Origin of the sequence: Rhodococcus sp. 1163, from assembly GCF_002091985.1 — a bacterium.
GTDB lineage: Bacteria > Actinomycetota > Actinomycetes > Mycobacteriales > Mycobacteriaceae > Rhodococcoides.
In genome coordinates this window covers 1-56717 of record NZ_MKKX01000033.1, presented here as the reverse complement: position 1 = coordinate 56717, position 56717 = coordinate 1, and the positions used below count along the sequence as shown (strand labels likewise).

The 56717-nt window shown below is 62.9% G+C and carries 57 protein-coding genes, 4 tRNA genes, 1 pseudogene and 2 riboswitches (1 of these 64 running past the window's edge); of the genes and pseudogenes, 35 read left to right on the top strand and 27 right to left on the bottom strand.

Annotated elements, in window-relative coordinates; all coding sequences use genetic code 11:
* On the bottom strand, positions 1-1041 hold the 5' portion of the coding sequence (locus BJD99_RS14045; protein WP_084348051.1) for a deoxyribodipyrimidine photo-lyase. Its footprint begins 288 nt before the window's first position; only the first 1041 of its 1329 coding nucleotides appear in the window; its start codon is at positions 1039-1041; its stop codon lies beyond the left edge, outside the window.
* A 105-nt stretch (positions 1042-1146) separates the two neighbouring features.
* On the opposite strand from BJD99_RS14045, the gene BJD99_RS21435 reads away from it, so the two are divergent.
* From BJD99_RS21435 to BJD99_RS14025, 4 genes are all read left to right on the top strand, one after another.
* Positions 1147-2304, top strand: coding sequence for a diguanylate cyclase (locus BJD99_RS21435; protein WP_084347592.1), 1158 nt, complete (start codon positions 1147-1149; stop codon positions 2302-2304).
* Between the two features lie 76 nt (positions 2305-2380).
* Complete coding sequence (locus BJD99_RS14035) at positions 2381-2587, top strand: hypothetical protein (RefSeq protein ID WP_084347590.1); 207 nt, start codon at positions 2381-2383, stop codon at positions 2585-2587.
* 13 nt (positions 2588-2600) lie between these two features.
* Positions 2601-3305 (top strand): response regulator transcription factor, encoded by a 705-nt coding sequence (locus BJD99_RS14030; protein ID WP_084347588.1) that lies wholly within the window; start codon positions 2601-2603, stop codon positions 3303-3305.
* Positions 3302-4606 carry a sensor histidine kinase KdpD gene (locus BJD99_RS14025; RefSeq protein WP_084347586.1) on the top strand — a complete coding sequence of 435 codons (1305 nt, stop codon included), beginning with the start codon at positions 3302-3304 and terminating at the stop codon, positions 4604-4606. Before BJD99_RS14030 ends, BJD99_RS14025 begins: the two co-directional genes overlap by 4 nt.
* Positions 4607-4627: 21 nt before the next feature.
* On the opposite strand, the gene BJD99_RS14020 is transcribed toward BJD99_RS14025, so the two are convergent.
* The gene (locus tag BJD99_RS14020; RefSeq protein ID WP_084347584.1) at positions 4628-4987 is read right to left on the bottom strand and encodes an FKBP-type peptidyl-prolyl cis-trans isomerase; all 360 of its coding nucleotides are present in this window, start codon (positions 4985-4987) and stop codon (positions 4628-4630) included.
* Positions 4988-5147: 160 nt separating this feature from the next.
* Here BJD99_RS14020 and BJD99_RS14015 point away from each other — a divergent pair, with 160 nt between their 5' ends.
* Entirely contained in the window at positions 5148-5942 is a 795-nt protein-coding gene (locus BJD99_RS14015) for a carbon-nitrogen hydrolase family protein (protein ID WP_084347582.1), read from the top strand.
* An 82-nt stretch (positions 5943-6024) separates the two neighbouring features.
* On the opposite strand, the gene BJD99_RS14010 is transcribed toward BJD99_RS14015, so the two are convergent.
* The 4 genes from BJD99_RS14010 to pdxH all read right to left on the bottom strand — a co-directional run bounded on the left by BJD99_RS14010 (position 6025) and on the right by pdxH (position 9972).
* On the bottom strand, positions 6025-7323 hold the full coding sequence (locus BJD99_RS14010) for a citrate synthase (protein ID WP_084347580.1): 1299 nt from the start codon (positions 7321-7323) through the stop codon (positions 6025-6027).
* Positions 7324-7394: 71 nt separating this feature from the next.
* The gene (locus BJD99_RS14005) at positions 7395-8333 is read right to left on the bottom strand and encodes a carbohydrate kinase (protein ID WP_084348050.1); all 939 of its coding nucleotides are present in this window, start codon (positions 8331-8333) and stop codon (positions 7395-7397) included.
* Positions 8330-9265 carry an aldose 1-epimerase family protein gene (locus BJD99_RS14000; RefSeq protein WP_084347578.1) on the bottom strand — a complete coding sequence of 312 codons (936 nt, stop codon included), beginning with the start codon at positions 9263-9265 and terminating at the stop codon, positions 8330-8332. The genes BJD99_RS14005 and BJD99_RS14000 overlap by 4 nt, the downstream gene beginning before the upstream one ends.
* A gap of 59 nt (positions 9266-9324) precedes the next feature.
* Complete coding sequence (gene pdxH, locus BJD99_RS13995; RefSeq protein WP_256895719.1) at positions 9325-9972, bottom strand: pyridoxamine 5'-phosphate oxidase; 648 nt, start codon at positions 9970-9972, stop codon at positions 9325-9327.
* A gap of 124 nt (positions 9973-10096) precedes the next feature.
* Here pdxH and BJD99_RS13990 point away from each other — a divergent pair, with 124 nt between their 5' ends.
* The 5 genes from BJD99_RS13990 to BJD99_RS13970 all read left to right on the top strand — a co-directional run bounded on the left by BJD99_RS13990 (position 10097) and on the right by BJD99_RS13970 (position 14941).
* Positions 10097-11215: a citrate synthase 2 gene (locus tag BJD99_RS13990; RefSeq protein WP_084347574.1), complete on the top strand. Its 1119-nt coding sequence runs from the start codon at positions 10097-10099 to the stop codon at positions 11213-11215.
* A gap of 59 nt (positions 11216-11274) precedes the next feature.
* Entirely contained in the window at positions 11275-12396 is a 1122-nt protein-coding gene (gene serC, locus BJD99_RS13985) for a phosphoserine transaminase (RefSeq protein WP_084348049.1), read from the top strand.
* 86 nt (positions 12397-12482) lie between these two features.
* Positions 12483-13169, top strand: coding sequence for a rhomboid-like protein (locus tag BJD99_RS13980; protein WP_084347572.1), 687 nt, complete (start codon positions 12483-12485; stop codon positions 13167-13169).
* Between the two features lie 92 nt (positions 13170-13261).
* Positions 13262-14152, top strand: a complete 891-nt coding sequence (gene sepH, locus BJD99_RS13975) for a septation protein SepH (RefSeq protein ID WP_084348048.1) — start codon at positions 13262-13264, stop codon at positions 14150-14152.
* 30 nt (positions 14153-14182) lie between these two features.
* Complete coding sequence (locus BJD99_RS13970) at positions 14183-14941, top strand: hypothetical protein (protein WP_373270544.1); 759 nt, start codon at positions 14183-14185, stop codon at positions 14939-14941.
* On the opposite strand, the gene BJD99_RS13965 is transcribed toward BJD99_RS13970, so the two are convergent.
* On the bottom strand, positions 14898-15167 hold the full coding sequence (locus BJD99_RS13965) for a DUF2537 domain-containing protein (RefSeq protein WP_084347568.1): 270 nt from the start codon (positions 15165-15167) through the stop codon (positions 14898-14900). The genes BJD99_RS13970 and BJD99_RS13965 overlap by 44 nt on opposite strands.
* Entirely contained in the window at positions 15164-15967 is an 804-nt protein-coding gene (locus BJD99_RS13960; RefSeq protein ID WP_084347566.1) for an RNA methyltransferase, read from the bottom strand. The genes BJD99_RS13965 and BJD99_RS13960 overlap by 4 nt, the downstream gene beginning before the upstream one ends.
* Positions 15968-16005: 38 nt before the next feature.
* Here BJD99_RS13960 and BJD99_RS13955 point away from each other — a divergent pair, with 38 nt between their 5' ends.
* The gene (locus tag BJD99_RS13955) at positions 16006-17208 is read left to right on the top strand and encodes a GNAT family N-acetyltransferase (RefSeq protein ID WP_084348047.1); all 1203 of its coding nucleotides are present in this window, start codon (positions 16006-16008) and stop codon (positions 17206-17208) included.
* Here BJD99_RS13955 and BJD99_RS13950 read toward each other — a convergent pair.
* From BJD99_RS13950 to BJD99_RS13940, 3 genes are read right to left on the bottom strand one after another with little or no spacing between them, the layout of a single operon-like run.
* Positions 17189-18454, bottom strand: a complete 1266-nt coding sequence (locus tag BJD99_RS13950; protein WP_143542187.1) for an MFS transporter — start codon at positions 18452-18454, stop codon at positions 17189-17191. The two genes, BJD99_RS13955 and BJD99_RS13950, sit on opposite strands and share 20 nt — an antisense overlap.
* A 50-nt stretch (positions 18455-18504) precedes the next feature.
* On the bottom strand, positions 18505-18933 hold the full coding sequence (locus BJD99_RS13945) for a MarR family winged helix-turn-helix transcriptional regulator (protein ID WP_084347562.1): 429 nt from the start codon (positions 18931-18933) through the stop codon (positions 18505-18507).
* Between the two features lie 52 nt (positions 18934-18985).
* Positions 18986-20437, bottom strand: a complete 1452-nt coding sequence (locus tag BJD99_RS13940) for an NCS2 family permease (RefSeq protein WP_084347561.1) — start codon at positions 20435-20437, stop codon at positions 18986-18988.
* 18 nt (positions 20438-20455) lie between these two features.
* Here BJD99_RS13940 and BJD99_RS13935 point away from each other — a divergent pair, with 18 nt between their 5' ends.
* Positions 20456-20704, top strand: a complete 249-nt coding sequence (locus BJD99_RS13935) for a DUF2530 domain-containing protein (RefSeq protein WP_084347559.1) — start codon at positions 20456-20458, stop codon at positions 20702-20704.
* Positions 20705-20788: 84 nt separating this feature from the next.
* Complete coding sequence (locus tag BJD99_RS20795) at positions 20789-20974, top strand: hypothetical protein (RefSeq protein WP_143542169.1); 186 nt, start codon at positions 20789-20791, stop codon at positions 20972-20974.
* Here BJD99_RS20795 and BJD99_RS13930 read toward each other — a convergent pair.
* Genes BJD99_RS13930 through BJD99_RS13920 form a run of 3 tightly spaced genes read right to left on the bottom strand, consistent with a single transcriptional unit; the run spans position 20943 to position 25028 of the window.
* Positions 20943-21479, bottom strand: a complete 537-nt coding sequence (locus BJD99_RS13930) for a phosphatase PAP2 family protein (RefSeq protein WP_084347557.1) — start codon at positions 21477-21479, stop codon at positions 20943-20945. The genes BJD99_RS20795 and BJD99_RS13930 overlap by 32 nt on opposite strands.
* The gene (locus tag BJD99_RS13925; protein WP_084347555.1) at positions 21469-24177 is read right to left on the bottom strand and encodes a sacsin N-terminal ATP-binding-like domain-containing protein; all 2709 of its coding nucleotides are present in this window, start codon (positions 24175-24177) and stop codon (positions 21469-21471) included. The genes BJD99_RS13930 and BJD99_RS13925 overlap by 11 nt, the downstream gene beginning before the upstream one ends.
* Positions 24174-25028 carry a DUF3027 domain-containing protein gene (locus BJD99_RS13920; RefSeq protein ID WP_084347553.1) on the bottom strand — a complete coding sequence of 285 codons (855 nt, stop codon included), beginning with the start codon at positions 25026-25028 and terminating at the stop codon, positions 24174-24176. The genes BJD99_RS13925 and BJD99_RS13920 overlap by 4 nt, the downstream gene beginning before the upstream one ends.
* 32 nt (positions 25029-25060) lie before the next feature.
* On the opposite strand from BJD99_RS13920, the gene BJD99_RS13915 reads away from it, so the two are divergent.
* Genes BJD99_RS13915 through BJD99_RS13905 form a run of 3 tightly spaced genes read left to right on the top strand, consistent with a single transcriptional unit; the run spans position 25061 to position 28026 of the window.
* Positions 25061-25873 carry a glutaminyl-peptide cyclotransferase gene (locus tag BJD99_RS13915; protein WP_084348046.1) on the top strand — a complete coding sequence of 271 codons (813 nt, stop codon included), beginning with the start codon at positions 25061-25063 and terminating at the stop codon, positions 25871-25873.
* A gap of 44 nt (positions 25874-25917) precedes the next feature.
* Positions 25918-27504, top strand: a complete 1587-nt coding sequence (locus BJD99_RS13910) for an MFS transporter (protein ID WP_179142341.1) — start codon at positions 25918-25920, stop codon at positions 27502-27504.
* The gene (locus tag BJD99_RS13905) at positions 27505-28026 is read left to right on the top strand and encodes a DUF2771 family protein (protein WP_084347551.1); all 522 of its coding nucleotides are present in this window, start codon (positions 27505-27507) and stop codon (positions 28024-28026) included.
* Here the strand turns inward: BJD99_RS13905 and BJD99_RS13900 are convergent.
* Complete coding sequence (locus BJD99_RS13900; protein ID WP_179142357.1) at positions 28023-28436, bottom strand: cold-shock protein; 414 nt, start codon at positions 28434-28436, stop codon at positions 28023-28025. The genes BJD99_RS13905 and BJD99_RS13900 overlap by 4 nt on opposite strands.
* A gap of 143 nt (positions 28437-28579) precedes the next feature.
* On the opposite strand from BJD99_RS13900, the gene BJD99_RS13895 reads away from it, so the two are divergent.
* The 3 genes from BJD99_RS13895 to BJD99_RS13885 all read left to right on the top strand — a co-directional run bounded on the left by BJD99_RS13895 (position 28580) and on the right by BJD99_RS13885 (position 30270).
* Complete coding sequence (locus BJD99_RS13895; protein ID WP_084347547.1) at positions 28580-28798, top strand: hypothetical protein; 219 nt, start codon at positions 28580-28582, stop codon at positions 28796-28798.
* A gap of 13 nt (positions 28799-28811) precedes the next feature.
* The gene (locus tag BJD99_RS13890) at positions 28812-29183 is read left to right on the top strand and encodes a YccF domain-containing protein (RefSeq protein ID WP_084347545.1); all 372 of its coding nucleotides are present in this window, start codon (positions 28812-28814) and stop codon (positions 29181-29183) included.
* A gap of 237 nt (positions 29184-29420) precedes the next feature.
* Positions 29421-29647: riboswitch (cyclic di-AMP (ydaO/yuaA leader) on the top strand.
* 8 nt (positions 29648-29655) lie between these two features.
* Positions 29656-30270, top strand: a complete 615-nt coding sequence (locus BJD99_RS13885) for a transglycosylase family protein (protein ID WP_084347543.1) — start codon at positions 29656-29658, stop codon at positions 30268-30270.
* Between the two features lie 60 nt (positions 30271-30330).
* Here the strand turns inward: BJD99_RS13885 and BJD99_RS13880 are convergent, their stop codons facing one another.
* Complete coding sequence (locus BJD99_RS13880) at positions 30331-30519, bottom strand: hypothetical protein (RefSeq protein ID WP_084347541.1); 189 nt, start codon at positions 30517-30519, stop codon at positions 30331-30333.
* 61 nt (positions 30520-30580) lie between these two features.
* Between BJD99_RS13880 and BJD99_RS13875 the strand changes: the two genes are divergently transcribed.
* The 3 genes from BJD99_RS13875 (at position 30581) to BJD99_RS13865 (ending at position 35301) form a co-directional block, all read left to right on the top strand.
* Positions 30581-32851: a helicase-associated domain-containing protein gene (locus BJD99_RS13875; RefSeq protein ID WP_084347539.1), complete on the top strand. Its 2271-nt coding sequence runs from the start codon at positions 30581-30583 to the stop codon at positions 32849-32851.
* A gap of 103 nt (positions 32852-32954) precedes the next feature.
* Positions 32955-34610 carry a DNA repair helicase XPB gene (locus BJD99_RS13870; protein WP_084348044.1) on the top strand — a complete coding sequence of 552 codons (1656 nt, stop codon included), beginning with the start codon at positions 32955-32957 and terminating at the stop codon, positions 34608-34610.
* 22 nt (positions 34611-34632) lie between these two features.
* A complete protein-coding gene (locus BJD99_RS13865; RefSeq protein ID WP_179142340.1) occupies positions 34633-35301 on the top strand; it encodes a DUF3239 domain-containing protein in 669 nt (222 codons plus the stop codon).
* A 7-nt stretch (positions 35302-35308) separates the two neighbouring features.
* Here BJD99_RS13865 and BJD99_RS13860 read toward each other — a convergent pair.
* A pseudogene (locus tag BJD99_RS13860) lies at positions 35309-36296 on the bottom strand (LLM class F420-dependent oxidoreductase).
* Positions 36297-36385: 89 nt separating this feature from the next.
* Between BJD99_RS13860 and BJD99_RS13855 the strand changes: the two are divergent.
* Together BJD99_RS13855 and BJD99_RS13850 are read left to right on the top strand one after the other, a co-directional pair.
* Positions 36386-37558 carry a pyridoxal phosphate-dependent aminotransferase gene (locus tag BJD99_RS13855; RefSeq protein ID WP_084347535.1) on the top strand — a complete coding sequence of 391 codons (1173 nt, stop codon included), beginning with the start codon at positions 36386-36388 and terminating at the stop codon, positions 37556-37558.
* Between the two features lie 8 nt (positions 37559-37566).
* Positions 37567-38583: an AraC family transcriptional regulator gene (locus tag BJD99_RS13850; protein ID WP_084347534.1), complete on the top strand. Its 1017-nt coding sequence runs from the start codon at positions 37567-37569 to the stop codon at positions 38581-38583.
* 7 nt (positions 38584-38590) lie between these two features.
* Here BJD99_RS13850 and BJD99_RS13845 read toward each other — a convergent pair whose 3' ends face one another.
* Positions 38591-39016 carry a VOC family protein gene (locus tag BJD99_RS13845; protein ID WP_084348043.1) on the bottom strand — a complete coding sequence of 142 codons (426 nt, stop codon included), beginning with the start codon at positions 39014-39016 and terminating at the stop codon, positions 38591-38593.
* 83 nt (positions 39017-39099) lie between these two features.
* Here BJD99_RS13845 and BJD99_RS13840 point away from each other — a divergent pair, with 83 nt between their 5' ends.
* Complete coding sequence (locus BJD99_RS13840) at positions 39100-39723, top strand: alpha-ketoglutarate-dependent dioxygenase AlkB (protein ID WP_084347532.1); 624 nt, start codon at positions 39100-39102, stop codon at positions 39721-39723.
* On the opposite strand, the gene BJD99_RS13835 is transcribed toward BJD99_RS13840, so the two are convergent.
* On the bottom strand, positions 39689-40816 hold the full coding sequence (locus BJD99_RS13835) for a 3-deoxy-7-phosphoheptulonate synthase (protein WP_084347530.1): 1128 nt from the start codon (positions 40814-40816) through the stop codon (positions 39689-39691). The genes BJD99_RS13840 and BJD99_RS13835 overlap by 35 nt on opposite strands.
* 232 nt (positions 40817-41048) lie before the next feature.
* Positions 41049-41264, top strand: a riboswitch (cobalamin riboswitch).
* Positions 41265-41388: 124 nt separating this feature from the next.
* Between BJD99_RS13835 and metE the strand changes: the two genes are divergently transcribed.
* The 5 genes from metE to BJD99_RS13810 all read left to right on the top strand — a co-directional run bounded on the left by metE (position 41389) and on the right by BJD99_RS13810 (position 46621).
* On the top strand, positions 41389-43644 hold the full coding sequence (metE, locus tag BJD99_RS13830) for a 5-methyltetrahydropteroyltriglutamate--homocysteine S-methyltransferase (RefSeq protein WP_143542186.1): 2256 nt from the start codon (positions 41389-41391) through the stop codon (positions 43642-43644).
* 121 nt (positions 43645-43765) lie between these two features.
* The gene (locus BJD99_RS13825; RefSeq protein WP_084348042.1) at positions 43766-44203 is read left to right on the top strand and encodes a MarR family winged helix-turn-helix transcriptional regulator; all 438 of its coding nucleotides are present in this window, start codon (positions 43766-43768) and stop codon (positions 44201-44203) included.
* Positions 44204-44205: 2 nt separating this feature from the next.
* Positions 44206-44628, top strand: coding sequence for an organic hydroperoxide resistance protein (locus BJD99_RS13820; RefSeq protein ID WP_143542185.1), 423 nt, complete (start codon positions 44206-44208; stop codon positions 44626-44628).
* Between the two features lie 9 nt (positions 44629-44637).
* Positions 44638-45633 carry an NADP-dependent oxidoreductase gene (locus BJD99_RS13815; protein WP_084347524.1) on the top strand — a complete coding sequence of 332 codons (996 nt, stop codon included), beginning with the start codon at positions 44638-44640 and terminating at the stop codon, positions 45631-45633.
* Between the two features lie 82 nt (positions 45634-45715).
* The gene (locus tag BJD99_RS13810; protein WP_084347522.1) at positions 45716-46621 is read left to right on the top strand and encodes a pseudouridine synthase; all 906 of its coding nucleotides are present in this window, start codon (positions 45716-45718) and stop codon (positions 46619-46621) included.
* Here the strand turns inward: BJD99_RS13810 and BJD99_RS13805 are convergent.
* Complete coding sequence (locus BJD99_RS13805; RefSeq protein WP_256895779.1) at positions 46608-47621, bottom strand: hypothetical protein; 1014 nt, start codon at positions 47619-47621, stop codon at positions 46608-46610. The two genes, BJD99_RS13810 and BJD99_RS13805, sit on opposite strands and share 14 nt — an antisense overlap.
* A gap of 196 nt (positions 47622-47817) precedes the next feature.
* On the opposite strand from BJD99_RS13805, the gene BJD99_RS13800 reads away from it, so the two are divergent.
* Positions 47818-48399, top strand: coding sequence for a helix-turn-helix domain-containing protein (locus tag BJD99_RS13800; protein WP_084347520.1), 582 nt, complete (start codon positions 47818-47820; stop codon positions 48397-48399).
* 102 nt (positions 48400-48501) lie between these two features.
* Positions 48502-48789 carry an ANTAR domain-containing protein gene (locus BJD99_RS13795; RefSeq protein ID WP_256895695.1) on the top strand — a complete coding sequence of 96 codons (288 nt, stop codon included), beginning with the start codon at positions 48502-48504 and terminating at the stop codon, positions 48787-48789.
* 28 nt (positions 48790-48817) lie between these two features.
* Here the strand turns inward: BJD99_RS13795 and BJD99_RS13790 are convergent, their stop codons facing one another.
* From BJD99_RS13790 to BJD99_RS13760, 7 genes are all read right to left on the bottom strand, one after another.
* Positions 48818-49378: a DUF6584 family protein gene (locus BJD99_RS13790; RefSeq protein ID WP_084347518.1), complete on the bottom strand. Its 561-nt coding sequence runs from the start codon at positions 49376-49378 to the stop codon at positions 48818-48820.
* Positions 49379-49435: 57 nt separating this feature from the next.
* The gene (locus tag BJD99_RS13785) at positions 49436-50887 is read right to left on the bottom strand and encodes an MFS transporter (RefSeq protein ID WP_179142339.1); all 1452 of its coding nucleotides are present in this window, start codon (positions 50885-50887) and stop codon (positions 49436-49438) included.
* 344 nt (positions 50888-51231) lie between these two features.
* A tRNA-Phe gene (locus BJD99_RS13780) sits at positions 51232-51308 on the bottom strand.
* Positions 51309-51389: 81 nt separating this feature from the next.
* Positions 51390-51463 (bottom strand) — tRNA-Asp (locus BJD99_RS13775).
* Between the two features lie 116 nt (positions 51464-51579).
* Positions 51580-51652, bottom strand: a tRNA-Glu gene (locus BJD99_RS13770).
* Positions 51653-51779: 127 nt separating this feature from the next.
* Entirely contained in the window at positions 51780-52448 is a 669-nt protein-coding gene (locus BJD99_RS13765) for a TetR/AcrR family transcriptional regulator (protein ID WP_084347516.1), read from the bottom strand.
* A 315-nt stretch (positions 52449-52763) separates the two neighbouring features.
* Complete coding sequence (locus tag BJD99_RS13760) at positions 52764-53780, bottom strand: magnesium transporter CorA family protein (RefSeq protein WP_084347514.1); 1017 nt, start codon at positions 53778-53780, stop codon at positions 52764-52766.
* Positions 53781-54099: 319 nt separating this feature from the next.
* On the opposite strand from BJD99_RS13760, the gene BJD99_RS13755 reads away from it, so the two are divergent.
* The 3 genes from BJD99_RS13755 to BJD99_RS13745 form a co-directional block, all read left to right on the top strand.
* Entirely contained in the window at positions 54100-55353 is a 1254-nt protein-coding gene (locus BJD99_RS13755; RefSeq protein ID WP_179142338.1) for a lipase family protein, read from the top strand.
* 65 nt (positions 55354-55418) lie between these two features.
* Positions 55419-55491 (top strand) — tRNA-Lys (locus tag BJD99_RS13750).
* A gap of 284 nt (positions 55492-55775) precedes the next feature.
* A partial coding sequence (locus tag BJD99_RS13745; RefSeq protein ID WP_084345060.1) for an acyl-ACP desaturase occupies positions 55776-56717 on the top strand: 942 nt, incomplete at its 3' end.

Sequence of the window (56717 nt, the reverse complement as noted above, 5' to 3'; positions counted from 1 at the left end):
CATGAAGTAGCGTGCGCCTCGCCACCACGGAAGATGGAGGTCCTTGACGAGGAACGACGCGACGATCATCCGTACGCGATTGTGCATCCACTTCTCGGAATTCAACTGCCGCATACCGGCGTCGACGATCGGAAATCCGGTACGTCCCTCGCACCACGCCGCGAACACCTCGTCCGCATGCTTTCCGGAGTCGAGTTCGATCTTGTCGAACTTCTTCACATAATTCTCACGCGCACTGTCAGGTCGCTGAAACAGTATGTCCGCGTAAAAATCTCGCCAGGCGATCTGCCGTCGATAGGCGGCCGAGCCCTCACTGCGTAGTGCGCCCAGATCTTTCAACATGGTCCGCGGGTGGATGTTGCCGTACTTGAGGTAGACCGACATTCGGCTCGTTGCATCGAGATCTGGACGGTTGCGATCGTCGTCGTATCCCGTCACTCGCTCGAGGAACTCACTCCACTGGGTCGACGCGGCCTTCTCGCCGGCAGCGAAGTCCGAGCCGTCCTCTTCGGTGGGGATCTGCACTCGTGGCAGGCCCGACACGTCGGCGGGGTCGATCCAGTCGAGCGACGATGCCGAGGTATCGGCAGGTCCGCGCCAGCCATGGTCCAGCCATTGTCGAAAATAGGGAGTGAAGACCTTGTACGGCTCGCCGTCGCTCTTGAGAACCCGCCCCGGTGCCACTGCATACGGCGATCCCGTCGCCACCAAGGACACCTGCTTCCCGACGCGTTCGTCCCGCTCACGTCCGTAGGGACCGTAGTCGGCACTGACATGGACGCTCTCGGCGTCGATCGCCCGGGCGACTTTCGGTACCACGGTCTCGGGTTCGCCGTGGACGACGAGCAGTCGGCCGCCCATCTGTTCGTCGAGAGCTGCCAGGCTGCGGAACAGAAAGTCGCGACGAGGCCCGCCGGAGGCTTTCAACAACCGATCGTCCAAGACGAAGAGCCCGAGAACCGGATCGCCCGACTCCGCCGCGGCCGTGATGGTCGGCAGGTCGCCCAGTCGAAGATCACGGCGGAACCACACGAGTGTCATGAGTTCAGTCTTACCCATCCCCACTCCGCACAATCCTGGATAGTGGAAGTATCTTCGAGTAACCGACCGCCTGGTTCGTTGGGTGAGAATGGACTTTCGATCTTCATGCCAGTGAGACGCACCCCTGCCACCCCGATCGCACGGGCACGCGCAGAATCGGTTCGGATCTGGAAAACGGCTCACCGATACGACATGTTCACCGACTACCTCGTCGACCGCGGCCTCATGCGAAGCACTCGGGTCGCGGTGGTTCTCACGTTGCTGGTCCTCGGCATGCAACCCCTACTGTTCCGGTTGGGGGAAAGTGCGTCCAGCGAACCGCATCTATTGGCGATGGCAATCGTCGTCATCGCCGTCGACACCGGATGGGCAGTGCTGCTCTGGCGGGCCCAGCCCTGGCTCGATATTCGGCTGTCTCTGTGCTTCGTCACTACCAGCTGCATCTTTCTGGGTGCGGCAGCGCTCACGATGCCTGGTCCACTTCTCGGGTTGATGGCCTGCTCTTCGTACGCAGCCATCCTCGGTTATGTCGTGTTCTTTCACGGTTCCCGCGTCTTCGCACTTGCCATGACCTCGGCCGTTGCAGTCGTGACGATCATCGCGGTCCGAGAGATCACCGACGGCACTGCGCTCATCCAAGTGATCGCGATCGCCACCACCGTCCTGGCCGTGATCAGCACGGTGCCGATCATGACTCTGTTGTTGATGGGCATCCTGACCGTCGACGCCGAGGCCTCCGAATGCGATTCGTTGACCGGCACGCTCAATCGACGCGGTCTTCACCGCGAGATCCGACGGCCGGGATCGGAGGGCTGCACGATCTTCGTCGTCTATCTTCTCGACTTGGACGGGTTCAAATCAGTGAACGACACGCACGGCCACCAAACCGGCGACGCCGTGTTGGTGGCTGTGTCGAGGGCTCTGAGCGACGCTGTTCCAAACGCCTCGGTTGCCCGCGTAGGCGGCGAGGAGTTCGTGGTGATGGAACGTCGAGTCGCGGGCCGATCGGTGGAGTTGTCTCGCCGGGCCGAGCTTCTTCGGATGGTCGTGCGGACCAGCTCGCAACCAGCGGTGACCGCGAGCGTCGGGATATCACTGTCGGCGCCGGTGCCGAGCAGACTCGTAACCGACCCGACACAGTTGTTGAATCGGCTCATGTGCGCGGCGGACGAGGCGATGTACACAGCCAAGAAGGCGGGAGGCGACCGAACCCACGTAGGCGATGTAGTCGACGTCACAGACCTCGGCGAACGATTCTCATAGAACTCCCATTCGACATTCACAGTGGCCGTAAGAATGACTCCTACCTTGGGAAACACCCCAGGAGAGGAACTCTTACATGAGAACTACACCGAAATTCCCCGGCGCACAGTCCTTGGTCAACAGCACTTGCACCTTCGAGAAGTACTACCAGGCCCTGTATGCGCAGGCGCCCGCGGTGGCATGGTCGCTCGACACCGACCTCAGGCGCCGAAGCGCGCTCGAGGAGTTCTTCGCGAAAACGCCCGAAGAACGCCAGTTGACCGTCGACAGCTGGGCAGCCTAGGCACAATGGTGCAGTGCCCGAATCTGCGACAGTGCTAGTAGTCGACGACGACGACGACGTCCTGTCCTCGCTCCAACGAGGACTTCAGCTCTCCGGATTCACGGTGATCACCGCCGCCGACGGCGCAGCGGCTCTGACCGTGGTCTCGAACCGGTCGCCGGACGTCGTCGTCCTGGACATCAACATGCCGATTCTCGACGGCGCGAGTGTCGTGAAGGCCTTGCGTGCGATGGGTAACGATGTGCCGATCTGCGTGCTGAGCGCGCGCGCGTCGGTCGACGATCGAATCTCCGGCCTCGAATCCGGCGCCGATGACTATCTGACCAAACCTTTCGTTCTTGCCGAACTCGTCGCCCGGATCAATGCCATGTTGCGGAGACGAGCCAGTGCGCCCCCACCCGCCCCGGCATCGACGTCGGAGATCTCGATCGGTGCACTGTCCGTCGATCTGCCCGGCTACCGCGCGCACAGCAACGGCCGCGAACTCGACCTCACCAAAAGGGAATTCGAGTTGCTGGCCATCCTTGCTCGCAACAAGGGCGTCGTGCTCACGCGCGAGCGGTTGCTCGAACTCGTATGGGGCTACGACTTCGTAGCCGACACCAATGTGGTCGACGTCTTCGTCGGATACCTGCGTCGCAAGCTTGAAGTCGGGGGCGCGCCCAGGGTGCTGCACACGGTCCGCGGCGTCGGGTTCGTTCTTCGGGTGCCGTCATGAGGTTCTCGTTGCGAGCGCGCGTCGCCGCGGCAACAGCGCTGGGCGCCACTCTCGTCGTCGCAGCTCTCGCGGTGGTGACCTCTGTTGCGATCTCACGCAACAACGTCAATCAGCTCGACGAGCGGTTGACGACGGCATCGCAGGCGCTCGTTCCCAATGCTGCTGTGCTCGAGACATTCCTCGATCAACTGTCCGCGGCATTCGCGGTGACGATCCGAACCGGCGATACCGTCCGTGCCTCGACACCCATTCAGCTTCCCGATCTAGGAGAAGGCTCGGCCACCGTCGATGTGAACGGTCAGCGATTTCGGGTCTACACCACCAAAACTGTGTCCCTGGCTGATATTTCGATAGCTATCGGAGTGCCGGCCATCGAAGCACAGCAGGTCACCGACGAGCAGCAGAAGCAGGTCATCTTCGTGGGCCTCGGCGCGATCGCCGTCTCGACCGGACTCGGCTGGCTGTTCGGCGGACGCGCAGTCCGACCGCTGGTCGAGCTGACCCGCCAGGTCAGCGCCCAGCCGCCGATGCCACCGGACACGAAGACCGGGGTACGCGAAGCCGACGAACTCGCCGTCGCCATCGGCGGAATGCTCCAACGCGTCAACGACGCCCAGGACCGCACCAACGCCGCACTGTCCACTGCCCGAGACTTCGCCGCAGTCTCCGCTCACGAGTTACGCACTCCGCTGACAGCAATGCGCACCGATATCGAGGTACTCAGCACGCTCGATCTCGGACCTGCTCAGCGACAGGAGATTCTGAACGACCTCGAGCGCACCCAGGGGCGAGTGGAAACTACACTCGCTGCGCTCGAACGACTGGCCTCTGGCGAGTTGTCCAGCGACAGCGACCGCGTCCAAACCGATGTGGTGGAGATCTGCGATATCGCCGCCCAAGACGCCATGCGGCAGCATCCGGGATTGGCGGTGCACATCGAGTCCGAACCGTCGGTGTCGATGCGCGCTCTACCCACCGGACTTCGGCTGGCGATGGGCAATGCACTGACCAACGCAGTTCGCCACGGCGGCGCCGACGCGGTGACCGTCACGATCGAACGGGACGGCACCCGCGTCACCGTCATCGTCGACGACAACGGAACGGGCCTGCCGGAAGAGGAGCGGAGTGCGGTCTTCGAACGCTTCTACCGCGGCGCCTCCGCAGCCAAGGGTGGTTCCGGACTCGGCCTGGCGCTCGTCGAGCAGCAGGCCGAGCTGCACGGTGGCCGCGCTTACTTCACCGACAGCCCTCTGGGCGGCGCCAGGTTGGTTCTCGAGCTCGAAGACCAGACCCTGGCGTGAACGTCGACGGACCCGAAAGGCCTATTTGACGTCGAGCAGGTCGATCACGAACACGAGGGTCTTGCCGGAGAGGCGGTGACCTGCGCCTGCGGGACCGTATGCGAGCTCGGGTGGGATGGTCAGCTGACGTCGGCCGCCGACCTTCATGCCGGGGATTCCGTCCTGCCAGCCCTGGATCAGGCCGCGCAGCGGGAACTGGATCGACTCCCCACGACTCCACGAGGAGTCGAACTCTTCACCGGAGTCGAACTCGACGCCGATGTAGTGAACTTCCACATCGCCGCCTGCAACAGCCTCGGCACCGTCACCTTCGACCAGGTCCACCACGACCAGATCGGTGGGGGGAGGTCCAGCCTGAAACTCGATCACTGGTTTCGTCATTCGCTCGACTTTACGTTGTGCAGGTCAGCGGATCGGAGCAGGTATGAGAATTGGTCCATTTTCGCAGGTCAGCGAATCGGCGTCGGATAACGCTGAGCCAACAACGCGATTGCATACCATTGCTGACAGCACTCGAGAAACGTCAATCAGGAGATCGAAGATGAGCAGAACGATCCGGATCAGCCTCGCGCAAGTCACCAGCGGTACCGAACCGGCCGACAACCTGAAGATCATCGAGACACACACCCGTGCCGCAGCCGCTGCCGGATCATCACTCGTCGTGTTCCCCGAGGCGATGATGCGATGCTTCTCGGGTCCGATTCGAGGCGTCGCCGAACCCCTCGACGGTCCGTGGGCCGACGCGGTCCGCGAGATCGCGCAGCGGATCGGTATCACCGTCGTGGCAGGGATGTTCACCCCGGCCGACAACGGCAGAGTCGGCAACACCCTGCTGATCACCGGCCCCACCACCGAGGCGCACTACGACAAGATCCACCTGTTCGACGCCTTCGGTTTCGCCGAATCCGACACCGTCGCACCTGGGTCGGATCCACTCGTTCTCACGATCGACGACGTCACCGTCGGGTTTGCCACTTGTTACGATCTGCGGTTCCCATCATTGTTCCAGCGGCTCGGGGATCTGGGTGCGGAACTGATCGTCGTGCCTGCATCCTGGGGCTCCGGTCCCGGCAAGGTCGAACAGTGGTCACTGCTGGCACGAGCACGGGCGCTCGACTCCACGGCCTTCGTCGCGGCCTGTGATCAAGCCGAACCCGACAACGCCGGGGGCACGGCCCCACTGGGCGTCGGCCACAGCGTCGTCAGCTCCCCGACCGGGGAAATTCTCGGTGAACTCGACGCCACGCCTGGCCTACTCACCGTCGATATCGATGCCGCGCTCGTAGCACCGATCCGCGCGAAGCTGCCGGTGCTGGCGAATCGTCGGCAGTTCTAGCCCTCGGCTCTTACCCTCGACGGATACGACGAAAGCCGCCGACTCCTTTCGGAGGCGGCGGCTTTCGCGAAGGCTTCACGAACTAGCGGGCACCGAGATCCTTGTAGTCCCGCTCGGTGTAACCGGTGTAGATCTGACGCGGACGCCCGATCTTGGTGGTCGGGTCCTCGTGCATCTCGCGCCAGTGCGCAATCCAGCCGGGGAGCCGGCCCATGGCGAACAACACCGTGAACATGCGCGGCGGGAAGCCCATCGCGCGGTAGATCAGTCCGGTGTAGAAGTCCACGTTCGGGTAGAGCTTGCGCTCGACGAAGTAATCGTCGGTCAACGCGGTCTCTTCCAACTTGAGCGCGATGTCGAGGAGTTCGTCACCGTTGCCCAGCTTCGAGAGGATCGTGTGCGCAGTTTCCTTGACCAGCGTCGCGCGCGGATCGAAGCTCTTGTAGACGCGATGCCCGAAGCCCATGAGCTTCACGCCGTCTTCCTTGTTCTTGACGCGATTGACGAAGTCGGTTGCGTCACCGCCCTCGGCCTTGATCTTGTCGAGCATCTCGAGGACTGCCTGGTTGGCGCCGCCGTGCAGCGGGCCCCACAGTGCGTTGATGCCACCGGAGATGGACGTGAACAGGTTTGCATCCGAGGAACCGACGAGACGAACCGTCGACGTCGAACAGTTCTGCTCGTGATCGGCGTGCAGGATGAGAAGCATGTCGAGTGCCTTGACGATTTCGGGATCGACCTCGTACGGCTCGGCTGGGAAGCCGAACGTCATACGCAGGAAGTTCTCCACGAGGCTCTTCGAGTTGTCCGGGTACAGGAACGGCTGGCCGACGGACTTCTTGTAGGCGTACGCCGCGATGGTCGGCAGCTTGGCCAGCAAGCGGATGGTCGACAACTCCACCTGCTCGGGGTCGTCGGGATCCAGCGAATCCTGGTAGTACGCCGACAGTGCGTTGACGGCACTCGACAACACCGGCATGGGGTGCGCGTTGCGCGGGAAACCGTCGAAGAACCGCTTGAGGTCCTCGTGCAGCAGCGTGTGTCGCCGGATCTTGTCGGTGAAGGTCTCGAGCTGATCATCCGTGGGCAGCTCGCCGTAGATCAGCAGGTAGCTGACCTCGATGAACGAAGACTTACCGGCAAGCTGTTCGATCGGGTACCCGCGATAACGCAGGATTCCCTTGTCACCATCGATGTAGGTGATGGCCGACTTCGTCGACGCAGTGTTGACGAAACCACCGTCGAGCGTCGTGTAACCGGTGTCAGCCAGCAACTTTCCCAGTTCGATACCGTCATTGCCATCACTTGCCTTGGCAATGGACATGACGTGTTCGCCACCGGGATAGGTGAGGGTGGCTTTTGCTTCATTCTCAGCGGGCACGAATGGTCCCTCTCGAACTCTGGTAACGGACATGTACTTAGATCGGACACAATCTTCAGTCGATAGAGAAACTAGTCTCTCGGCGCCTCGGACGCCCACGGAGGGTCCGCACCTGGACGCGAAACCGTGATGGCTGCGGCCCGTGCGGCGAATCTCAGTGCTCGCTGCCACTCTTCCTTGATCATCTCACTCAGTGCGCCAGATGTGAGAATGTTCTCCTCTTCCAAGAAGTGGAGTAGTGCGCCGTGGATGGTGTCACCTGCGCCGATGGTGTCGACGACATCCACCGGTACCCCGGGGACGCTTATTTCGCCACTCGCGGTGAACACCGATACGCCGTCGCCGCCGCGAGTCATCACCACTGCGGTCACGCCGCTCGCGAGCCAGTCGTCGACCGAAGTACCCTCCGGGCCCGATCCCAGCCAGTGGGAATCGTCCTCCGAGACCTTCAGTATGTCGACCGCGGGCAACCACGTCTTGAATCTCTTCCGGAAACCGTCGGCGGTGATGTCCCCGCTCGGACTGTCGATGGCCGCCGGCCTGATGTTCGGGTCGAGCATCGTCAACTTCCCGGCAGCGTGCGCGCGGTGAAGCAATGCGGCGTACACCGAAGCCCCCGGTTCGTACAGCAGCGACAACGTGCCAAAAGACAGCGCGGTGATCTCGTCGGGGAGTTGACCAGGATCCGCCACGAGACGGTCGGCCGTGCCGTCGGCGTAGAACGAGTACTGCGCGCTCCCGTCGTCGGCGAGCGTCGTCATTGCCAACGTCGTCGGTTCCGCGCCTCGTTGCACCCAGGACGTGTCGACACCGGCGTCGCGCAGGCTGCCGAGGATCTGCTCACCGAAAGGATCGGTCGATACCCGTGACAGAAACGCGACCGAGGAACCGAGCCGCCCGAGCGTGACCGCGACATTGAACGGTCCCCCGCCGAGCTTCGGAGACAACAACGGGCCTTCGTGCACGGGCACGAGGTCCACGAGAGCTTCGCCACAGACAAGAATCGTCATGCCGACCGGTACTCCATTCCCCACGTCCCGGACCACGACTGTCCCGGTTGCAGAACCAGTAGATCGATCTCGGAGTTCAACGCGTCGGGCGGGCATGTCATCGGCTCGATCGCCAACGCCCGACCCCGATCCGGATAGGCCTGATCGTGCGCAGGATCGGCCGTGAAGACCTGCACCCAGTCGAATTCACGGTCGGTCCACAGCACCGTCGCGGTCCCGTCCGGTGCCCGAAGAATGTGCTGCGCACGGCCGTCGACGTCGGGAAGCTCGGCGCTGAAGGGAGTATCGAGCCAGACACCCTTCAACGACTTCGGCGTTCGGAAGTCGTAATCCGTCCCCGCAGTCTCGACGGAAGGTCCGTTGGGCAGCATGCGCTCGGGATCGAGCTGCAATCTGGTGCCCGCCGAGAACTCGAGGGTGCAGTCGTCCAGCGGAACATCCCCGACGCGCACGAAAGTATGAAAACCCATCCCGAACGGGGCAGCGGTACTTCCGACGTTCTCTGCGGTGGCCGTCACGACCAATCCGTCGGGTGTCAGTTCGTGCGCCACGGTCAGCGTCAACGGATACGGCCATCCCTTCTGCTCACCGATGTCCACCGTCTGCACGACGCGGGCGTCCGACCGATCGACGACGGACCACTCGACGCGTCGCACGAACCCGTGACTGGCGTTGTTACGGGTAGGTTCGGTGATCTCGAGCTGATGCTCGATGCCACCGAAGGTGAATCTGCCGTCGGCGACTCGGTTGGGCCAGGGCGCGAGCACCAGCCCGGCAGACAGTGGCGCCTTGGTTCCCGCTGCATACGTCTCGGTCAGCGGCGAGCCGTCGAACTCGAGCATGCGCAGGCCTGCGCCCGTGGAGACGATCTCGGCTCGGTACTTCCCACTGACCAATCGATAGGTCTCGCTGGCGCTTCGTTCGTCAGGCATGGGTGTCATTGTCCACGCTGGGAGTCTTCTCCGGTGACTCTATAGCGAATGAAGGCAGGTCACGGCTGCAGTCGCTCGACTCCCGACGTCGCGACCGTGAACCGAATTCGGTTGTGTAGACGGTTTGTTCGCCCCTGCCAGAACTCGACGGTGTCGGGCAGGACCCGAAACCCACCCCAGTGCGGAGGGACGGGCACCACCTGGCCGTCGAACTTTCGGTCCGCATCTTCGAGCGCCTGCTCGAGCACTGCCCTCGAACTCACCGGGCGCGATTGTTGCGATGCCCACGCGCCCAGCTGCGATCCCCGCGGCCGTGAGGCGAAGTACTCGGCCGTGTCCTCGGCGGACACCCGCTCGACCGCGCCGCGAATGGTCAGCTGACGCCCGATACCGATCCACGGGAACGTCACGGACGCATAAGGCGTGTGGGCGAGTTGGCGGCCCTTGTCGGAGTCGTAATTGGTGTAGAAAACGACGCCGTCCACGTCGAGGCCCTTACACAGGACCGTGCGCGTGGACGGATGTCCCGCGGCATCGACGGTGGCGAGGACCAGTGCGTTCGGTTCGGGGATGTCGGCCTCGATGGCCTCGGCCAACCACTCCTGTGCCACCGGCAGCCAACCGCTGCGCAGTCGGCCGACGTCGAGGTCGGTGTCCGTGCCGTAGTCGACACGCAAATCGGCAAGGTGTGATTTTTGGTTCGGCACGAACCCAGACGCTACTCCCGAGTACGACCGGCTAAAGTTCTCCCTGAAGAGATCGCCCGGACGCGGCCCGGACCGGGCACTACGGCTGGAGCCGGGCATTACCGTTACGAGGAGAGTCCAGGCAATGGCTGTTCAACAGGTCCCCGAAGATTTCGTCAGTGGCCTCGAGGGCGTCGTCGCCTTCACCACCGACATCGCCGAACCGGACAAAGACGGCGGCGCACTGCGTTATCGCGGCGTCGACATCGAAGACCTCGTATCCAAGCGTGTGACGTTCGGCAACGTGTGGGCGCTGCTCGTCGACGGAAAATTCGGCTCCGGGTTGCCGCCCGCCGAGCCGTTTCCGCTCCCGGTCCACACCGGTGACGTCCGCGTCGACGTCCAGGCAGGTCTTGCGATGCTCGCACCGATCTGGGGCTACGAGCCGCTACTGGACATCGACGACGCCACCGCCCGCGACCAGCTCGCCCGCGCGTCCGTGATGGCACTGTCCTACGTCGCACAGTCCGCTCGCGGAATCCACCAGCCTGCTGTGCCGCAGAAGCGGATCGATCAGTGCGAAACCGTCACCGCCCGCTTCATGACTCGATGGAAGGGTGACCCGGACCCGGCACACACCGAGGCCATCGACGCCTACTGGGTCTCCGCGGCCGAGCACGGTATGAATGCTTCGACATTCACCGCGAGAGTCATCGCCTCCACCGGAGCCGACGTCGCCGCGGCGCTGTCCGGAGCGATCGGCGCCATGTCCGGCCCGTTGCACGGTGGCGCACCGGCCCGAGTGCTGCCGATGATCGAAGAGGTCGAAAAGACCGACGACCCCCGCGGACTCGTCAAGGGAATCCTCGACCGCAAAGAAAAGCTCATGGGCTTCGGGCACCGTGTCTACCGCGCCGAGGATCCCCGCGCCCGGGTGCTGCGTGCAACCGCAAAGCGACTCGGTGCACCCCGCTACGAGGCCGCTGCTGCGCTCGAGCAGGCCGCGCTCACCGAACTGCGTGAGCGTCGCCCCGACCGCGCAATCGAAACCAACGTCGAGTTCTGGGCCGCGGTGATCCTCGATTTTGCCGAGGTTCCCCCGCACATGATGCCTGCGATGTTCACCTGTGGCCGCACCGCCGGCTGGTGCGCGCACATCATGGAACAGAAGCGACTCGGAAAGCTCGTACGCCCGGCGGCCATCTACACCGGGCCTGCGCCCCGCACCCCCGAATCCGTCGACGGGTGGGGCCAGATCGCCTGAGTACGGGTCCGACTACCCTGTAGGTGCCATATCCCCACGACGCTAGGATGCGCTACTCAATGGCCGAATTGCCGATCATTCCCACCGAACTCCTGCCCGCCGACGGACGGTTCGGTTGCGGACCCTCCAAGGTTCGCCCTGAGCAGCTGCAGTCCTTGGTCGACGTCGGCGCATCCGTCTTCGGCACCAGCCACCGCCAGAAACCCGTCAAGGACGTCGTCGCGCGGGTGCGCAGTGGCCTGCGGGACCTGTTCACGCTGCCCGACGGCTACGAGGTCGTTCTCGGCAACGGTGGCACCACCGCATTCTGGGATGCCGCGGCCTTCGGACTCATCCGCGAGAAGTCCCTGCACCTCACCAACGGCGAATTCAGCTCGAAGTTCGCCTCGGTCGCCAAGAACAACCCGTTCATCGGCGATCCGATCGTCGTCAAGGCAGAACCAGGCAGTGCTCCCGAGCCCACCTCGGATCCGTCGGTCGACCTGATCGGTTGGGCGCACAACGAGACGTCGACAGGCGTCGCGATCCCGGTGAGCCGGCCTGCCGGTTCCGAGAACGCACTCATCGCGATCGATGCGACGTCGGGTGCGGGCGGTCTGCCGGTCAACGTTGCCAACTCCGATGTCTACTACTTCGCTCCGCAGAAGTGCTTCGCTGCCGACGGTGGCCTGTGGGTTGCGTTGATGAGCCCGGCTGCACTCGAGCGCGTCGGTGAGATCCAGACTTCGGGCCGTTGGGTTCCGGACTTCCTGTCGTTGCCGATCGCGATCGACAACAGCAGCAAGGATCAGACTTACAACACCCCGGCAGTGGCGACGCTCCTGATGTTCGCCAATCAGATCGAGTGGATCAACAGCCAGGGTGGTCTGGACTGGGCGACCAAGCGCACAGCGGACTCCTCTTCGCGCCTGTACGACTGGGCGGAGAAGAGCGACTTCGCTACTCCGTTCGTGTCGAACCCGGCACACCGCAGCCAGGTCGTGGGCACCATCGACTTCGACGAGAAGGTCGACGCTGCTCAGGTAGCCAAGGTTCTTCGCGCCAACGGCGTCGTCGACACCGAGCCTTACCGCAAGCTCGGACGGAACCAGTTGCGCGTCGGGATGTTCCCGGCCATCGAACCGGACGACGTCACGGCACTGACCAAGAGCATCGATTGGGTCGTTTCCACACTGAGTTAGCAGAACGCGCACAGCTCGGGCGCTGCCGAAGAGGCTTACACTTGCGGATACGTTCGCAAGCGCAACGACCTCGGAGGGAGCGCCCGATGCGCGTTTCGGCGCCTCTGTTCAGGCTGCGTGTCACCATCACGTATCTCGCGCTTGCCATCGCATCGTCGATATTTCTGTCCCAGCTCCGCCCCCACGCCCAGTGGCACGTACTCCGCGAGGCGAGCACCAATCTGCACAATCTTTCCGACGGCCATATCGCCACTCTCGTCGCCAGCGTGTTCTTGACCGACGGTGAAGTGAACTGGTTGTGGCTTGCCTCGGTTGTCGCCCTGTTCGCCGTGGCCGAATGGGTGTCCGGGTCGAGGCGATTTCTCTGGACGTTCCTACTCGGACACATCGGCGCGACGGCGCTGGTGGCGATCGGACTGTTCGTCGGCATCCACGCGAACTGGCTCGCCGATTCCCTCGCCATGGCGATCGACGTCGGAGTCAGCTATGCCGCTGCTGCGGTTGCCGGGTCGTTGATTCGATATCTCTACCGCTCATGGCGAATTGTCTGGGCGGTGGGATGGACAGCACTCGTGGCGGTCGCTGCGATCTCTGACCCGACCTTTACGGCATTCGGACACATCGCTGCGCTGGCCATCGGGTTCACGCTCGGTGCCTACTACATCCGAGCGGACTCGATAGCCAAGGACGCCAACACCTTTGACGCTGCCAGCACCGAACCACCACAGCAGGACACGGCAATGACTACGCTCATGACTCACGAGCATCGGTGATGCCGGACGCGTGTCGGAGACACACCGTCGATCACGATTGGATTACTGTCGAGCAGGACGATATCGCGAGTCGGCGCGATGAGGAGGTCAAGGTGCGAGATCTACGTGTGGTTGGTCTCGAACCCGACGGTCAGCACGTCATTTGCGCAGATCCAACCACCGGCGACAAATTCCGGCTTCCAGCCGACGACAAGCTCCGCGCGGCCTCCCGCGGCGACATCGCTCGACTAGGACAGATTGAGATCCAAATGGACAGTGTGCTCAGGCCCAGGGAGATCCAGGCTCGTATCCGCGGCGGGGCCACCGTCGAACAGGTTGCAAACGAATCGGGAATGGCATTGAGCCGGGTCGAGGTCTTCGCCCATCCGGTACTTCTCGAACGGTCCCAGGCATCCAGCATGGCGCAAGCCGGCCACCCTCTCCGTCACGACGGGCCTGCCGTCCAGACCTTGGCCGAGATCGTCGCGCTTGCGTTCCGCGCTCGCGGCCACCATCTCGGCGAAGCAACGTGGGACGCGTGGCGCGACGAGGACAACAAGTGGGTAGCTCAGCTGAAGTGGCAGGCGGGCCGAACGACCAACAAGGCGCATTGGCAGTACCTTCCCGACGGCCACGGTGGCACCATCACCGCACTCGACGATGCGGCAGCGGAGCTGATCGACCCGGACTTCGGGCGGCAGCTGCGAGGACTGGCTCCGGTGCGATCGCTCGCAATCGAAGAAGAGACATCCGAGGAATCCTTCGACGAGTACTACGGCACCACCGCGGACAGTGAGATCGAGACCGCCGCACCAGAGAACCCCGCGCCGGAGATCGCTCTACCGGAGAGCACTCCACCAGAGGTCGCCGAGCCCCCGGTGCCCGCTGTAGCCGAGACGAAGCGGCACGAGCCTCCTACGCCGAAGAAGGACAAGAAGGGCAAGCCCGCAATGCCTTCGTGGGAGGACGTTCTGCTGGGTGTCCGCAGTAGCGGACACAATTGATCATGATGGGCTGACGTTCGATCGGGAAGGGTGCCAGGAGTGGGGGCCAAAGCATCGACTGTCTGGTACATAGATACCCCTGACCCGATCGCAGTCTTGAGATCCTCTACAACTTCGGACTGGGATACGGCGTCAGCGCTGGCCGGGCGCCTGTTCCCCGATCGCGTCGCCGTACCGAGCCAACTTTCCCCGGTGTCGGCCGTGGCCGGGGTCGGCCCCGACGAGATCTACATCGGGGCGTATCCGGGCGTTACCGTGGTCTGTTCGGCCGATTTGGCCGTCGCCACTCCGTCGACTTTGCCCGAGCCCTGGATTCACCCTTTGGCGGCCGAGCGCACGTATCTCGTGATGACGGACCCGGAGACGGCGTGGGGTGCTTTCGCATATTGGGAACGCGGCACCCTGCGACGTTCGTTCAGCGCGACTCCGATCTACATCTACGAGGACTCCGGTCTGCCGTTGGTGTGGGAACGACGCTTCTGGGCCGGCGAGCACCCGTTGGTCTATCCGTCCGGCGTCATGCCGGACCCACTCTCGCTTCCGTTCCACCCACAGGAATTTGCCGAAGCAGCCAACTCCGAATGGCTCGGCTACCGCTATACCGGCGCGCCACGCGGCGACGAGTTCGATCCGATCTCGTTGCAGGTATGTGGCTTCACCATGTACGCGCCCGGTCAGGAACCCCGACAGGTCGAACAGACCCCACCCGACCAGGCCCCACCCGAGCCGATGCCGGATCGCTCGATCATGCGGTGGTTGAAACGGAAATCCCCAGAACCACGAAGCTGAGAACGGCACCGACACAGGTTCCGTACACCAGCCACCGCCACAGCGGCGTGTGCCGAAAGCGCAGCACGGTCGGCGCAGCTCCACCGACGACGATCAAGTTGATCCCCACCGCCAGGAATACGTTGACGGCTGCGAGCTCGAGGCCGAACGCTGTCAGTGCGGCCCCGACGAGGACCGCTGCGAAGAGCGCGACCGGAATACCGGTATAGGCGACGTGCTCGGTCACTGCACGCGCACCCGTTCGTAGAACGCCATCGCAGCCGCGGTGGCCACATTGAGCGAGTCGGTATCGGGCGCCATCGGAATTCGTGCGCGAATGTCGGTCGCACGCATGGCATGTTCGGTCAGCCCCGGCCCCTCGGCGCCGAGTAGCAATGCGACCTTCTCCCCCGTCATCGCCTCGGCAAGCGGAATCGCCGACGGATTCGGCGTCAACGAGATGGTCTGAAAGCCGCTGTCGCGGAGTATCTTCAAGCCCCGCGGCCAGTCCGGAACGCGCGCGAACGGAACCCGAAGTACGTGTCCCATGGACACTCGTACGGCACGACGATAGAGGGGGTCGGCGCATGCCGCTCCGAAAAGTACAGCGTCCACGCCGAGGCCTGCGGCGTTACGAAACATTGCACCGAGATTCTCGTGGTCGTTGACGCCCTCGAGCACTACGACAGTCTTAGCATCGCGGACTACGTCGGCCATGTCGAGTTCCGGGGACCGACTCGCCACCGAGAGCACGCCACGGTTCAAATGAAATCCGACGACGTCGGCCATCACCTCGGCACTGGTTCGATAGAACGGAACATCCACCCGATCGAGGCGTGAACCCAGTTCTACGAGCCTGCGGTCGACGCCGAGCAGGCTTATCGTCGGGAACCGCGAGGTCAACAACCGCTTGGTCACCAAAACGCCCTCGGCAATCACCAGCCCCTTCCCGTCGGGGAGGTCCGGTCTACGGTCGGAGGAGTTGAGGTCGCGAAAGTCGTCGAGTCGCGGATCGGCAGAGTCGTCGATGTCGATTACGTTTACCACGTGACCATCTTGGCATCTGTATGGAAAGGTCGAGTGCGATGAATACCGAGGGCACGATCACTGTCAGGACGGCAACCGACGACGACTGGGATGCCGTGGCGCTTCTGGATGCGCATGCATTCGGTGAACACCAGAATGCCGAGGACCTTGCCGAGACGCAGATTCTCACCAGTTCGCGTCACGTCGTCATGGCGTGGGATGGAAGCACGCCCGTCGGGGTTGCGATGCACTTCCCCATGTCCGTGACGGTCCCGGGAGGCGCTCAGGTGGAGGCGTCGGGCGTGTCCTGGGTTTCGGTCGCACCGACGCATCGCCGCCGCGGAATCCTCCGGCGCATGTTCACCGAGCAGCATCGCAATCTCGAAGCGGCAGGTGCCCCCCTGTCGCTGCTGACGGCGAGTGAGGCCACGATCTACCGACGCTTCGGCTACGGGCCTGCCACCGAGGAACACCGGGTAGTTCTCGATCGCCGCTTCGCCCAATTCCATCCGGACGTACCCGCGGTGACCGACGTCCGGTTGGTGGAGTCCACCGAGGCGTCGACTCTGCTTCCCGAGATCTACCATCGCTGGCAGCGCAAGACGGCAGGCGCACAACCGAAGCCGCCCATCCGCTGGGAGCGCTTCTTCGCCGACCGCGAAAACGGTCGAGAAGGATTGACCGCGCTCTTCTTCATGGTTCACCCGGACGGCTACGTCGCCTACCGCCGAAACATGACCGGCGACACCAAGGTCGTCGTTCAGGAGTTCATCGCCGTCACCGACGACGCGTATGCCCAGATGTGGCAGGTGCTCGTCGGGATCGATCTCGTCGACACCATCGAGGTCAGTCAGGCCCCGGACGAGCCGTTGCCGTTCCTGCTGACGAACAATCGACTACCGAAGATCACCGGTCACCACGACGCGCTGTGGAGCCGTGTCATGAATGTCGAAGCTGCCCTCGAAGCCCGTACCTACGCCGTCGACGCGCAGTTCGTGCTCGACGTCTTCGATCCGTTCCTCGAGGCCGGCGGAACCTTCGACGTCACGATCAGTGCCGGAAAGGCCACCGTCACTCGAACCGATGCGCCCGCCGACGCGTCGATGAAGCTCGATGTGCTGAGCAGTCTGTACTTCGGCACTCACCGTGCCACTAGGTTCGCGGCCTCCAATCGCCTGTGGAGCCGGGATTCGGACGCGTTGCACACGGTGGATCTCGCGTTCTCGACCGACCGTGCGTCGGTCATGGGCTGGGGGTTCTAGACCTCACGTAGCGGCGACTCTCGTTTCGCCGCCAAGGGTCGATCCGGAGGCGCAGATTGTTGTGCTTCATCAGGTAGACGGCCGCCCCGACCCCGGAGACCAGCGACACTATCCCGCCGAACACCAGCGGTGCCCGCGGATCGAGCACGTCGGCCAGCCAGCCGAGAACCGGGCTGCCGACAGGGGTGCCTCCGAGGAAGCACAGCATGTAGATGCCCATCACACGCCCACGCATCTCCGACGGCACCGACATCTGCAAAATATTCATCGCCGAGGTGGTGAAGGTCAGAGTCAACGCTCCGGTCGGGACGAGCAGAATTGCAACGAGTGTGTAGTTCGGCATCAGTCCGACGAGTATTTCGAACACCCCGAAAGCGATGACGGCACCGATGAACAACCGCAGGCGGGGCGTGCCGGCTCGGCGGGCCGCAAGGGTCGCGCCTGCAAGGGTGCCGACTGCGAGGGTCGTCGAGAGCAGACCGTATGCGTCGGCGCCGCTACCGAAGGTGTTGCGAGCCAACACTGCCAGGCTGAGCGGAAAGTTCAATCCGAACGTCGACACCATGAACACCGTTGCCAGGAGAACGCGCAGATCGTCTCGCCCCCACACGTACCGGAAGCCTTCCCGTACCTGGCCTTTCGCGCGCGCGGCTCGTTCTACGTGGAAGAGGTCGGCAGATCGCATCGCGACGAGAGCGCCGAACACCGCCGCGAACGACGCGGCGTTGATCAGGAACACCCACCCGGTACCGATGAAAGTGATGAGCACACCCGACAGAGCCGGTCCGATGATGCGTGCCATGTTGAAGGTCATGGAGTTCAACGCAATTGCATTCGCCAGCGTCTCTTTGCCTACCATCTCGATGGTGAAGGACTGACGCACTGGCGCGTCGATGGCAGAGGAACAGCCGAGAACGAACGCGATGACGTACACGTGCCACAGTTCGACGAGATTGCCGACGTCGAGGAGACCGAGCACGAGCCCGCAGACCGCTGCGAAGGCCTGAGTGATCATCAGCAGTGTTCGTTTGTCGTACCTATCTGCGAGCACCCCGCCCCACACCGACAGCAGCAGTGTCGGTCCGAACTGCAGGGCCATCACGATGCCGACAGCGACGCCGTTGCCGCCCGACAGTGTCAGCACGAGCCAGTCCTGCGCCACCCTCTGCATCCACGTTCCGACCAGAGAAACTATCTGCCCGGACGCCCACAATCTGTAGTTGCGGGTTCGCAATGCAGCGAACATCGGGGAAGCAGAGGGCACTCCACAAATACTAACCTCAGGTAACGAACTACCTACTCGGAGTCGTTGACCAGCGCGCCGATGATGTCGACCGCATCGCGGAGAACTACGAGTTGAGTCTCGTTCAAGCCTGCCAACTGAGAGGTCATCCACGCCTCACGCGCACTGGCCTCGTCGGCGATCAGCGTGTTGCCGGACGGGGACAGCGACACGATCACCTGTCGGCCGTCGGTGGGATGCGGAGTGCGTACCACCAGTCCGAGCTCCGCCAGCGACGCGATCACGCGTGTCATCGATGGTGGCTGCACTCGTTCGCGGGCCGCCAGTGCCCCCGGCGTCATGTCGCCCTCACGGCTCAAGGTCGCAAGAGCTGACAGCTGAGTCAGCGACACTTGCGAGTCGACACGTCTCCCCCTCAGGTGGCGAGTCAATCGCACCACGGCCAGCGATAGATCGCTTGCCAACTCACGGTTGTCTTTCACGCTGTTTCCCGACGTCACAGCGCAGAGACTACGCCCTGGTGCGCGTTATGGCCTACGTAACCGCGTCAGTGATCGGTCCGACGACGAAATATAGGACGAACATCAAGGCAACGACCCAAAGCAGGGGATGAACCGCCTTCGCCTTGCCGCGCCCCACTGCGAGCACTACCCAGGTGATGAACCCGACTCCGATGCCGTTCGCGATCGAGTACGTGAACGGCATGACCACGATGGTCAGGAATGCCGGCAGCGCGAATTCGAACTTGGAGAAGTCGATTTCGCGAACCTGTCCGATCATCAAGGCACCGACGATCACCAGCGCCGGAGAGGCAGCCTCGATAGGAACGATGGCAGTGAGTGGTGTCAGGAACATCGCGGCCAGGAAGAGTAGACCGGTCACGACGTTGGCCAAACCGGTTCGCGCGCCCTCGGCGATACCGGACGCCGATTCGACGAACACCGTGTTCGACGACGCCGACGCGCCACCGCCCACGATCGCGCCGGTTCCCTCGACGACGAGCGCTTTGCCGATTCCGGGGAGCTGATCCTTGTCGTCCATCAGCTCGCCTTCCTTGCCGAGCCCGGTCATCGTCCCCATCGCGTCGAAGAAGTTCGCCAGAACGAGAGTGAACACCAGCAGGCTCGCTGCGAGGACTCCGATGCGGGTGAACGCGCCGAAAAGATCTACATCGCCGACCAAGGAAAGGTTCGGTGTCTGGATGAGCTGATCGGGCAGGATCGGAACGCTGAGATTCCAGCCTTTCGGATCCACCCCGTTCGACGGTCCGATATCGGTGAAAGCTTCGACGACGGCCGCGAGCACTGTGGTGACGACGATGCCGATCAGCAGGCCACCGCGTACCTTCCGCACCACGAGAACGCCCATCAAGAGCAGGCCGAACACGAAGATCGCCGTCGGCCACGAGGCGATGGAGCCGTCGATACCTAGGCCGACCGGGACCGAGGTACCGGCGGCGTCGGGGATGCGTCGCACGAAGCCGGCGTCGACGAGTCCGATGAACGCGATGAACGTCCCGATGCCCGCCGCGATCGCCGCTTTCAATTCGGACGGAATGGCGTTGAACACCGCAGTACGAAAGCCCGTCAGCGCGAGCAACACGATGATGATGCCGTCGATGACGACGAGCCCCATGGCCTCCGGCCACGTCACCTGTGGAGCGATGGTGACGGCGAGAAGCGTGTTGATCCCGAGTCCGGCGGCGATACCGAAGGGATAGTTGGCAACGATGCCGAACAAGATGCTCATGAACCCGGCGACGAGCGCTGTCACCGCGGCGACCTGCGCGACGGGCAGGATATTGCCGAGGACATCGGGCTTGGCCGCGGCATCGTCGGCCGAGAAGCTGCCGAGGATCAGCGGATTGAGAACGACTATGTATGCCATCGCCACGAAGGTGACGACGCCGCCGCGCACTTCCGAACTGACCGTCGATCCACGTTCGGTGATTTTGAAGTAGTTGTCCAGAATTTTGGGCGACGCCATGGGAGTAACCTACATTTCGTGGATAGTAAGCCGGAAACCCCCGCGCTGAGCGTACGGCTCACAGATCCCGCGCCCGTCATCGCGGTCGGCATTTTCGCCTGGGTTGTTGCTACCGTGGTTGTGCTCGTCAGTGGCGATAGGTGGGCGGATGCGCTGCCGACCTGCTGGACCGGCGTCGCCGTCGGTGTGGTCGGCTTCACGCTGTTCCTCATGCAGAGAGCTGCCGCTCGTCGCGGTAACAGGACCGCTCAACGCGGCCTCACGTAACCGCAGTCACGCACAGCGGTCTGACGTGCGGAAACTCACCTTTATTAGGGTTGAGTAACACAGGGTTTGCGGGGAGTATGGGTTATGTCAGTTGATTCATCCCATGAATTACCCGAAGGCCAGGTCATGAAGCTCGTCACGCAGTACCGCAATCGTCGTACCCACGCTCGCTCGCTCCGCGCCCTCTACGCACGCGCACACGCCGTCAGCAGCCCTTCGATGCGCGATGAACTCCTCGTCATCGCACAGCGAAGCGATTTCGCACGCTGAGCGCATAAATCCAGAGCAACCCCCACGCGATACCGAAGCACCATCCCGCCAGGACGTCCGTCGTCCAATGCGCGCCGAGATAGATCCGCGAGAAGCCGATCGCCAGGGATGCAACCGCTGGTATCGCGAGAACAACCGGATTTCTGAGCCATAACGCGGTCGACCGCAGCAACACCGCGGTCACCGTCGTGGCGAGGATCGCCGACATCATCGCGTGCCCCGAAGGAAACGAGTGCGTGGAGATCTCGACGAGCCTTTCCGGTATCGGTGGCCGCTCGCGCCCGAAGATCAGCTTCAACAGGCTCATCAGCCCCCAGCCACTGAGCATGGCGCCACCCACCATGACTGCTTCCGGTCGACGACCGGCCCGCAGCAGGACTGCGCATCCGGTGATCGACAAGACAAACATCGCCACTGTGTTTCCGAGCGTGGTGACGATCCAGAAGAGTGTGGTCAGCCACACAACCCGGTGCTCGACCATCCACGCCAGCACGTCACCGTCCACGGGGTCGCTCCCAACTCTGCGCGCAATGTGTTGTTCCGTCCTCGGTTACCCACCAGGCGAGGTGACGCTCCCCCTCGACTGCCCCGGTGAGTCTCACGACGAGATCGCGGTGCACGACAACCTGCCCGACCGGCAGCTCCACGCCCATTTCTGCGCATGCGAGTACTGCCCCTGGCTCGCGATCCCACGAACTCACCCGGCCGATTCCCAGCACTTCTGCGGAGATCGATTCCGACGCGGTGCGCACGTCCAGGATCGACGCCAATGACGACGCGGTATCCATGGACGACAGGATCGCGATGTCGGCGGGGACCGTGGCCACACACCATGGACGGTCGAGCACGATCGCGTCGGCAGGATCGACGAGACTGCCGGAAACAGCACGCACCCTCCTCGGCGCATCCAGCTCGTCGAGTTCCACTCGCCCCGAAGTGACAGCGTCGGCGACGAGTCGATGAGCTCGCGAAATGACCGCAGGAGTCGGCGATCGCGAAGGATCGGCCAATCTCGAGAGAATCAGGCCGGTGAACCATGCGCTGTCGCACGAACTGGGTGCCAGAGCCGCCGCCACATCGTCGGCATTCGGGTGATCGAGTGGATCGAGCAAACCGGCGAACGTGAAGTCCGAGGGCGCTCGATAGCTTCCCAGCCGCTCGCCGTCGACTCGGGCGTGCGTACGCAGCCACCACGCCGTGTACCCGTCCCGCGCCTGCACCGCCGCTCGGGTCGCCGGATCGGACATCAATTGCGTCAACGCATCCGGCCACCGCTGCTCATCGACCAAATCGAGGTCGCGCACAGCAGTGAGCACCGCCGGATCCTCCGCCAACGAAGCCCACCACGAATCCTCGTCGTCGAGGTCATGATCCGGACCGGTCGGGAGGTCGTCGGTCACGGTGCCGAATCCCCAGCCCACTCCGACCGCTCGCAATGCTGCAGGCCCGTAGTGCGCGACGACGGGATCCGCGACCAGCCCGAAAGGTGAGTCCTCCACCAACAAGCCAGCAAGCGGGGCGTCGGGCAGCAGCAATTCATCGGCGGCGCGAAGCTCACCATCGGAATCCTCGAGCGGCAAGGAACCTATCCAGGAAGGCAGCTCCCCCGCGGACGAGGCGAGCGCCAGGACCGAAGTCACGGTATCGCCGACGGCGTCGGAATCGTCCCAGTCGAGGTCCTCGAGTAGCGCTTCGAGTGCCGTGTCGGACAGCAGATCGGTTGCGGTCGCCTCCACCGCGCCCAACCTCGACAACAGTGGGCTCACCGCGTCCGGATGCACCAGCCGGGCCCAATGCACCGACCCGACGCCACTGACGCCCGCTCCGAGAACGGCAGTACGGGGACCGGTTATCGTCCGACCGTCCGACAGCGGAACCGGCAGCGCTGCAAGCTCTTCCGCGGCCACGCCGTCGGTGACCAGCGGGGTGAGCGCGTCGTACAGTCGGCCCCACCAGTGAGGTTCACGGTCTATACCCGTCAGCATCTCGGCGAGTCTGGCGAGGCCGATTCGGTGTACGTCGACCGCAGTAAGCGCGCTTGCGTGCCGCGGACCCGAGAGCGCGGCCCCGACCAGATCGGGGAATACATCGGCTAGAAGCTCACCGAGCTCGTCGGTGAGTCCCGGCAGCACCATCGCCCGCGAGGGGATCAGATTCTCACCGGTCACCGAGGGAAGCCAACGGGCAGAGACGGATTCCCGAAGGATCTGCTCACGCAAGATCCCGTCGACCTCGCTGCGCGGAAAGCCCGGTACCGGAACCAGTCGAGTTCTGAACCGGGCAGGAAAGGCAGCGATCATCTCCCCGTACCCCTCCGCGACGCGCTGCAGGTGCGCACCGGGAAGAACGCGTCGACGGTCCGGCTGCATCTGCACGTCCGCGACGACGAGCACAGGCAGTGACAACTCCTCGTCCGAACGAGTAGGTGCGCGAAGCACATCCGATGCCACCGTCGCCGGCACCCCGTCGGAGACAGGGACGAGCCATCTGGCGTGAGCGGTGCGGAACTGCCACCACTCGAGGTCGCCGACCTTCACCGACTCGAGGCCCTCCCCCTCGATAGTGCGGTCGAACCGATCCTCGCCGATCTCGATCGAGACCAGCGATTCCAATTCGAGCAACAAATCGATCGCCTCGGCGCGCATAGCGTCGAGCAGCCCGGCCACCTCGACGTCCCGCAAGATGATCTCCGACGAAAACCCTACTGCTGGAGGTTCTTCGGCAGGCCAGACAAGTCGCAACACCGGGACCCCGGCATCGGGTACTTCGAGGCCAGCATCGTGGAGGACACTTCGGGTACTGGCGCCACTGAAGCGCACTCCACCTGCCGTGGAACGAAATTCGATCTCGTCGCTGACCGAACGCACCGCAGTGAAACCCACTCCGAAGCGACCGACACCGGATGTCTTGGCCGATACCCGCAGCGCCGTCAGCGCGTGGACTCCATCTCGATCGAGTGGTGCACCGGTATTGGCAACGTGTAGATCGCGACCGGACACCCAGACCCGCATCTGTCCCGCGACTCCCGCTCGGGCTGCCGCATCGGCAGCATTCTGCGCGAGTTCGGTCAGCAGACGATCGCGATATCCCCCGCGCACCAGGTCTGCTTCGGTCGCAGCGTCTTCGCGCAACCGGGTGGGCGAATCCGTCCAGGCAGACAGAGTCGAGGCGCGCAGCGCCTCGGTGTCGTACGGATCTCTCAACTGTCCGATTGCGCGTCCTGCAGTGTCTCGGACGCATGGTCTGGCACGAACGTGTTCTCGACCTCGGGAGCCGGAGCAGTAGGCGCTTGCGCAGTGACATCGAGGGCCGCGTCGTCGAACGGATCGTAGGCAGGCGACCCGGCGCCGGTGGGCAGCTCGGTATCGGAATGTGCACCGCAGCCGTACTGGACGTGCACTACATGGCCGTCGGCCGCATACTCGTTGCCGCAGACGCCGAACGCCGCCGACAAAGATCCAGCGAGCGGGAGATAGAACCCGCACAGCCCGCATGTCGACGGTGCGGCTTTCGCCATCTCGCTGTTCGGACCGAACTCGCCGTCGTGCCAGCGCTCGGCCGCGTCGAGACGCCCTTCACGGCTGGGAACCTGCGGACGGCCCAGGCCGAGCTCGTACGCGACGTCGTCGACCTGAGGGTCGCCAGTGGCGACGTACCCGGGGACGAGACGCGGATCGTGCGCTCGCGGTGGGAGCCGATCACCCGGCCCCAGATCACCGGGGCGGATGCGCTCGTCCCACGGCAGCCAGGTCGGCGGCACCAGGGCATCAGGGCCCGGCAGCAGGACGAGTTCGCTGATGGTGGCACTGTCCGCGTCGGCGGGGGCTGCGACGACCACGGCCCATTGCCATCCGCGATAGCCGGGTAGGTCGGCGATGAAGCGATGTGTCGCCGCGTTGTCGTCCTCGGCGGTGACACCGAGATAATCGCCGACGCCGCCTTCACCCAGGTCGATCAGAGCACGGCGCGCCAACTCGGCGGCTTCCGCTAGGACAGGACGAATCTGGTCGAGCTCTGGGAAAGATGCGAAACTCACAGGTTCATTTTGCCGCATCACTTCCGGAGTGCCCAGTTCGGGCTGCCATGATGGGGCAGATGATCGCCTCGCTTCGCCGCGTTCTCGGCGTCCTCGCGGTGCCGATTCTGCTTGTCGGGTGCTCGGCGGATCCCGAGGTCAGCGCAGATTCTTCGGCAATGAGGTCGACGGTCACCGTGGTCAGGACCCTCGAGCACGACCGTTCCGCGTTCACCCAGGGTCTGGAGATCGATGACGGGGAGCTCTACGAGGGCACCGGCCGCAAGGGTTCGTCGTACGTGCGCGTGTCGTCGTTGGACACCGGCAAAGAACTGCGGCGGGTGGATCTGCCCGCCGAATACTTCGGCGAGGGCCTGACCGTCGCGGGCGACACCGTATGGCAGATCACCTGGCAGAACGGAACCGCGTTCGCCCGAGACAAGACCACTCTGGCCGGCGCGCGCGAGGTCGGCTACGACGGCGAAGGCTGGGGTCTGTGCGCGGCAGCGGACGGTCTGGTGATGAGCGACGGGTCGTCGATGCTGACCTTCCGTGATGCGGACACGTTCGAGGCCACCGGCACCGTCGAAGTAACGCTCGACGGATCGCCGCTCGAATCGTTGAACGAACTCGAATGCGCCGAAGACGGATCGGTCTACGCCAACCTCTGGCGCACGTTCGATATTGCGAGGATCGACCCTGCCACCGGGACGGTGTCGGAGATCATCGATGCCGAACCGCTGTGGAACTCGATGTCCGAGCGCGAGCGCGACGGCGCCGACGTGCTCAACGGGATCGCCCAGATACCCGGCACCGACCGCTTTCTGGTGACGGGAAAGCTGTGGCCGAGCATGTTCGAGGTGGAGTTCACACCCGTGGAGTGAGTCGGTGTACTCACACCCTCCACTTTTAGGACAGAATTGACGACGTGACAGACCCTCGAGACTCCGACACCCCGCCGGGAGAGGACCACCCGGGGTTCGAGAACTATCCGCCGGCTCCACGCGCCGCCAGCCGCAGAACCCCGCTGCCTCCACTTCACCCGTCGACGACCCCGTCGGGTGATCGTCCGCGTGGACCGAAGCCGCCGCCCATGCCCCGCAAGTTGACCGTCACTCGCGTCGCTGCGATGCGTAGCCGCGAGCTCACCAACAAGGGCATCGCGACTTTCCATCGAGCCGCGAAAGCAGACGGTGCCGACAAATCCGGACTCACCGCGCTGACGTACGCGACGATGGCCAATTTCGCCTCCGACGCCGCCACGGCAGTCGCGCTGGCCAACACACTCTTCTTCTCCGCCGCGACCGGTGAGGACAAGACGAAGGTTGCGCTGTATCTCGTCATCACCATCGCTCCGTTCGCTTTGATAGCGCCGCTGATCGGACCGATGCTCGATCGGCTGCAGCATGGTCGACGGCTCGCACTCGCCGGTTCGTTCCTACTGCGAACCGTCCTGGCCGTCGTGCTGGTGTTCAACTTCGACAGCTGGATTCTCTATCCGGCTGCGCTCGGCATGCTGGTGTTCAGTAAATCCTTTGCAGTGCTCAAGAGCGCCGTGACCCCGCGTGTACTTCCACCCGAGATCGACCTCGTTCGTGTCAATTCTCGCCTGACAGTGTTCGGCCTGATCGGTGGAACAATTGTCGCCGGCGGCATCGCGGGCGCTATCGCCTGGCTCTCCGGATCGCCGGGCGCACTGTGGTTCGTAGCTGCCATCACCGTGCTGGGCGCCTACCTCAGCATGCGGATCCCGTCGTGGGTCGAAGTGACCGAAGGCGAAGTTCCAGCCACCTTGAGATACCACGGTGACGACGCCGAGACAGAGGTGATGCACCGCGCGAAGCCGGGGACCACACCACCGAAGAACCGCCGTCAACCGCTGGGCAAAGCCGTCATCGTCGGCCTGTGGGGCAACGGAACCGTACGCATACTCACCGGATTTCTGACGCTGTACATAGCCTTCGTCGCCAAAGCTCAGACCGAACACGAGCCGATCAAACAGGCCGCGATGCTCGGACTGGTCGGTGCATGCGCAGCAATCGGCAACTTCTCCGGCAACGCCGCAGGCGCTCGGATCAAGCTCGGCCGCCCGTCCATCATGATCATCCGATGTACGTTCGCCGTCACCGTCGTTGCCATCGTCGCGGCCGTCACCGACAGCCTGCTGACCGCTGCATTGGCCGCGCTGGTCGCCTCCTGTGCGAGTGCGCTCGCCAAGGTCTCGCTCGATGCATCTCTGCAATCCGATCTCCCACCCGAATCCATTGCGTCCGGATTCGGGCGTTCGGAGACCGTCCTTCAGCTGTGCTGGGTACTCGGCGGAACGCTGGGCGTGCTGTTGCCCACCGAGTACTGGCTCGGCTTCACGGTCGTCTCGATATTGCTTACGATCGGCCTGGTGCAGACCATCCTCACCTACCGAGGCAAGACACTGCTCCCCGGACTCGGCGGAAACCGACCCGAGCACGCCGAGCAGCGCAGTCCCGACTATTCACCCCAAGAGAACGTGAGTTAAGTGAATCTTGCACCGAAGACCAAGAAGCTACTGGCGATCGGCGCTGCCGGACTGATCGTCGTGGGCGTGGCATTCGTCGCCGTGCTCGCGCAACTCGTCTCCGACGCTCCAGCGCACCGACCGACCATCACGGCATTCGCAGACGGGAAAGCCGTCACCGTCGAGCCGTACCTGTACTGCCCCGTCGAGGCGCCACTGTGTGAGAACGATGGATCGAGCGCGAGCGTGCCGGTTCGGGAGGGCTACCCGCTGCAGCTGTCCTTGCCATCCGAGATCACCTCGGCGCCGTGGATTCTCGCCGCGGTGTACTCCGACGAAGCCGGGGCCGACGTCGTCGAAACCGACTCGCTGTACCTGCCCGATCAGAAATTGGGTCTGACCGTGCCACCCGTCGACGCCGACGGACGAGCACTGCTGGGCGTCGAAATCAGGTTGCCCTCCGGCATCATCGACACCGACACCCAGCAGGAAGAGATCATCAGCCACGCGATCTGGTCGATCGCGACGACACCGACCGGTTAGCTGTCGAGCTCGCGCGCGACGGCCCTGACCACTTCGGAGATCCTCTGGGCGGTCTTGCGATCGGGGTACTTACCCTTACGCAGTTCAGGCTGGATCGTTGCCTCGAGAAGCGTGATCATGTCCTCGACCATCCCGTGCAGCTCGTCGGGCGTGTGCTTACGCTCGACGGGCTCACGACGATTGGCGGTGTTCTGACGCAGGGTGGGAGCCGGCTCGAGAACTTTCAGGCTCAGCGCCTGAGGCCCACGGCGTCCTGCGGCCATACCGAACTCGACGCGCTGGCCTGCTTTGAGGCCTTCGACACCCGCTGGCAGCGCCGACGAGCGGACGTAGACGTCCTCTCCTTCTTCTTGCGAGAGGAAGCCGAATCCCTTGTCGACGTCGTACCACTTCACCTTGCCGGTAGGCACTGCGCTCACCCGTCCATTTGTCTCGGTAACTAGCCTGTTTTGCACAAATTTCGCGCCCAACAGCTGTGTTGGACGCGAATGACCCAGCATAGCGCGAAGGAGTGCCCGGCAGCACGCCGGTTTGTCGGGCTACCGTTACCGACGTGGCTGATCAAACACCCCGAAACGGCACGACCCTCCTTCGTATCTCGCTGGCGATATTTGCGATCGGGTTGGCCGCGATAGTCGCCATCTTCGCGGTACCCGCGCTTTCCGGCGACGACCCCCCGCTGTGGCTTTATCTGACCGCAATGATCTTCTCGCCCCTGGGCTTCGTGCTGGCGATAGTGTTTGCCTTGCTGTCCGGCCGACGGGCGAGATAAACAGGGGGCACACATGCGAGTCATTCTCAACATCATCTGGTTGATCTTCGGCGGACTATGGCTGGCTATCGGCTACTTCGCAGCGGGCATCATCTGCTGCATCCTCATCATCACGATCCCGTTCGGTATCGCGTCCTTCCGCATCGGCGTCTACGCCCTGTGGCCGTTCGGCAAGACGATCGTCGACAAACCGACATCGGGGGTCGCGGCGGTTGTCGGCAACGTCATCTGGCTCATCGTTGCCGGCATCTGGCTGGCCATCGCGCATGTGGTGTCGGCCATTGCGATGGCGATCACGATCATCGGCATTCCACTCGCCATCGCGAACCTCAAAATGGTTCCCATCTCACTCATGCCGCTCGGCAAGGACATCGTCGACTCCTGACACTCCAGCACCATTCCCGGATGGGTGTGACTTCCATCACATAACGACCGGGTAACGGATGCGCAACGCCCAGGGGTTCACTCGACGGCAACGCCGCTAGCTGCACATTCGGCCGATGACGAAAACTGTGTTGGGCCGCACACCCGGACGACCCGAAAAACCAAGAGTTACCAAATAGTGACACTCCGCGGGAATTTCAGTACCGTCGTCCACGGCTGAGAAACTTCGGCTGAATCCGGACCCGCAGCGCCAAACCTCGTCCCGCGGGAACGGACCCCCACAAGAACACCCAGGGGACGAGGACGGGGGACCCACACGTCCTCTCGGATAACCGGAAATTCACTACCTCGGCAGAGAATTTCCTTGGGGTGAAGCCCACGCACTTCCACTTGGAAGCGCTGGGCCGGGCTACCTCTCAGCCCGAACCCGACAGCTGACCTCGCAGGCGCCAGTGGAGAGGATTTCAACTCGTATGAGCGGACGTCATCGCAAGCCGACCACCACCGGCCGGACCGTAGCCAAGGTCGCCGTCACCGGCGCCATCATGGGCACAGCAGGCATGGCCTTCACCGGCACCGCCAGTGCAGCCCCCGATTCCGATTGGGACCGCCTCGCACAGTGCGAAGCAGGCGGTAACTGGGGCATCAACACCGGAAACGGATTCCAGGGTGGCCTGCAGTTCTCCCCGAGCACCTGGAGTTCACATGGCGGCGGGCAGTACGCCGCCACCGCGAACCAGGCCAGCCGCGAAGAGCAGATTGTCGTTGCCGAGAAGGTTCTCGCCTCGCAGGGTTGGGGCGCATGGCCCTCCTGCTCGTCGAGCCTGGGCCTGAGCAGTTCGCCCACCGAGCGCAGCGCGCCTGCATCCCCACAGTCCGCTCCCGAGGCACCCAAGCTCCCCGACCTCACGAGCATCCCCACGATCGACGGCAGCGCCGAGGTAATCGACGGCATCACCAGCGCCGTTCAGACCGTCACGAACGATCCGGCGATCTCTTCGTTCATTCAGAACGCGACACAGGGCATCCAACTCGACCCGCAGGTCGTCAATTTCTACCAGGCAAACAAGGCATTCCTGCCTCAGTAGAAACTCCACACCATCGAAAAGGGCCCCCGATTACTCGGGGGCCCTTTTCGTGGTTCGGATCTAACGGTTGATGACGGTCACTGGATGGGCGTACAGCAGTTGGTCCACGGGCAACGGAAACTCGGTTTCCTCGCCGAACGGCGACAAGCTTCCCGAGCGCGAGGACGCCAATTCACTGACCGCATGGTCACCGCGAGCGGTTTCCGGCCAGCCTGGATCTACGTAGGGCTTCTTCGACTTGTTCACCATGGGACCATTTTGACACCTGCGCTGCACCCAAAGCCAGTCCAGGTCTCTAATCTGGTAGTCGATGACCGATACTGCAGTGCCTCCAGACCTCGCAGCGTGGCTTTCTTCACGGACCGATAACGAGCTCGTCAGCATCCTCACGCTGCGACCCGACCTCACCGTGCCACCGCCGACGACCATCGGCGTACTCGCAGGACGGGCCGAACAGCGTGCCTCGATCCTGCGCTGCGCTGACGCACTCGACACGTTGGCGCTGACGATTCTGGAGATCCTTGCGCTCGAGGGTGCCCACGAAATACCGGTCGAACGCGAGCGACTGGATACTGCCGTCGGCAAGCGAGCCACCACCAAGGCCGTTGACAAAGCCCTCGGATTTCTGCGAGAACGAGCACTCGTCTGGGGAACGGGCTCGATTCGGATGCCGCCTGCGGCGCGGGATGCGGTTCCGTGGCGAATAGGACGAATACTCGACCCGACCGACGACCTCACCCCCGAGCGGATCACCGACGCGCTCGCTCGAATCGGCGACGGTGAACGCACCCTGCTCATGACACTGGCCCGGTCATCACCGACAGGGCGCACCCGGGATGCTGCACCGGGCACGTCCGAGGACCGTCCCGTTCAGAAGCTACTGCGCGCCGGGCTGCTGATCTGGCTAGACGAACAGACGGTCGAACTCCCCCAGCAGGTCGGCCAGGCCCTACGCGGCGAGCCGGTTTTCGATCCGACGTCGCTGACGCCGCCGAAACGTGCCAGCACCAAATACCCCCTCACCGACGTCAATGCTGCCGCAGCGGGTGAGGCCCTGGAACTTGTTCGGCATTGCGCGCTGATCATCGAAGCGCTGTCGATCACGCCTGCCCCGGCGCTCAAAGCCGGTGGCTTGGGCGTACGTGAAGTCAAGCGCATCACCAAGGCAACCGGGCTCGACGAACACCGCGTCAGCGTGCTGTTGGAAGTGCTGGCAGCTGCATCGCTCATCACCAGCGGAACCCCCGACCCGCTGCCACCCAACGATTCGGGCGAGGACTACTGGGGTCCGACCCCAGCCGTCGAACCGTGGACCACCGCAACTCCGGCAGCCCGATGGCACACCCTCGCGGCGGCATGGCTGGATGTACAGCGTGCGCCCTGGCTGATCGGGATGCGCGATCCCAACGACAAACCGGTGGCCGCGTTGTCCGAAGAGGTGCGCTCACCTGCAGCTCCACGCGACCGTCGAACGATTCTCGAGTTCCTCGCCGAACTCGGCCCTGGCAATGCCATCGCCGAAGGCGAGGTCTCGCGTGGCCTCGCCTGGCGTCGACCACGTGCGATGTCGCGATACGCGCTCCGGCCGGTATCGAAGATGATCGGCGAGGCGACGGCGATGGGCATCGTCGCCCGCGGAGCGCTGTCGACGCCGGGTAAGGCGCTCCTGCACGGCGGCGACGCCGAGGCCGCAATGCGTGCTGCGCTACCCGAACCGATCGATTACGTCCTGATTCAGGCCGACCTCACCCTCGTCGCGCCCGGTCCCCTCGAGCCCGAACTCGAGCATCGGATCGAACTCGTCGCCGATGTCGAATCCGCCGGGGCTGCGACGGTCTATCGGATCACCGAGAACTCCCTTCGCCGGGCGCTCGACGTCGGTATGAGTGCGGCCGAGCTGCACGCATTGTTCGCCGCGCACTCCCGTACGCCGGTCCCCCAGGGATTGACGTACCTGATCGACGACGTCGCCCGCCGTCACGGCAGACTACGTGCGGGGGTCGCCGCGTCGTTCGTCCGATGTGAAGATCCGGCCCTGCTTGCCGAGGTCCTTACCTCTGCTGCTGCCGAACAGCTCGCGCTACGCGCACTCGCACCGACGGTCGCGATCTCCCAGGCGCCGCTCAACGAAGTCATGAGGGCGCTCGACGCGGCAGGTTTCGCACCTGCCGGCGAGGATGCCAACGGCATCATCCTCGATCTGCGCTCACGCGGCGCCCGGATTCCGCTGCACAAAGTTCGCTCTGGCTTCAGGCAGCCTGCCATCGCCACCGACGAGCAGCTCACCCGGCTCGTCTCGGAACTGCGCGCCGGCGATCGTGCATCTCGCGCGGGTGGGCGCCCGGTCCTTGCCGACGGGACGCGCGCCACCGGATCGGCGACGATGGCATTGCTCCACACTGCACTGAAGGCTCGGCGCAGTGTGTCGATCGGTTATGTCGACGCGCAAGGGGTCGCGTCGCAACGCATCGTAGATCCGGTCAACGTCGGGGGCGGCCAGCTCGACGCGTATGTGTCGGCAACCGGTGAGGTCCGCCGGTTCACCTTGCACCGCATCACCTCGGTCGCACTGATCGACTAGACGCCGAGCGCGGAGCATCACATGGCGCCGAGGGCGCTATATCAGGACAATGGAGAAGTTGCGCACTTTCTTCCATGCAACGCGAAGTTCTCTAGGAGGAACTGTGACCGACGGCCCCCTGATCGTCCAGTCCGACAAAACCCTGTTGCTCGAGGTCGATCACGAGCTCGCAGGTGCCGCTCGCGCCGCCATTGCTCCGTTCGCCGAACTCGAACGCGCCCCCGAACATATTCACACGTATCGGATCACTCCGCTTGCTCTGTGGAACGCGCGGGCCGCGGGCCACGATGCCGAACAGGTCGTCGACGCGCTCGTCAACTTCTCGCGTTACGCCGTTCCGCAGCCTTTGCTCGTAGACATCGTCGACACGATGGCGCGTTACGGCCGGTTGCAGTTGGTGAAGAGTCCGGTCCACGGTCTTTCACTGATCAGCCTGGATCGCGCCGTGTTGACCGAGGTCATGCGGCACAAGAAGATCGCTCCGATGCTCGGTGCGATGGTGGACGAGGACACCGTTCTCGTCCATCCGAGCGAGCGTGGCCACCTCAAACAGCTGTTGCTGAAGATCGGCTGGCCCGCGGAGGACTTGGCCGGTTATGTCGACGGCGAGGCTCATCCCATCGAACTCGACACCGAGGGCGGTAAGTGGACGCTGCGCGATTATCAGGCGATGGCTGCCGATTCGTTCTGGGCCGGCGGCTCCGGCGTCGTAGTACTTCCGTGTGGTGCGGGTAAGACGATGGTGGGCGCCGCCGCGATGGCCAAAGCCAAGGCGACGACGCTCATTCTCGTCACCAATACCGTCGCCGGCCGTCAGTGGAAGCGCGAGCTGATCGCTCGTACTTCGCTCACCGAGGAAGAGATCGGCGAGTACTCCGGCGAGCGCAAAGAGATTCGCCCTGTGACGATCGCCACGTACCAGGTGATCACGCGTCGCACCAAGGGTGAGTACAAGCACCTCGAACTGTTCGATTCCCGTGACTGGGGATTGGTGATCTACGACGAGGTCCACCTGCTACCCGCGCCGGTGTTCCGGATGACGGCGGATCTGCAATCACGTCGCCGTCTCGGGTTGACCGCAACGCTGGTGCGCGAGGACGGCCGCGAGGGCGACGTCTTCTCGCTCATCGGGCCGAAGAGGTACGACGCCCCGTGGAAGGACATCGAAGCGCAAGGGTGGATCGCACCCGCCGAGTGCATCGAGGTCAGGGTGACGTTGACCGACGCCGAGCGGATGGCGTACGCGGTTGCCGAGCCCGAGGAACGGTACAAACTCTGTTCGACGGCCCACACCAAGGTGGCGGTCGTGAAGTCGATCCTCGCCAGGCACGAAGGTGCGCCGACCCTGGTGATCGGCGCCTACCTGGATCAGTTGAACGAGCTCGGTGAGGCGCTGAACGCGCCGGTGATCCAAGGTTCGACGAAGAACAAGGAACGCGAGGTGCTGTTCGACGCCTTCCGAAAGGGTGAGATCCCGACCCTCGTGGTGAGCAAGGTCGCGAACTTCTCCATCGATCTACCGGAAGCATCTGTGGCAGTTCAGGTTTCCGGAACTTTCGGCTCCCGCCAGGAGGAAGCGCAGCGACTCGGACGTCTGCTGCGCCCGAAGCACGACGGAGGCCAGGCGCACTTCTACTCCGTCGTCTCACGGGACACACTCGACGCCGAATACGCCGCACACCGGCAACGGTTCCTGGCCGAGCAGGGCTATGCGTACCGAATCACCGACGCAGACGACTTGCTCGGTCCTGCCATCTGATATTCGTGCTACTAATGAGCATGTGCGCCGTTTCCAGTTCCCTGTCGATGTAGCCCATGCCGCGTCGGTGAACGAGACGATGGCAGATGTTCGCAGGCTCAGAGTGTCTGCGATCGTCACGGCCGTCGTGTTGATTGCCGTCGCCGCATGGTTCTTCTGGATGGCTCATCCGTGGTCGTACATCCTGGGTGCGGTGTTTCTCATCGCCGCCGCGACCTCGCTGTGGGTCACGGTATGGGCACCTCGCAAGGTGGGCGCAGTCGAGGACCTCTACGCGAAGGGTCAGCTGATCCCGGCCGTCATCGCCGAGACCCGTCCGCGTGGGGTCACCATCCTCGCGCTGCTGGACATCGCGAAGCCCGACGCCCAGGCACCGCACTATGTGCTCGTGACCAGGAGTATTCGTGCTCTTCCCGGACACGAATTGGTCGAAGGGGAACTGGTTCCGTCGATCGCGGTGCTTGCCGACCGGACCACGAACACCACCGGTGACACCTGGCAGATGGTCTCCCCCATGCCCATTGCCTGGGGAACCACCGACGCGTCCGTCATCGAGCGAGCCACGGCGGAGATCACCGAACCCGAGTGGTCCCTGCTGCTTGCGAACATCGGCCTGTCCGAGAAAGTGCGTGCGGCCGAAAATCAGCAGCTATTGGTCGATCCACACGACCTGCCCGAGGACCTTCGGTAAGTCCGGCTCAGGCGAGCGCTGGGATGACTTCGCGCTCGAACAGTTCGATCCCGGAGCGATCGTAGGCAGCTTCGGGGAAGTAGAAGATGCCGTAGGACAGCCCCTTCGACTTCAGCGCCGTCAGGTTCTCGACTATCTGTTCGGGGGGTTCCGACGGCGGGTACGTTGCGGAAATCGTCGAGAGCGGCTGCCGCTTTGTCTGGGCCGACATGTTTTCCGAGCCGATCTTCGAGTTGCGTCAACCGATCCGCCACCTCCTTCTCGGTGGAACCGATAGCGACGTTGTAGTTCGCCGAGCGGACGATCGAGTCGAAGTCGCGGCCCAACGACGTGCAATGGCTTTCGAGCACTTCGGACTTGTGCGAGAACGCCTCCAAGCCGCCGTCGAAGTTCGTGCAATCGGCGTACTTCGCCGCGATCTTCAGGGTTACCTTTTCACCGCCGCCCGCGATCCATATCGGAATTCCACCGCTCTGCAACGGTTTCGGCCACACCCGTGCGCCGTCGACCTGGTAGTACTTGCCATCCAGCGTCGCCGCTCCGGTGGTCCAGGCCTGCCGAAGAATCTGAACGCCCTCGTCGAGACGGCCCAAACGTTCACGAGGCGGCGGGAATCCGTAACCGTATGCGCGCCATTCCTGCTCGTACCAACCGGCACCGATTCCCATCTCGACGCGCCCTCCCGAGATCAGATCGACGGTGGCGGCGACCTTGGCCAGGTACGCAGGGTTGCGATAAGCCATCGCAGTGCACATCTGGCCGAGCCGGATACGTGAGGTCGACGCAGCGATCGCGGACATGAGCGTCCACGCTTCGTGCGTGGCTTCTTCGGTGGGTTCGGGGACGGTATGGAAGTGGTCGTACACCCACAGCGATTCCCATGGTCCGGCGTCGGCTGCCGTAGCCAGATCGCGCATGACCCTCCACTGTGCGGAGGGTTCGATGCCGACCAGATCCAGTCGCCAGCCTTGAGGGATGAACAGTCCGAATCGCATGCAATCGAGACTACCGTCGGCAGGTAGGGGGGTTCTTACCTCTTGGACGAGGCGCACCTACCGAATGTGACACCAGCTACGCTGCATGAATGTCCGCGGAGCACCGAAGCCGAACTGTCGAGCGTCTACGCCCCTTCGCGTCGACGATCTTCGCGGAGATGACAGCTCTCGCGGTGGCGAGCGACGCGGTCAATCTGGGTCAAGGCTTTCCCGACACCGACGGGCCGGCGTCCATGCTCGCGGCCGCGCAGGACGCTATTGCCGGCGGCCTGAATCAATATGCGCCAGGGTCGGGTATGCCGGTCCTGCGCGAGGCCATTGTCGCCGATCGCTCTCGCCGCTACGGCATCGACTACGACCCGTCCTGCGAGGTTCTCGTCACCGTCGGTGCCACCGAAGGAATCGCCGCGACGATACTCGGGCTCGTCGAACCCGGCGAAGAGGTCTTGCTGATAGAACCCTTCTACGACTCGTATGCTGCCGCGATCGCGTTGGCCGGCGCCCACCGGTCCACGGTCCCTCTCGTCGCCGACGGAACCGGTTTCGCCGTGGACCTCGATGCGCTCGAACGTGCGATCGGGGTGAACACCAGACTTCTCGTGGTCAATTCCCCGCACAATCCGACGGGAATGGTGTTGACGCGTGACGAGCTCGTCCGGATCGCCGAGATAGCGTGCGAGCACGACTTGCTCGTCCTCACCGACGAGGTATACGAACGCCTGGTCTTCGAGAATTCCGAGCATGTACCGATTGCAACCTTGCCCGGCATGTTCGAGCGGACCGTCACCGTCTCCAGTGCCGCAAAGACCTTCAATGCAACGGGTTGGAAGACCGGCTGGGCACTGGGCCCAGCCGAACTCATCGATGCCGTGCGCTCGGCCAAGCAGTTTTTGACGTTCGTCGGAGGAACCCCGTTCCAGCCTGCAGTAGCGCACGCGCTCACCTATGAAGGTCCCTGGGTGGACCAACTCCGAGACTCACTGCACGCCAAACGGAACGTACTCTCCGCCGCGCTGACCAAAGCTGGTCTGGAGGTGAGGTCCAGTAACGGAACGTATTTCGTCTGTGCCGACGTGGCACCACTCGGTGAAACCGACGCCCTGAAATTCTGTCGCACGCTTCCCGCGAGAATCGGGGTGGCGGCCGTCCCCGTCACCGCGTTCGTCGATCATGCCGAGCCGTGGAAAACTTTGGTGCGCTTCGCCTTCTGCAAAAAAGACGACGTGCTCGCCGAAGCGTCCGACAGACTGCTGAGACTCTGACAACCATCATGACCGCCAGAACCATCCCCGTCGCTTTCGTCGTCAATGCCACTGCTCTCGCGGCGAGCAGCGGCGTCGATCTGTCGTATCCACTGTCGATCGCGGGAATCGGACCGGAAACGTTGAAGGATCCGCGCGCACGACTCACCGCCGAACAGGTCACGCTGTTCACTCAGTCCGCATGGCAGATCACCGGTGACGAGCTGTTCGGATTGGCGTCGACGCCCATGCGGCGCGGCAGTTTTCGCGTCATCTGCCAGACCCTCATACACAGTCCCGACCTCGCGTCGGCGTTGAACCGGATGACGGAAACCACGCGAGTGCTCTCGGGACTTCCAACGATGACGATCACTCGCGGTGAGAGCACAACGCGACTGACGATGCCGCCGGTGGACAACACACATCTGCCGGAGCAGGCCAGGGAGCGGGCCGGCCAATTGCTGACCGACTTTCGAATGTTGCTGGTACATCGCTTCGCCGCGTGGCTCATCGGTGGTCGGGTGAAGCTGCACTCGGTCGAACTGCCCTACGACATGGCCGACGCGGAAACCGCCAAGCTCTACGATCGAATGTTCGGCACCCGAGTGGCATTCGGTGCATCGGTAGCAGTCCTCGAGTTCGACAATGCCGCGATGCGAGCGCCGATCGTACAAACCGAGGCGAGCCTGACCGACTACCTGCGCGAATCACCGAACTTGTTGTTCACTGCGCGCGACTACGACAGCACCGCATCGTCACAAGTGCGACGAGCACTCGAACTGGGACTTCAGGGCCGCAGTCCAGGTACCGACGAGATCGCCGCCAAGCTGACTGTCAGTACCGCGCACCTTCGCCGACTGTTGCGGCAGGAGGGCACGTCGGTGAACCAGATCCGCGAAGAAGTACTACGCGACGCCGCCATCTCCGGGCTGAGTCGCGGAGATTCGGTCGACGACCTTTCTCACCAGCTCGGATTCTCGGAGCCGTCCGCCTTCCGAAGGGCGTTCAAGCGGTGGACCGGACAGACACCGGGCGCGTATCGGTGAAGTACCTCTAAGAGAGACAGAACTCGTTGCCCTCCGGGTCGGCCATCGTGATCCACGTACTCGGGCCGAGCTGACCGCGATAGAGGATCGATGCTCCTGTGTCGACGAGGCTTTCTGCCACCGCTTCGCGGTCGTCTCCGATCCTCAGATCGAAATGTAGCCGGTTCTTCACTGTTTTCGACTCCGGAACCCACTGAAAGAGCACGCGCGGCGCCGAGGGTCGGTCGGAATCGACGATTGCGGCGCCGATCTTCCAGACGAGCCGACCGTCGAAGAGGAGTGTGTCGTCCTCGCTCGCGTGACCGGCGTCCACCATTTCTCGGATGAATTTCTCGTCCTGCTCCTCGACCTGCCAGTCGAGGGCCGCAGCCCACCATGCGGCCTGCTCATGGGGGTTGTCGCTGTCTATCGTGACCTGAATTTCGTATCCCATGCGCACACGATAGGACAAGACTGCGACAAATTCGGCGGATCGATCGTTGGAACGTACGTTCGAATGACGCTACGATAGCGACCATGAGCGTGGAACTGCAGGGGTCGCTGTTCACCGACGGTGACGAGGACTTCGGTCCACTCGGATCCACGGTTACGCGACGCACTCTCACGAACGGCGCATGGATCGATGTACGCCCCGGATGGGCGAGCACCATGGACTTGTTCGATCGACTCGTCACCGACGTCGACTGGCGAGCCGAGCGCCGCCAGATGTACGACCGCGTGGTCCACGTGCCGCGCTTGGTGCGCTTCTACTCCGAACTCGAGAGCTGGCCCGAGGCACGGTTGCTCGAGGCCAAGTCGACACTCGATGCGCACTATCGGGCCGAACTGGGCGAGCCCTTCGCCACTGCCGGATTGTGTTATTACCGGGACGGATCCGACAGCGTCGCCTGGCACGGAGACAACCTCGGCCGCAGCGCCACCGAGGACACGATGGTTGCCATCGTGTCACTCGGTGCCACCCGACAACTGATGTTGCGGCCGCGTGGCGGCGGCGCATCGTTGAAGTTCACACTCGGCCACGGCGATCTGATCGTCATGGGCGGTTCGTGCCAACGCACGTGGGAGCACGCCGTACCCAAGAGCACACGTGCCACCGGCCCTCGCGTCAGCGTGCAGTTCCGCCCGCGCGGCGTTCGCTGACCGTGGCCGCGAGTGCGTCGAGTTGTGCCGCAGTGGTGTCCCAATCCAGGCATGCGTCGGTGATCGACTGACCGTAGGTCAATTCGTTCGAATGGCCGAGAGTCAGATCCTGCCGTCCAGCTTCGATGAAGCTCTCCAACATGAGACCGACGATCCCCTGCTCGCCTGCTGCTAGCCGTGCCGACACGTCCGTCACGACATCGACCTGCTTGTTGTGGTCTTTTCGGCTGTTGCCGTGGCTCGCGTCGATCACCACTCGCTCGGGAAGATTCGACTTCCGGAGTCGCGCGATGGTGTCGGCGACAGTCTCCGCGTCGTAGTTCGGACCGTCGGTGCCGCCGCGAAGGATCACATGACAGTCGGGATTCCCGACGGTTCTGATCAACGCGGAATGACCGTCGAGATCAGTTCCGGGGAAGACATGACTCGACGCCGCCGCCCGCGTTCCGTCGACCGCGACCTGAACATCCCCCTCGGTCGAGTTCTTGATTCCGACGGGCATCGACAACGCGCTGCACAGTTGACGGTGCACCTGGCTGGCTGCGGTTCGTGCGCCGATGGCACCGTAGCTGACCAGGTCCGCAATGTACTGAGGGGTGATGGGGTCGAGGAATTCACATCCGACCGGAAGGCCGAGACTCGAGATGTCGACGAGCAGCTGGCGGCCCACACGGAGGCCTTCGTTGATGTCGAAACTGCCGTCGAGATGCGGGTCGTTGATCAGGCCCTTCCAGCCGAGAGTGGTCCGCGGCTTTTCGAAGTACACGCGCATGACGATGTGCAGGCGGTCGTCGAGTTCGGCGGCCTTCGTGGCCAATCTCCGGGCGTAGTCCATCGCCGCGGTGGTGTCGTGCACCGAGCACGGTCCGACGACGACGATCAGCCGGTCGTCACGTCCGTCGAGGATGTCGACGACGCCGTCGCGACCGCGTCGTACCACGGCTGCCACTGCATCGTCTGCCGCATGCTCACGCCGAACGGTCCGCGGCGACAGAAGCGGACTGATACTGATCGTCCGTCGATCGTCCAGAGCAGAATCGTGCAGAGCTGGGTCGATGGTGTTGATGTCGGTGGTGTTGGTGTCGATGGTCATGAAAAAGATCCTGTTCCCAGACCGACTCGTTCACGGTGAATCCACGCGCACTTCGAGCCGGTCCGATTCCGGCTCGTGGGGTGGGGTGTCAGCGCATGGTGTCGCTGGCTGACCCACCCGGGGCCGGCCTGCTAAACCAAAAATACGTGCGCGTCATGATGCCGAGAGTAGCAGCCCTTTCTCCGGAGGCTGCCGAGCGCCTATGCTCATGCATGCAGTCGGTTCGCCCGCGGCCAAGAGGAGCCCCGAAGTCCGCAACGGCGACGCAAGAGGGAACCCGGTGAGAATCCGGGATTGTCCCGCAGCGGTATGCAGGAACGACCGCCGTCTATCAAGCACTGGAGAAGCCTCTCTGGGAAGCGACGGCCACTAGGAGCTTTTCTCGAGCTTTACTCGAAGAATCGCGCGCCTGCGAGTCCGAATACCTGCCTTCTGTGCTGCGCACGCCGTGCGTAGCGGTTCACCGCCCCGTGGAGTGGGCGAGTAGACCTGAAGTCTCGTCTTGGGCTCAGGCGTACTCGCGCGCACGGTGGTGTTCCACCCATCACGCCATGTATCTGGAGACACACGAAGTGACATTCGAATTCACCGCGACGGTTCTCGGTTCACCCCGAATCGGCCCGAAGCGCGAACTGAAGAAGGCTGTCGAGTCCTACTGGGCCGCAAAGATCGATGCCGCCGCGCTCGGCGCTGTCGCCAAGCACCTACGCGAGAACGACTGGCTTTCGCTGAAGGCCGCGGGGCTCGACTCCGTACCGATCAACACGTTCTCGTACTACGACCAGGTGCTCGACACCGCGGTCCTCCTCGGCGCCCTGCCCGAACGGGTAAGCGACATCGAGGACGATCTCGACCGGTATTTCGCCGCCGCGCGTGGTAACGACACCGTGCAGCCCCTGGAAATGACCAAGTGGTTCGACACCAACTATCACTACCTCGTGCCCGAGATCTCCCCGAGCACAACATTCACGCTCCACCCCGAGAAGATTCTCAGCGAACTGAACGAGGCTCGCGCACTGGACATTCCGGCCCGTCCGGTGATCGTCGGTCCGGTCACATTCTTGCTCCTCTCGAAATCTGTCGGCGGTGATGCTCCGCTGCTGGACCGTCTCGACGAAATCCTCCCGCTGTACGCGGATCTGTTGACACAGCTGTCCGACGCAGGTGCCGAATGGGTGCAGATCGACGAGCCTGCTCTCGTGGCGGATCGAACCGAAGCCGAACTCGCCGCCGCCGGACGCGCCTACGACTACCTCAGCGCCGTCGAGGGGAGGCCGGCGATACTGCTGGCGTCGTACTTCGGGTACCTCGGTGACGCGTTGCCCGTACTCGCCTCGACCGGTATCGAGGGATTGTCGGTCGATCTCACGGCCCCGGGAACCGTCGAGCAGGTCGCTGCGGTACCCGCTCTGGCGAGCAAGCTTCTCGTGGCAGGAATCGTCGACGGCCGCAATGTCTGGCGGACCGATCTGGACCGAGCTCTGGCCACGCTGGCGAGCCTGTTGGGCAGCGCCGGTGCGCTCGCCGTGTCGAGTTCCTGCTCGCTACTTCATGTTCCGTACACGCTCGACGCCGAGACGCAGATCGTGGATCCACTGCGGTCGTGGCTGGCGTTCGGCGCAGAAAAGGTCGAGGAGGTGACCGTGCTCGCGCGTGCACTTCGAGAGGGAACCGACTCTGTTGCAACCGAACTCGCTGCGGCACGCGTCGCTGCGGAATCCCGTCGCACCGACCCCCGAGTGCACGACAATGCGGTTCGCACGCGACTAGAGGGTGGTGTGGGAGTCGATCGCAGCCCCGCTGCCGACCGTCGGGTGGCCCAAGCTGCTCGACTCGACCTCCCGTCGCTTCCCACTACGACCATCGGTTCGTACCCGCAGACAACCCAGATCCGTATCGCCAGGGCCGAATTGCGCAAGGGCGAGATCGACGACGCCGAGTACGGGCGTCGCATGCAAGCGGAGATCGCCGATGTCATTGCACTGCAGGAGAAGTTGGGCCTCGATGTTCTCGTACACGGCGAGCCGGAGCGCAACGACATGGTGCAATACTTCGCGGAACAGTTGCACGGCTTCGCGGCCACAGCCAATGGTTGGGTTCAGTCCTACGGTTCGCGTTGCGTGCGTCCGCCCATCCTGTTCGGTGATGTGAGCCGGGCGGGCGCGATGACCGTCGACTGGATCGCCTTTGCCCAGTCACTGACGGACAAGCCGGTCAAGGGCATGCTGACCGGCCCTGTGACGATCCTCGCGTGGTCGTTCGTTCGCGACGATCAACCGCTGGCCGACACCGCAGATCAGGTCGCACTGGCCATCCGCGACGAAACCGTCGACCTGCAATCGACGGGGATTGCGATCGTCCAGGTGGACGAACCCGCACTACGCGAACTGCTCCCGTTGCGCGCAAAGGACAAGAATGCCTACCTGGACTGGGCTGTACGAGCATTCAAGCTGTCGACGTCAGGGGTAGCGGATTCCACGCAGATCCATACGCACCTGTGCTACTCGGAGTTCGGCGAGGTGATCGATGCGATCGTCGCACTCGATGCCGATGTGACGTCGATCGAGGCTGCTCGCTCCCACATGGAAGTCCTCGACGATCTCAACGACGTCGGATTCGATCTCGGCGTAGGTCCAGGGGTGTACGACATCCATTCACCGCGGGTTCCGAGCGTCGAGGAGATCACCGCCTCCTTGCAGGCCGCATTGAAGGCCGTTCCGGCAGGGCGCCTGTGGGTCAATCCGGATTGCGGGCTCAAGACCAGAGGTAACGCCGAGGTCGAAGCCTCGCTGCGCAATCTAGTAGAGGCCGCTGCTCTGGCTCGGTAGTTTCGAACCCTGACTGCACACTGTCTGGCTCGATCGGCGGAATCCCGTCGAAACGGCGAGATAGTGTGCAGTCAGCCCAGATAGGTTGCGAACAACTTAAACGTGCGCTACCTTTGTGCACGTGACCAACGAACTCGCACTCGATCGCCAGGTGTGCTTTGCGTTGTACTCGGCATCGCGAGCGACCACTGCCGCCTATCGCCCGATCCTCGACAAACTCGGGATCACCTACCCGCAGTACCTCGTGCTCCTGGTGCTGTGGGAAAAGGACGGGCGCGGCGTCCGTGACATCTGCACCGCACTCGATCTCGAAACCGGGACATTGTCCCCGCTGCTCAAACGGCTCGAAGGCCTCGGTTTCATCGAACGTCGGCGTCTCACGTCCGACGAGCGACGAGTCGAGATCCACCTGACGGAAGCGGGCAGCGCGCTGCGCAGCGAGGCCGCCGGCATACCGATGCAGCTCGCCGCGCAGACGGGCATGAGCGTCGAAGAACTCACCAACCTCAAGAACGTGCTGGCCGCACTGGCCGAAGCACTCCACCAAGAAAAGGGATGACTGTGGCTACCATCTACACCGCCGAAGCACTGGCAACCGGAGAAGGTCGCAACGGCCGCGCTCGCAGCTCGGACGGTCGCCTCGACCTCGAACTTGCGATCCCCGAGGCCATGGGCGGCAACGGCCAGGGCACCAACCCCGAGCAACTGTTCGCTGCAGGTTACGCAGCCTGCTTCCACTCCGCCCTGCAGATGGTCGCCCGTGCGAACAAGGCAGATGTGACGGACTCCGCTGTTGGCGCCCAGGTCGGCATCGGTCCCAACGATGCAGGCGGATTCCAGCTCGAGGTGACGCTCGAGGTGACGCTACCGAATCTCCCCCACGACGAGGCCCAGGCACTAGCCGACAAAGCCCACCTGGTCTGCCCATATTCCAACGCGACCCGCGGTAACATCGATGTGACCGTCACGGTCACCGAAGACTAGGAGTCCCCCTTGCGCGCCAAGGAAATCCATCTCGCTTCACGTCCACACGGTGAGCCGACGCCGGAGAACTTCCGCACCGTCGAGACCGACCTTCCCGAACTTCAGGATGGTCAGATACTCGTTCGCAATATCGTCATGTCCGTCGACCCCTACATGCGCGGCCGGATGAACGACGTCAAGTCGTACGTTCCGCCGTTCCAGGTCGACGCGCCGCTCGACGGCGGCGCCGTGGGCGAGGTAGTCGAAACCCGCAGTGACGCTTTTGCAGTCGGCGACACCGTGCTGCACGGGAAGGGATGGCGGGACACCGCTGTCCTCGACGGCAGATCGGCCATGAAAGTCGACCTCGACAAGGGCTCCCCTTCGGCCTATCTGGGAGCTCTCGGCCTGACCGGGCTGACCGCCTATGTCGGGCTCACCGCGGTGGCACAGTTCAAGCCCGGCGACGTGGTGTTCGTCTCGGGTGCTGCGGGTGCCGTCGGTTCGCTGGTCGGCCAGATCGCCAAGGCAATGGGTGCGTCTCGCGTCATCGGTAGCGCAGGGTCCAAGGCCAAGGTTGCTCGGCTACTCGAGCTGGGCTTCGATGCAGCATTCGACTACCACGACGGTTCGGTGACCAAGCAACTCGCCGAGGCCGCTCCGGACGGAATCGATGTGTATTTCGACAACGTCGGCGGCGACCACCTCGAAGCTGCCATTTGGTCGATGAACAAGAACGGCCGAATTGCACTGTGCGGAGCAATCTCTCAGTACAATTCGACCGAAGCCAGCCCTGCGCCTCGGAACTTGGCGCTGGCCATCGGCAAGGAACTGATGCTGAAGGGCTTCATCGCCGGCTCCTACCAGCATCTCGCCGGTGAGTTCAGCGAGAAGATGGCGACATGGCTTGCCGACAACGTCATCGAGTGGGACGAAACCGTTGTCGAGGGTATCGACAACGCGCCGCAGGCGTTCATCGGACTGCTCCGCGGCGAGAACACCGGAAAGATGGTCGTCTCCATCTAGCCTGCCAGTGGACTGACTCTGGCGTCGCGTCTTCGTAACAGTCCTCGTGTTGCACCGACAGATCCGACGTTAGAGTTGGTCCATGGCCCGCGCACCGCTTCCCCTGCGCGACGGCCTCGGTCCTACTCGGATTCGAATGCCCGATACCGAGACCTTCCCCACCGTCGTGGACTATCTTGTCGATCGTTTTCCACACGATGAGAGACGTCTGCGAGAAAAAATCGCTGCACGGGAAGTGGTGGATGCTGCAGGAGTGCCCATCGAACCGAGCTCACGGCTCGTTCCGCGCAGCGATATCTATCTCTATCGCGATCCACCGCTCGAACCCGTCGTGCCGTTCCCGATCGACATCCTCCACCACGACCGTGACCTACTGGTCATCGACAAGCCACACTTTCTGGCGACGATGCCACGCGGGGCGTATATCGCCAGGTCCGCGCTCGTTCTACTGCGCCGAGAATTGGGTCTACCCGACCTGAGCCCCGCCCATCGCCTCGACCGCCTGACCGCGGGCGTGCTGATCTTCACCGTCCGCCCCGAAGTTCGCCGTGCATATCAGGAATTGTTCGCGCAGCGCGCCGTGACGAAGGTCTATCACGCGGTGGCACGATTCGATCCAGAGCTCGAGCTTCCGCTGACGCTGCGTAGTCGAATGATCAAGGTACGCGGCGTACTTCGCGCCGAAGAAGTCCCCGGTGAACCGAATGCCGAAACGCATGTCGAGCTCACCGACCACGACCGCCGTCATGGCCTCTACACTTTGCGACCCACCACCGGACGCACACATCAACTGCGCCTTCACATGAACTCGCTGGGGCTGCCGATTCTGGGTGACAACTTCTACCCCGACTTCTACGACGTCGCCGGTGACGACTATTCGCATCCGCTGCAGCTCCTGGCTCGATCGATCGAGTTCCAAGATCCGTTCACCGAGACGATTCGAACTTTCGTCAGTACTCGCACACTCGAACTCCCTAGCGGGGCATAGAGAGAACATCGCCGTGTGCGGCATTCTCCTCGGCGATCTCCGCCGTCCGGACGTTGATGCGATGTGAAAACACAGCCAGCGCCACCAATCCGATCGCGACGCTGGCCAGCGCACCGAATCCCTCCTGGGCAAAATCGACCAACGCGTTCAGCAGCGTGAAGATCAAAGCCGCGATGCGAAGCATGTGCAGTGGCCACAATTTTCCTCCACGGAGCCTGATCGCCGACGGCAATGCAAGCGAAAAGGTCAGCATGGAGGACACGAACAGAATTCCGCTCGCTACCCCCATGCCCTCGACCTCGATGTTCATGTCACGGGTATCGAGATAGAGATTCCCGAGAACCAACTCGACGATCCCGAAGACCACACCCAGGAACGATACGAGGGTCATGCCCCACGCAAAAACGGACACCCATCGAGGGCTCTTGAAGAACTTCGGGATCAGCCGAGGTGCGAACTGCTGGGCGTCGTACAGTCGTGCCGATCCGGTCCTACAGTTCTCGAGAAGAAGTCGGAGCCCGGCGATGGTCGCGGCGTCCTCGCCCTCCGCCTCCGCCCGGTCGACCATCCGCAGAGCCCAAGCGCGCCGGTGATCCGGCAGTCCGTGTGCGATGCCATGCGCGGCTATCAGAGCCGCATTGGCCAACGTCTCCTGATGCGAAGGCCGTCGAATGTCGCGCACGATTCGATTACCCACGAGGACGACGACGACGAGCACGTACATGATTTCCGAGGACGGGCCATAGAAGTAGTCGTTGTCCTTCGTGACGAATTTGCCGACCTCGTCGAGGAACAAGCCGAACCCGATTCCGCCGAGCAGGACGGCAAGTGCGCGAACCGCGAACCCGATGAACATCCACCCGATCAACAGGGCGAACATCATCAGCGCGCCGCCATACAGCGCATGTGCGATGTGAAGGGTCTTACCGCCGACCTGCGGGTAGTTGGTCAACTCCAGATACAGGCGGGTGAGCAGAATCGTCGCGATGGCGATGATCATGAAAGCCTCGGCCGTCGTCGAACCGTAGGCGTCCCGCACGACACGCGAGCGGCGTAGAGGTACTTGCTGCGACGTAACGTCGGTGGTCACATCCACAGTATGTAGGTCGAGAGCACACTCGATCACTACTTCGGCGATCGACTCACCCTGTGCGCCACCGTTTGACAAATCCGTTTGCTGAAACTGCAATAGGTGCATGGCCAGCCCCGAAGAGGACATCGACGACGTCATCGCAGCTGTGGGTCCCCGTCTGAAACGACTACGCGGCGAACGTGGCACCACACTTGCCGCACTCGCCGAGACGACGGGGATCTCACTCAGCACACTTTCCCGACTCGAATCCGGTGACCGAAAACCGAGCCTGGAGCTACTCCTTCCGATCGCCCGGGCACACCAGATTCCCCTGGATGAACTCGTCACTGCGCCGCCCGTCGAGGATCCGCGGGTGCGCTCGGCGTCGATTCGACGCGAGCATGTGACGATTCACCCGCTCACCCGACGCCCCGGTGGGATGCAGGCATACAAGCTCGTGGTCGATCCCGTTCGCGCCGAGCCTGATCCTCGCGTTCACGAGGGTTACGAATGGCTCTACGTTCTCAACGGCAGATTGAGATTGGTACTCGGCGAACACGACATCGTCATGAAGCCGGGCGAGGCCGCGGAATTCGATACGCGCGTGCCACATTGGTTCGGTGCGGTCGACGATCGCCGAGTGGAAATACTCAGTCTTTTCGGTCCCCAGGGTGAACGTATCCACATTCGAGCCAGCCCGTCGTAGAAGACTTGGAGCTGGTCCGTGTACCCGTCGACTGGATGTGGGAGAGTGAGCGGTCTGCTGAATGGGCAGCAGGAACCGAAACAAACCAATAAGGAACCGTTCATGATCGATAGAAGTCCCGACACAATGACGTCTCGGGGACCGGCTTCACGCACCGATGTCGACATCGCGACGGGTGTCCTCGTCGGCGTTCGCGGCGGAAGTGTCGCGCGGGCAGTGGAGGATTTGTTCGCCACCGCCCGAGACAATCGCGTCAGCCTGTTCGAACTGTCCCGCACCGTGATCACCATCGCCGAGGGCAGGGACGGCGGTGAACCGGAAACGCGTCGGGTCGCCCTGGCCCGATGGGGAACTGCTCTCGCCACCCAGGACGAACTGATCGGAAGCTAGCAACTGCTGCGACGGCGTGAAGAAGCGGTCAGCCGAACACGATGGCGAGAACCACCGAAGCCGACGTCGCAGCAATTGCCAAGATGATCAACGACGCCACAACTCGCTGCCGAACCGGACGACTTCGGTCGCTGTAGGCGCCGCTCGGACCGGGCAGGTCGTCGTCGAGAAAGTCGTCGGAATCGACGCCCACCTCGTCGAAGTAGACCGTGTCGCGAGGTGGAACCCACTGTTGGCCGTTCGCGCGGATAGCCGAGGACAATCGTTCGAGTCGAGCCTGCGCCGGGGCCGGGTAGTACTCGGACGGTGCGTTTATCGGTAGACCTCGTGCCAACGAGATCGGCGACCGATAGCGCGCTTCCAGCGCTGCGAACGCAGCGGATGCGGTGGGATCGCCGTCTGCTTTCGAGGTCAGGAACCACGCGGCACCCGCTGCTGCACGTTCGCCCATCAGCAGATGGGTGTACGCCAGTAGTTCCAGAATCGGCTGGGACGCCGGGGACGTACGAAGTGCCGCATACAGTCGGTCCCGAGCGTGTGCATTGTCCCCGCGCGCAAGGTCGCGCTGGGCTTCCTCGATCACATCCACAGGCCTAGCCTAGCGAGTTCGAGCCGGCGGGCACATGACAGACGTGCTCGACATCATTCAGGCCTCGGCGTAGACCGTGCCTGGCCGCAGCATCAGTGCGAGAGCGATGGTAGCCGCGGTGCCGACGAGGATCACCACAACGACCATGTTCAATCCACCGACCGTAGGTGCGATGCTCCCCGCGATGGCGGACGATGCCAGGATTGCCGTCGCGATCGATGCGCCGATCCCCTGCCCGGCAGTGCGAACGACCGCATTCAAACCGGTTGCTTCGCTGGTGTTTTCGACCGGAACCGACTCGACCACGAGGTTCGGGAGCGCAGTGTAGGCGAACGATGTCGCGATGGACACGGTGACGACCATTGCGAACATCCCGAGCTTGGCGTCGTTGAATGCGTAGAGCAGCACCGCCGACACCGCATACATCAGTCCACCGATGAGCAGCGAAACGCGAGAACCCACCGTTCGCGAGAGACGCCCGCTCAGCGGAGTGAAAGAGAAGCCAAGCAACGCGCCCGCAAGTGTCAGGGCCCCGGCCGCACTGGGTGACATGCCGAGACCGAACGAGCCACTGGACGGCGACTGCAGAACGATGGGGACGATCAAGTTGCTGATCCCAAAAGGACCGACCGCGAGGGTCAGCGTCGCGAGCATCGTCAACGCGAGTTTGCGATCGGTAAGCAGACGCACGTTCGCGATCGGATCGGTCACTCGAAGCTCCCACAGCACCCACAGCACGAGAATGACCACACCGCCGACAAGCAGGCCGAGGGTTTTCCCATCGGTCCAACCCCATGAACTGCCCTTGGTGATACCCAGCAGGATTCCCGCGATGGCGGGTGCGAATGCGATGGTGCCGATCCAGTCGAGCTTCTGGGTGGTCCCGACGGGGGGAAGCCACGGAAGCACGAACGCCACGAGCAGCAGCATGCACGTCGCATAGACAGCCGCGACGATGAAGATCATGTGCCAGCTCGCGTAGTCGATCATCATGCCGGCCAGAAAGGCCGATCCAGCGCCGGCAGCCACGGCGGTACCCGAGATGACCGCGATCGCAACCGGGACCTTCACGTTGGGCAGATGCGCACGTGCCAGTCCGATGCACAGCGGGAGAATCGCACCCGCAACGCCTTGGATGGCGCGGCCACCGATGATCGCGCCCACACTGTCGCCGATGGCGCTGAACAACGAGCCGAACGTAGCGATAGCCAGGACGATGATCAGAACCCGCTCACGCCCGTACATGTCACCGAGACGTCCACACACCGCGGCGGAGGCAGCGGCGACCAAGAGGAATGCGGTCACTGCCCAGCCGACCGTCGCGGCGTCACTGTCGAAGTCTCTGATGATGGTCGGGATTGCAGCGAACACCATCGAAGTTTCGAATGCGCTGATGACCTCGATCAAACTGAGAACGAGGATGATCACCGCAGCCGAACGCTTTCTCGTGTAACGAGCGGCCTGCGGCGCAACCTTCTCAGGAGCTGCTGGACCTGGAATCGTCGTCATCGACGTTCCCCACGTGCGAATAGTGACACCGAAGTGGTCGTGCACGGGCGGTTTCGATCCTCGAACTCGAATCGAGTTGACTTGTCGTGCAGCATTTTTGGTCCTTGACTCCTCAGAAGGCGGCACATTCCCGCTCGGTAGAGCCAAAAAGTAACAGTGGCTGAGAGCACAATGCGTATCAAGTCTCACTGGGTGAAAGTTCGGAGATTTCGGCGCCGGATTTCCGATCTCGCTCGCCGCTCGACAAGCGCGAGCCTCCACCTGACGATTGCACAGGCCGCAACCGTGGATAGAACCAAAAAAGCCCCACTCGGATGAACCGAATGAGGCTGGTACTGAAACTGTGGTGGCCAGGGCCGGGATCGAACCGGCGACCTTCCGCTTTTCAGGCGGACGCTCGTACCAACTGAGCTACCTGGCCGGGCGGCACCGGTGACAATGCCTTGTACTGATCTGTGCAAATACGTACTGATCGTGTAATTCGGTGACAACACCGAACTTGCGACCCTGACGGGACTCGAACCCGCGACCTCCGCCGTGACAGGGCGGCGCGCTAACCAACTGCGCTACAGGGCCTTGCGTCGAACTCAACTAGCGCAAACTTTAGCAGGTGATCAACCTGCTTCGAACCGCGCCAGCCTGCAAGAGACTGCTGTACTGCACACCGGATTGTCAATTCCGGCGATCGAACGTACCCCCTACGGGATTCGAACCCGCGCTACCGCCTTGAAAGGGCGGCGTCCTAGGCCGCTAGACGAAGGGGGCCCGCCGAACTACTCGAACTTGCAGCAACTCGGACTACGAGCTTCCACAATCTCGAACTGCTCTGACGTTACCCTCAACGGCATTCCGTTGGGAGCTTGGATAGCTTAGGGCACTTCTTCCGAAAAACTCAAACCGGCAGGTCAGAGGCACTATCTGTAGCCACCAGCTCCAGGGGTGGCCATCCGACACGGTGCCAGGTGTCCAACCACTGAGGTGTTGCCATCGCATAAAGGAGCACTTCGAGGGATTCTTGGAACAGCGCACGCAGCTCGGTGCTGTCCGACACGAGATCAGCCATGAATCGCTGACCCGCCAGTGACGCGCTCAGCACCCTGGTGAATTTGTCCGGGCCGAACTCCGGCTTCAAGTCGCCCATCTCCTGGGCCTTGCGTGCCAATTCGTGTCCGGCCAGACCCCAAGCTCGGCCACTCCCGGATTTGACCTCGCTGTAGAACTCCGGTTCGACGATCAGCCGAAACTCGGCTCGAACTATGACGTCGGTCTGAAATCCGAGCGCGATGTCGTCGATGATGCCGCGAATGACTTCGAAGGGATGCAGCGTCGAGCCCTGCCACTTCTCGGTGATAGCGGTGTACCTCTCCAGCGCAGCCACGAGCACTGCCCGGGCCAGATCTTCCTTCGATTGGAAGTGGAAGTACATCGCGCCCTTGGTGGCATTGGAGCCCTCGAGGATCGCATTAACGGACGCAGCCGCGTATCCACGTCGGGCGAACTCCGTCGCCGCAGCCTCGACGATCGCCGCTCTGGTCCTGCGTGCGCGCTCTTGTTGTGCCATTACTTCTCGTGCCTCCGAAAAAAAGCGCTCTGCATATCAGCAGTCCATACCGCTGATCGAGCGTACGTCACCATGTCCTCGACAAAGCTGTTCGTTGCCCCAGAAATACCTGAGAAACCCAGAAAACAGACAAATCGACGACGAGAAACAAACAATCCGAGTGGTACGCTTCACCCGGCTCGAGTGCGCTGCAGGGGGTGCGCACTCGAGCCACTAGTTCACGCAGGGCAGGGTGCGCTCACCGCGTAGCGCATACTTTACAAATAATACCCCACTGTAAGGCCCCGAACCGGTCAGTCGACTTGCCGTCGGCCATCAGAGCCAATCGCGGCGTTTGAAACTCCACCACAATCCTGTCGCCAGTCCGATCAGCAGCACAGTACTCAGCCAGAAGCCGAGGGCGCGGCCGTAACCAGGAAACGGAATGTTCTGACCGAAGTATCCGGTCACCCCGGTAGGTATGGCGATGATCGCCGCCCACGCCGTGAGCTTCTTCATGACCTCGTTCAACGAATTACCCTGCATTGCAAGACCTGTCGACAAAATGATCTCGATCGCCTCACGAAGGCCGTCGACCCTCTCCGTCAGCCGAAGCGAATGGTCGTACAAGTCCTGGTAATAGGGAGTGACTTCATTGTCGATTGGATGTCGGTTCGGCCTGAGCAAGCCTGCGCATACCTCGGCCATGGGCAGAACCACCCTCGAAGCCGCGACTACCGACCGGCGAAGTACGAAGTTGCGCAACTGAATATCGCGAACCGGCAACCCATCGTCGATCAGCGCTTCCTCGATCGACTGCACATCCTCGTCCAGCGAATCCACGACGGCGAAGTACCCGTCCATGACGGCGTCGAGAAACGACCACACCAGGTACCCCACCCCGTGAGCGATCATCGCAGACTCGTCGTCCCAGCCGTCGAGAATAGAATCCAGGGCAAACGCCTCGTTCGAACGAATCGTGATGAGGGCATTGCCCGTGACGAACATTCCGATCTCGGTTTCCTGAATCGAATCCTCGGCATCGAGCCGAAGTGACCGCGTATGAACGAGAGAGTGGTCACCGAATCGAACGAACCGTGGCCGCCGTCCGTGAGACAACGCCCCCTCCAGCGCCAGCGGATGGAGTTCGCGACCGCCGAGAATCTCAGCGACCCGAGACAGGTCGGCAGTCGTCGGTGCCAAGAGGTCGAACCACAGAACAGCGTCAGGGTCCGTGCTCCACTCCCGCAGTTCTTCCTCGTTCGGATTCGTTGCTTCCAAGGCGCCGTGCCGATAGATACGACCACGCGTGGCGCAGCCGATCGCACCGTGATCTTCGGTACTACGAATCACATTCGACTCCCTCTATCTACCCGACATCTGTCAGTGACTCCATGATGCACCGGTGATCACGCGCGGGCTTTCATCTGGTTCGAGTCCCAACATGATTCACCGCTGAAGGCTTTCGGTTCAACGCTTTTCGGTGACGACTCTCCATGCAACGACTTTGGTGGACATCTTCGAAGAGTTACCCACCCGCCTTCCGGTCTCGAAAAGAATCGGATAACAATCCGAACTCGACCCGGCGCCGCTCACTCGCGAGGCCGAAATACGACCTAGTGTGATCCAGGACACATAACGTCGGTCGTGGATGACGAACTCAGGTGACAGCATGGTTGTCAAAGAACTCTTGTACCGTTGCGCAAGAATAGTTCTCACAGCCACACTGATCGCTGCGTGTCCCTGGCCGGTCAGCGCCGACCCCGTGACGGACTTCATCACACCGAAGCAAGATCCCGCATCTGCCGCGGCCACTCCGCTCTCGGACCCATGGTTCGACGCGCCTGCCGGATACGAGAATTCGAGCCCTGGAACCATCCTCGGCACCCGTCCGGTAGACGTCGGCCCACTGATCACACCGGTGACCTCCACCCAGATCCTTTTTCGATCCACCGATTCCAAGGACCGACCCGTCGCGGCAGCCACCACCGTCATCGTGCCCACCGCCCCGTGGACCGGCAAGGGTAGTCGACCTGTCGTCGCCTACAACATGGCAATAGATTCACTGGGCAACACGTGCGCACCGTCATGGACACTCCCTCGAGGTATTGCACCAGAAATCGTTGCAGTGCAACTCTTCCTAGCCAAGAACTATGCGGTGGTGGTCACCGACCACCAAGGTCCCCGGCAGGCATATGCCGCAGGACGGATGGCCGGACACTCAGTCCTCGATGCCTTGCGAGCAATGGTCGCTCTACCTCAGTTGGGGCTCGACAAGGAATCTCCGATCGCTGTAACCGGCTATTCCGGGGGTGCAATCGCATCCGGCTGGGCCGCGCAACTCGCACCGTCCTACGCCCCGGAAGTGAACATCGTCGGTACCGCGTTCGGCGGTGCGCCGATCGACTACCGCATCCTGCTCGGATCCATGAACGGAACCAACGCAGCATCGACCTTGTTTCTCTCCGCAGCACTCGGCGTCGCCCGCGAATATCCGGAAATGTTCCAACTCATGAACGCGAACGGACTTCGGCTCGCGCAGATAGCGAAGGACATGTGTGTCTATCTACTCACTCCAGGCGGGCTGGTGGCACCGATACCCGTCCAAGCACTCTCGGACATACCGAACGTGGATCGCACTCCGATCGCGGAGGAGATCATCGCTCAGACGCGGATGGGTGGTGACCTCGCGCCGTCGGCCCCGGTATTCATTTACCAAGGGCAGCAAGAATTCTGGATCCCCAGGCAGGGCGCCGAGACCCTGTACGAAGAATGGTGCGCCCACGGATCCGACGTCCGGTTGGAGGAATATCTCGGCGAACACATGACAGTCGCGGTGTCGGGCTTGCCTGGTTCCCACGCGTGGATCGACGAGCGGCTCGCCGGAATCCCCGCACCCAAAGGTTGCAGCAGCTTCGGCAAATAGCTGCTCGGCACTCTTTGGGGGTACCTGCCTGCCGGCTGGGAACACCCATTACACTTTCGATCCGCGCCCCTATAGCTCAGTTGGTAGAGCTACGGACTTTTAATCCGCAGGTCGTAGGTTCGAGTCCTACTGGGGGCACCGAAGATGTCCACGCGGTGGCGGACGCCGCCCACCGCGTGTTCGGTCCCGGACGCCCGCTTCTCCACCACCGGCGGCCCGCAGCATCCGAATTCATCGAAAGTACACTTGGTAACAGTTCGGCTACGGGGAACGAACTGTCAATGGGGAATGAACTGCTACGGGGGCAACAACGCCTTGGTTCCCGGCCGACTACTGTGCGCCACGCAACTGGAGAGCGTTCACAGCGAAGTTACGGTGCCGTAGGCTAGGTCCGGATATCGGCAATGTATGGAGGCAATGTAATGGCGAGGGATCTGACACAGCTGGAGCTGCTACACGAGCTGGTTCCTGTTGCGGAAGACAACGTGAACCGCCACATGTCGATGGCGAAGGAGTGGCACCCGCACGATTACGTGCCGTGGGACGAAGGCCGCAACTTCGCTGCACTCGGTGGGGTGGACTACGAACCGGAGCAGAGCACACTCTCCGAGGTAGCGCGAGCAGCGATGATCACCAACCTGCTCACCGAGGACAATCTGCCCTCGTACCACCGCGAGATCGCCGAAAACTTTTCGCAGGACGGCGCCTGGGGCACCTGGGTGGGACGGTGGACCGCGGAGGAGAACCGGCACGGCATCGTCATGCGTGACTACCTGGTGGTCACCCGCGGTGTCGATCCGGTCGCGCTCGAACAGGCCCGGATGATTCACATGACCAACGGTTTCGCCTCACCGGCGGGCGCACAGACCGGACTGTTGCATTCGGTCTCGTACGTCACCTTCCAGGAACTCGCCACGCGCGTCTCGCATCGCAACACCGGCAAGGTGTGCGACGACCCGATCGCCGACCGGATGCTCCAGCGCATCGCCGCGGATGAGAACCTGCACATGATGTTCTACCGCAACGTCACCGCTGCCGCTCTCGACATCGCGCCGGATCAGACGTTGGAAGCGATTTCGCATATCGTGATGAACTTCCAGATGCCCGGTGCCGGGATGCCGAACTTCCGCCGTAACGGTGTGTTGATGGCCAAGCACGGTATCTACGATCTGCGTCAGCACCTCGAGGACGTGGTGTGGCCGGTGCTGCGGAAGTGGCAGATCTTCGAACGTGAGGACTTCACCGGCGTCGGGGAATCCAAGCGTGAAGAGCTGGCCGTGTTCCTCGAAGACCTCGAGCGTCAGGCCACCAAGTTCGAGGAAATGCGTGATCGTTCCCTCGCACGCGAAGCCGCCAAAGCAGAG

What these genes read in the sequence shown, in the direction of transcription:
- BJD99_RS13920 (WP_084347553.1), bottom strand. Translation starts at nt 25,028, where the DNA reads ATGCGGCAAAATGAACCTGTGAGTTTCGCATCTTTCCCAGAGCTCGAC.
- BJD99_RS13955 (WP_084348047.1), top strand. Translation starts at nt 16,006, where the DNA reads ATGAATACCGAGGGCACGATCACTGTCAGGACGGCAACCGACGACGAC.
- BJD99_RS13845 (WP_084348043.1), bottom strand. Translation starts at nt 39,016, where the DNA reads ATGGGATACGAAATTCAGGTCACGATAGACAGCGACAACCCCCATGAG.
- BJD99_RS14000 (WP_084347578.1), bottom strand. Translation starts at nt 9,265, where the DNA reads ATGCCTGACGAACGAAGCGCCAGCGAGACCTATCGATTGGTCAGTGGG.
- BJD99_RS14005 (WP_084348050.1), bottom strand. Translation starts at nt 8,333, where the DNA reads ATGACGATTCTTGTCTGTGGCGAAGCTCTCGTGGACCTCGTGCCCGTG.
- BJD99_RS14035 (WP_084347590.1), top strand. Translation starts at nt 2,381, where the DNA reads ATGAGAACTACACCGAAATTCCCCGGCGCACAGTCCTTGGTCAACAGC.
- BJD99_RS13990 (WP_084347574.1), top strand. Translation starts at nt 10,097, where the DNA reads ATGGCTGTTCAACAGGTCCCCGAAGATTTCGTCAGTGGCCTCGAGGGC.
- BJD99_RS14020 (WP_084347584.1), bottom strand. Translation starts at nt 4,987, where the DNA reads ATGACGAAACCAGTGATCGAGTTTCAGGCTGGACCTCCCCCCACCGAT.
- serC (WP_084348049.1), top strand. Translation starts at nt 11,275, where the DNA reads ATGGCCGAATTGCCGATCATTCCCACCGAACTCCTGCCCGCCGACGGA.
- BJD99_RS13890 (WP_084347545.1), top strand. Translation starts at nt 28,812, where the DNA reads ATGCGAGTCATTCTCAACATCATCTGGTTGATCTTCGGCGGACTATGG.
- BJD99_RS14015 (WP_084347582.1), top strand. Translation starts at nt 5,148, where the DNA reads ATGAGCAGAACGATCCGGATCAGCCTCGCGCAAGTCACCAGCGGTACC.
- BJD99_RS13765 (WP_084347516.1), bottom strand. Translation starts at nt 52,448, where the DNA reads ATGGCACAACAAGAGCGCGCACGCAGGACCAGAGCGGCGATCGTCGAG.
- BJD99_RS13840 (WP_084347532.1), top strand. Translation starts at nt 39,100, where the DNA reads ATGAGCGTGGAACTGCAGGGGTCGCTGTTCACCGACGGTGACGAGGAC.
- BJD99_RS13875 (WP_084347539.1), top strand. Translation starts at nt 30,581, where the DNA reads ATGACCGATACTGCAGTGCCTCCAGACCTCGCAGCGTGGCTTTCTTCA.
- BJD99_RS13800 (WP_084347520.1), top strand. Translation starts at nt 47,818, where the DNA reads ATGGCCAGCCCCGAAGAGGACATCGACGACGTCATCGCAGCTGTGGGT.
- BJD99_RS13880 (WP_084347541.1), bottom strand. Translation starts at nt 30,519, where the DNA reads ATGGTGAACAAGTCGAAGAAGCCCTACGTAGATCCAGGCTGGCCGGAA.
- BJD99_RS13795 (WP_256895695.1), top strand. Translation starts at nt 48,502, where the DNA reads ATGATCGATAGAAGTCCCGACACAATGACGTCTCGGGGACCGGCTTCA.
- BJD99_RS13850 (WP_084347534.1), top strand. Translation starts at nt 37,567, where the DNA reads ATGACCGCCAGAACCATCCCCGTCGCTTTCGTCGTCAATGCCACTGCT.
- BJD99_RS13835 (WP_084347530.1), bottom strand. Translation starts at nt 40,816, where the DNA reads ATGACCATCGACACCAACACCACCGACATCAACACCATCGACCCAGCT.
- BJD99_RS13885 (WP_084347543.1), top strand. Translation starts at nt 29,656, where the DNA reads ATGAGCGGACGTCATCGCAAGCCGACCACCACCGGCCGGACCGTAGCC.
- BJD99_RS13950 (WP_143542187.1), bottom strand. Translation starts at nt 18,454, where the DNA reads ATGTTCGCTGCATTGCGAACCCGCAACTACAGATTGTGGGCGTCCGGG.
- BJD99_RS13810 (WP_084347522.1), top strand. Translation starts at nt 45,716, where the DNA reads ATGGCCCGCGCACCGCTTCCCCTGCGCGACGGCCTCGGTCCTACTCGG.
- BJD99_RS13805 (WP_256895779.1), bottom strand. Translation starts at nt 47,621, where the DNA reads ATGATCATCGCCATCGCGACGATTCTGCTCACCCGCCTGTATCTGGAG.
- BJD99_RS13855 (WP_084347535.1), top strand. Translation starts at nt 36,386, where the DNA reads ATGTCCGCGGAGCACCGAAGCCGAACTGTCGAGCGTCTACGCCCCTTC.
- BJD99_RS20795 (WP_143542169.1), top strand. Translation starts at nt 20,789, where the DNA reads ATGTCAGTTGATTCATCCCATGAATTACCCGAAGGCCAGGTCATGAAG.
- BJD99_RS13915 (WP_084348046.1), top strand. Translation starts at nt 25,061, where the DNA reads ATGGGGCAGATGATCGCCTCGCTTCGCCGCGTTCTCGGCGTCCTCGCG.
- BJD99_RS13940 (WP_084347561.1), bottom strand. Translation starts at nt 20,437, where the DNA reads ATGGCGTCGCCCAAAATTCTGGACAACTACTTCAAAATCACCGAACGT.
- BJD99_RS14025 (WP_084347586.1), top strand. Translation starts at nt 3,302, where the DNA reads ATGAGGTTCTCGTTGCGAGCGCGCGTCGCCGCGGCAACAGCGCTGGGC.
- BJD99_RS13980 (WP_084347572.1), top strand. Translation starts at nt 12,483, where the DNA reads ATGCGCGTTTCGGCGCCTCTGTTCAGGCTGCGTGTCACCATCACGTAT.
- BJD99_RS13755 (WP_179142338.1), top strand. Translation starts at nt 54,100, where the DNA reads ATGGTTGTCAAAGAACTCTTGTACCGTTGCGCAAGAATAGTTCTCACA.
- BJD99_RS13785 (WP_179142339.1), bottom strand. Translation starts at nt 50,887, where the DNA reads ATGACGACGATTCCAGGTCCAGCAGCTCCTGAGAAGGTTGCGCCGCAG.
- BJD99_RS21435 (WP_084347592.1), top strand. Translation starts at nt 1,147, where the DNA reads ATGCCAGTGAGACGCACCCCTGCCACCCCGATCGCACGGGCACGCGCA.